General features: G+C 64.1%; 58 protein-coding genes, 1 tRNA gene and 1 riboswitch (1 of these 60 running past the window's edge). Of the genes, 28 read left to right on the forward strand and 31 right to left on the reverse strand.

Annotated features, from left to right (window positions below; translation table 11 throughout):
- The first annotated feature begins 120 nt into the window (after positions 1–120).
- On the forward strand, positions 121–459 hold the full coding sequence (locus PMI15_RS13410) for a P-II family nitrogen regulator (protein WP_007869659.1): 339 nt from the start codon (positions 121–123) through the stop codon (positions 457–459).
- Positions 460–466: 7 nt separating this feature from the next.
- Here PMI15_RS13410 and PMI15_RS13415 read toward each other — a convergent pair whose 3' ends face one another.
- From PMI15_RS13415 to PMI15_RS13440, 6 genes are all read right to left on the reverse strand, one after another.
- The gene (locus tag PMI15_RS13415; RefSeq protein ID WP_007869662.1) at positions 467–1,087 is read right to left on the reverse strand and encodes a TIGR00730 family Rossman fold protein; all 621 of its coding nucleotides are present in this window, start codon (positions 1,085–1,087) and stop codon (positions 467–469) included.
- The gene (locus PMI15_RS13420; protein WP_007869665.1) at positions 1,084–1,536 is read right to left on the reverse strand and encodes a diacylglycerol kinase; all 453 of its coding nucleotides are present in this window, start codon (positions 1,534–1,536) and stop codon (positions 1,084–1,086) included. The genes PMI15_RS13415 and PMI15_RS13420 overlap by 4 nt, the downstream gene beginning before the upstream one ends.
- Before the next feature lie 36 nt (positions 1,537–1,572).
- Positions 1,573–2,088 carry an RDD family protein gene (locus PMI15_RS13425; protein WP_051001969.1) on the reverse strand — a complete coding sequence of 172 codons (516 nt, stop codon included), beginning with the start codon at positions 2,086–2,088 and terminating at the stop codon, positions 1,573–1,575.
- A gap of 102 nt (positions 2,089–2,190) precedes the next feature.
- A complete protein-coding gene (locus PMI15_RS13430; protein WP_238541120.1) occupies positions 2,191–2,862 on the reverse strand; it encodes a DUF3106 domain-containing protein in 672 nt (223 codons plus the stop codon).
- A gap of 53 nt (positions 2,863–2,915) precedes the next feature.
- Positions 2,916–3,368: a DUF3619 family protein gene (locus PMI15_RS13435; RefSeq protein WP_007869673.1), complete on the reverse strand. Its 453-nt coding sequence runs from the start codon at positions 3,366–3,368 to the stop codon at positions 2,916–2,918.
- The gene (locus PMI15_RS13440) at positions 3,365–3,931 is read right to left on the reverse strand and encodes an RNA polymerase sigma factor (protein WP_036838986.1); all 567 of its coding nucleotides are present in this window, start codon (positions 3,929–3,931) and stop codon (positions 3,365–3,367) included. The genes PMI15_RS13435 and PMI15_RS13440 overlap by 4 nt, the downstream gene beginning before the upstream one ends.
- Before the next feature lie 323 nt (positions 3,932–4,254).
- Between PMI15_RS13440 and PMI15_RS13445 the strand changes: the two genes are divergently transcribed.
- The 7 genes from PMI15_RS13445 (at position 4,255) to pbpG (ending at position 13,550) form a co-directional block, all read left to right on the forward strand.
- A complete protein-coding gene (locus PMI15_RS13445; RefSeq protein WP_007869678.1) occupies positions 4,255–6,033 on the forward strand; it encodes an acetolactate synthase 3 catalytic subunit in 1,779 nt (592 codons plus the stop codon).
- A gap of 111 nt (positions 6,034–6,144) precedes the next feature.
- Complete coding sequence (gene ilvN, locus PMI15_RS13450) at positions 6,145–6,636, forward strand: acetolactate synthase small subunit (protein WP_007869681.1); 492 nt, start codon at positions 6,145–6,147, stop codon at positions 6,634–6,636.
- Between the two features lie 127 nt (positions 6,637–6,763).
- A complete protein-coding gene (ilvC, locus tag PMI15_RS13455; RefSeq protein WP_007869686.1) occupies positions 6,764–7,780 on the forward strand; it encodes a ketol-acid reductoisomerase in 1,017 nt (338 codons plus the stop codon).
- A 246-nt stretch (positions 7,781–8,026) separates the two neighbouring features.
- Positions 8,027–8,839 carry a CDP-diacylglycerol--serine O-phosphatidyltransferase gene (gene pssA / locus PMI15_RS13460; RefSeq protein WP_007869688.1) on the forward strand — a complete coding sequence of 271 codons (813 nt, stop codon included), beginning with the start codon at positions 8,027–8,029 and terminating at the stop codon, positions 8,837–8,839.
- Positions 8,840–9,011: 172 nt separating this feature from the next.
- Complete coding sequence (gene leuA / locus PMI15_RS13465) at positions 9,012–10,712, forward strand: 2-isopropylmalate synthase (RefSeq protein WP_007869689.1); 1,701 nt, start codon at positions 9,012–9,014, stop codon at positions 10,710–10,712.
- A gap of 27 nt (positions 10,713–10,739) precedes the next feature.
- Positions 10,740–12,278, forward strand: a complete 1,539-nt coding sequence (locus PMI15_RS13470) for a 2-isopropylmalate synthase (RefSeq protein ID WP_007869690.1) — start codon at positions 10,740–10,742, stop codon at positions 12,276–12,278.
- Between the two features lie 204 nt (positions 12,279–12,482).
- Positions 12,483–13,550 carry a D-alanyl-D-alanine endopeptidase gene (gene pbpG / locus PMI15_RS13475; protein WP_007869693.1) on the forward strand — a complete coding sequence of 356 codons (1,068 nt, stop codon included), beginning with the start codon at positions 12,483–12,485 and terminating at the stop codon, positions 13,548–13,550.
- A gap of 39 nt (positions 13,551–13,589) precedes the next feature.
- Here pbpG and PMI15_RS13480 read toward each other — a convergent pair whose 3' ends face one another.
- The 4 genes from PMI15_RS13480 to PMI15_RS13495 form a co-directional block, all read right to left on the reverse strand.
- Complete coding sequence (locus PMI15_RS13480) at positions 13,590–14,369, reverse strand: IclR family transcriptional regulator (protein WP_007869695.1); 780 nt, start codon at positions 14,367–14,369, stop codon at positions 13,590–13,592.
- A gap of 73 nt (positions 14,370–14,442) precedes the next feature.
- On the reverse strand, positions 14,443–15,228 hold the full coding sequence (locus PMI15_RS13485) for an arginyltransferase (protein WP_007869696.1): 786 nt from the start codon (positions 15,226–15,228) through the stop codon (positions 14,443–14,445).
- Positions 15,225–15,998: a leucyl/phenylalanyl-tRNA--protein transferase gene (gene aat / locus PMI15_RS13490; protein WP_007869698.1), complete on the reverse strand. Its 774-nt coding sequence runs from the start codon at positions 15,996–15,998 to the stop codon at positions 15,225–15,227. The genes PMI15_RS13485 and aat overlap by 4 nt, the downstream gene beginning before the upstream one ends.
- 209 nt (positions 15,999–16,207) lie before the next feature.
- Positions 16,208–16,283: transfer RNA gene (locus PMI15_RS13495), tRNA-Asn, on the reverse strand.
- Between the two features lie 251 nt (positions 16,284–16,534).
- Here PMI15_RS13495 and PMI15_RS13500 point away from each other — a divergent pair.
- Complete coding sequence (locus PMI15_RS13500; protein WP_157214620.1) at positions 16,535–17,536, forward strand: glycosyltransferase; 1,002 nt, start codon at positions 16,535–16,537, stop codon at positions 17,534–17,536.
- A 33-nt stretch (positions 17,537–17,569) separates the two neighbouring features.
- On the opposite strand, the gene PMI15_RS13505 is transcribed toward PMI15_RS13500, so the two are convergent.
- The gene (locus PMI15_RS13505; protein ID WP_007869703.1) at positions 17,570–18,238 is read right to left on the reverse strand and encodes a class I SAM-dependent methyltransferase; all 669 of its coding nucleotides are present in this window, start codon (positions 18,236–18,238) and stop codon (positions 17,570–17,572) included.
- A gap of 305 nt (positions 18,239–18,543) precedes the next feature.
- Here PMI15_RS13505 and thiM point away from each other — a divergent pair, with 305 nt between their 5' ends.
- The 3 genes from thiM to thiD are packed head-to-tail and all read left to right on the forward strand — an operon-like array spanning position 18,544 to position 20,889.
- The gene (thiM, locus tag PMI15_RS13510) at positions 18,544–19,377 is read left to right on the forward strand and encodes a hydroxyethylthiazole kinase (RefSeq protein WP_007869712.1); all 834 of its coding nucleotides are present in this window, start codon (positions 18,544–18,546) and stop codon (positions 19,375–19,377) included.
- Positions 19,378–19,388: 11 nt separating this feature from the next.
- A complete protein-coding gene (thiE, locus tag PMI15_RS13515; protein WP_007869713.1) occupies positions 19,389–20,039 on the forward strand; it encodes a thiamine phosphate synthase in 651 nt (216 codons plus the stop codon).
- Positions 20,040–20,043: 4 nt separating this feature from the next.
- A complete protein-coding gene (gene thiD, locus PMI15_RS13520) occupies positions 20,044–20,889 on the forward strand; it encodes a bifunctional hydroxymethylpyrimidine kinase/phosphomethylpyrimidine kinase (RefSeq protein ID WP_007869715.1) in 846 nt (281 codons plus the stop codon).
- Here thiD and PMI15_RS13525 read toward each other — a convergent pair.
- From PMI15_RS13525 to PMI15_RS13565, 9 genes are all read right to left on the reverse strand, one after another.
- On the reverse strand, positions 20,873–22,186 hold the full coding sequence (locus PMI15_RS13525) for a cytosine permease (RefSeq protein WP_007869716.1): 1,314 nt from the start codon (positions 22,184–22,186) through the stop codon (positions 20,873–20,875). The two genes, thiD and PMI15_RS13525, sit on opposite strands and share 17 nt — an antisense overlap.
- 56 nt (positions 22,187–22,242) lie before the next feature.
- Positions 22,243–22,356: riboswitch (TPP riboswitch) on the reverse strand.
- A 106-nt stretch (positions 22,357–22,462) separates the two neighbouring features.
- Positions 22,463–23,566, reverse strand: coding sequence for an NAD(P)/FAD-dependent oxidoreductase (locus PMI15_RS13530; protein ID WP_007869718.1), 1,104 nt, complete (start codon positions 23,564–23,566; stop codon positions 22,463–22,465).
- Between the two features lie 70 nt (positions 23,567–23,636).
- Positions 23,637–23,966 (reverse strand): ferredoxin FdxA, encoded by a 330-nt coding sequence (gene fdxA / locus PMI15_RS13535; RefSeq protein WP_007869720.1) that lies wholly within the window; start codon positions 23,964–23,966, stop codon positions 23,637–23,639.
- Positions 23,967–24,067: 101 nt separating this feature from the next.
- On the reverse strand, positions 24,068–25,378 hold the full coding sequence (locus PMI15_RS13540) for a sulfate adenylyltransferase subunit 1 (RefSeq protein WP_007869722.1): 1,311 nt from the start codon (positions 25,376–25,378) through the stop codon (positions 24,068–24,070).
- Positions 25,378–26,334, reverse strand: coding sequence for a sulfate adenylyltransferase subunit CysD (gene cysD / locus PMI15_RS13545; RefSeq protein WP_007869724.1), 957 nt, complete (start codon positions 26,332–26,334; stop codon positions 25,378–25,380). Before cysD ends, PMI15_RS13540 begins: the two co-directional genes overlap by 1 nt.
- 33 nt (positions 26,335–26,367) lie before the next feature.
- A complete protein-coding gene (locus PMI15_RS13550) occupies positions 26,368–26,988 on the reverse strand; it encodes a phosphoadenosine phosphosulfate reductase family protein (RefSeq protein WP_007869726.1) in 621 nt (206 codons plus the stop codon).
- A gap of 5 nt (positions 26,989–26,993) precedes the next feature.
- Positions 26,994–27,389 (reverse strand): DUF934 domain-containing protein, encoded by a 396-nt coding sequence (locus PMI15_RS13555; protein ID WP_007869728.1) that lies wholly within the window; start codon positions 27,387–27,389, stop codon positions 26,994–26,996.
- An 11-nt stretch (positions 27,390–27,400) separates the two neighbouring features.
- Positions 27,401–29,212 carry a nitrite/sulfite reductase gene (locus PMI15_RS13560; RefSeq protein WP_007869730.1) on the reverse strand — a complete coding sequence of 604 codons (1,812 nt, stop codon included), beginning with the start codon at positions 29,210–29,212 and terminating at the stop codon, positions 27,401–27,403.
- Positions 29,213–29,267: 55 nt separating this feature from the next.
- Positions 29,268–30,059 carry a sulfite exporter TauE/SafE family protein gene (locus PMI15_RS13565; RefSeq protein WP_007869733.1) on the reverse strand — a complete coding sequence of 264 codons (792 nt, stop codon included), beginning with the start codon at positions 30,057–30,059 and terminating at the stop codon, positions 29,268–29,270.
- Positions 30,060–30,280: 221 nt separating this feature from the next.
- Between PMI15_RS13565 and PMI15_RS13575 the strand changes: the two genes are divergently transcribed.
- Both PMI15_RS13575 and PMI15_RS24060 read left to right on the forward strand, forming a co-directional pair.
- Complete coding sequence (locus PMI15_RS13575) at positions 30,281–31,534, forward strand: ABC transporter substrate-binding protein (RefSeq protein WP_007869735.1); 1,254 nt, start codon at positions 30,281–30,283, stop codon at positions 31,532–31,534.
- A 129-nt stretch (positions 31,535–31,663) separates the two neighbouring features.
- On the forward strand, positions 31,664–32,449 hold the full coding sequence (locus PMI15_RS24060; protein ID WP_238541121.1) for a response regulator: 786 nt from the start codon (positions 31,664–31,666) through the stop codon (positions 32,447–32,449).
- Positions 32,450–32,452: 3 nt separating this feature from the next.
- On the opposite strand, the gene mnmC is transcribed toward PMI15_RS24060, so the two are convergent.
- Positions 32,453–34,345 (reverse strand): FAD-dependent 5-carboxymethylaminomethyl-2-thiouridine(34) oxidoreductase MnmC, encoded by a 1,893-nt coding sequence (gene mnmC / locus PMI15_RS13585; RefSeq protein WP_007869739.1) that lies wholly within the window; start codon positions 34,343–34,345, stop codon positions 32,453–32,455.
- Between the two features lie 132 nt (positions 34,346–34,477).
- On the reverse strand, positions 34,478–34,750 hold the full coding sequence (locus PMI15_RS13590) for an oxidative damage protection protein (RefSeq protein ID WP_007869741.1): 273 nt from the start codon (positions 34,748–34,750) through the stop codon (positions 34,478–34,480).
- Positions 34,751–34,928: 178 nt separating this feature from the next.
- Between PMI15_RS13590 and PMI15_RS13595 the strand changes: the two genes are divergently transcribed.
- Complete coding sequence (locus tag PMI15_RS13595) at positions 34,929–35,978, forward strand: sulfate ABC transporter substrate-binding protein (RefSeq protein ID WP_007869743.1); 1,050 nt, start codon at positions 34,929–34,931, stop codon at positions 35,976–35,978.
- Between the two features lie 263 nt (positions 35,979–36,241).
- Complete coding sequence (locus PMI15_RS13600; RefSeq protein WP_007869745.1) at positions 36,242–36,457, forward strand: molybdopterin-binding protein; 216 nt, start codon at positions 36,242–36,244, stop codon at positions 36,455–36,457.
- Positions 36,458–36,583: 126 nt separating this feature from the next.
- On the opposite strand, the gene PMI15_RS13605 is transcribed toward PMI15_RS13600, so the two are convergent.
- Genes PMI15_RS13605 through PMI15_RS13615 form a run of 3 tightly spaced genes read right to left on the reverse strand, consistent with a single transcriptional unit; the run spans position 36,584 to position 39,867 of the window.
- A complete protein-coding gene (locus tag PMI15_RS13605; RefSeq protein WP_007869748.1) occupies positions 36,584–37,606 on the reverse strand; it encodes a tripartite tricarboxylate transporter substrate binding protein in 1,023 nt (340 codons plus the stop codon).
- A gap of 40 nt (positions 37,607–37,646) precedes the next feature.
- Positions 37,647–38,855 carry a CaiB/BaiF CoA-transferase family protein gene (locus PMI15_RS13610; RefSeq protein ID WP_007869752.1) on the reverse strand — a complete coding sequence of 403 codons (1,209 nt, stop codon included), beginning with the start codon at positions 38,853–38,855 and terminating at the stop codon, positions 37,647–37,649.
- A 52-nt stretch (positions 38,856–38,907) separates the two neighbouring features.
- Positions 38,908–39,867, reverse strand: coding sequence for a hydroxymethylglutaryl-CoA lyase (locus PMI15_RS13615; RefSeq protein WP_007869755.1), 960 nt, complete (start codon positions 39,865–39,867; stop codon positions 38,908–38,910).
- 149 nt (positions 39,868–40,016) lie between these two features.
- Between PMI15_RS13615 and PMI15_RS13620 the strand changes: the two genes are divergently transcribed.
- The 4 genes from PMI15_RS13620 (at position 40,017) to PMI15_RS13635 (ending at position 42,436) form a co-directional block, all read left to right on the forward strand.
- Positions 40,017–40,919, forward strand: a complete 903-nt coding sequence (locus PMI15_RS13620) for a LysR family transcriptional regulator (protein WP_007869757.1) — start codon at positions 40,017–40,019, stop codon at positions 40,917–40,919.
- Positions 40,920–41,157: 238 nt separating this feature from the next.
- On the forward strand, positions 41,158–41,535 hold the full coding sequence (locus PMI15_RS13625) for a hypothetical protein (protein ID WP_007869759.1): 378 nt from the start codon (positions 41,158–41,160) through the stop codon (positions 41,533–41,535).
- Positions 41,522–41,767: a hypothetical protein gene (locus PMI15_RS13630; protein ID WP_007869762.1), complete on the forward strand. Its 246-nt coding sequence runs from the start codon at positions 41,522–41,524 to the stop codon at positions 41,765–41,767. Before PMI15_RS13625 ends, PMI15_RS13630 begins: the two co-directional genes overlap by 14 nt.
- 117 nt (positions 41,768–41,884) lie before the next feature.
- The gene (locus PMI15_RS13635) at positions 41,885–42,436 is read left to right on the forward strand and encodes a thioredoxin domain-containing protein (protein ID WP_007869767.1); all 552 of its coding nucleotides are present in this window, start codon (positions 41,885–41,887) and stop codon (positions 42,434–42,436) included.
- 281 nt (positions 42,437–42,717) lie between these two features.
- Here PMI15_RS13635 and PMI15_RS13640 read toward each other — a convergent pair whose 3' ends face one another.
- On the reverse strand, positions 42,718–43,239 hold the full coding sequence (locus PMI15_RS13640; protein WP_007869771.1) for a GNAT family N-acetyltransferase: 522 nt from the start codon (positions 43,237–43,239) through the stop codon (positions 42,718–42,720).
- A gap of 109 nt (positions 43,240–43,348) precedes the next feature.
- On the opposite strand from PMI15_RS13640, the gene PMI15_RS13645 reads away from it, so the two are divergent.
- On the forward strand, positions 43,349–43,903 hold the full coding sequence (locus PMI15_RS13645) for a helix-turn-helix domain-containing protein (RefSeq protein ID WP_007869779.1): 555 nt from the start codon (positions 43,349–43,351) through the stop codon (positions 43,901–43,903).
- A gap of 183 nt (positions 43,904–44,086) precedes the next feature.
- On the opposite strand, the gene PMI15_RS13650 is transcribed toward PMI15_RS13645, so the two are convergent.
- The gene (locus PMI15_RS13650; protein ID WP_007869781.1) at positions 44,087–44,611 is read right to left on the reverse strand and encodes a hypothetical protein; all 525 of its coding nucleotides are present in this window, start codon (positions 44,609–44,611) and stop codon (positions 44,087–44,089) included.
- A gap of 194 nt (positions 44,612–44,805) precedes the next feature.
- Here PMI15_RS13650 and PMI15_RS13655 point away from each other — a divergent pair, with 194 nt between their 5' ends.
- From PMI15_RS13655 to PMI15_RS13670, 4 genes are all read left to right on the forward strand, one after another.
- Positions 44,806–45,129, forward strand: coding sequence for a DUF6172 family protein (locus PMI15_RS13655; RefSeq protein WP_007869784.1), 324 nt, complete (start codon positions 44,806–44,808; stop codon positions 45,127–45,129).
- 42 nt (positions 45,130–45,171) lie between these two features.
- Positions 45,172–45,603 carry a hypothetical protein gene (locus tag PMI15_RS13660; RefSeq protein WP_007869786.1) on the forward strand — a complete coding sequence of 144 codons (432 nt, stop codon included), beginning with the start codon at positions 45,172–45,174 and terminating at the stop codon, positions 45,601–45,603.
- A 37-nt stretch (positions 45,604–45,640) separates the two neighbouring features.
- Positions 45,641–46,036, forward strand: a complete 396-nt coding sequence (locus PMI15_RS13665) for a type II toxin-antitoxin system PemK/MazF family toxin (RefSeq protein WP_007869789.1) — start codon at positions 45,641–45,643, stop codon at positions 46,034–46,036.
- A 62-nt stretch (positions 46,037–46,098) separates the two neighbouring features.
- Positions 46,099–46,644 (forward strand): hypothetical protein, encoded by a 546-nt coding sequence (locus PMI15_RS13670; protein ID WP_007869791.1) that lies wholly within the window; start codon positions 46,099–46,101, stop codon positions 46,642–46,644.
- Between the two features lie 72 nt (positions 46,645–46,716).
- Here the strand turns inward: PMI15_RS13670 and PMI15_RS13675 are convergent, their stop codons facing one another.
- The 4 genes from PMI15_RS13675 to PMI15_RS13690 form a co-directional block, all read right to left on the reverse strand.
- Positions 46,717–47,490, reverse strand: coding sequence for an ATP-grasp domain-containing protein (locus PMI15_RS13675; RefSeq protein WP_007869793.1), 774 nt, complete (start codon positions 47,488–47,490; stop codon positions 46,717–46,719).
- Positions 47,491–47,496: 6 nt separating this feature from the next.
- Complete coding sequence (locus tag PMI15_RS13680; RefSeq protein ID WP_007869795.1) at positions 47,497–47,928, reverse strand: hypothetical protein; 432 nt, start codon at positions 47,926–47,928, stop codon at positions 47,497–47,499.
- A gap of 5 nt (positions 47,929–47,933) precedes the next feature.
- Positions 47,934–49,193, reverse strand: coding sequence for a DEAD/DEAH box helicase (locus tag PMI15_RS13685; RefSeq protein WP_007869796.1), 1,260 nt, complete (start codon positions 49,191–49,193; stop codon positions 47,934–47,936).
- An 82-nt stretch (positions 49,194–49,275) separates the two neighbouring features.
- Positions 49,276–50,751: an MFS transporter gene (locus tag PMI15_RS13690; protein ID WP_007869798.1), complete on the reverse strand. Its 1,476-nt coding sequence runs from the start codon at positions 50,749–50,751 to the stop codon at positions 49,276–49,278.
- 82 nt (positions 50,752–50,833) lie between these two features.
- On the opposite strand from PMI15_RS13690, the gene PMI15_RS13695 reads away from it, so the two are divergent.
- The 3 genes from PMI15_RS13695 to PMI15_RS13705 all read left to right on the forward strand — a co-directional run.
- Positions 50,834–51,877: an ornithine cyclodeaminase family protein gene (locus PMI15_RS13695; RefSeq protein ID WP_007869800.1), complete on the forward strand. Its 1,044-nt coding sequence runs from the start codon at positions 50,834–50,836 to the stop codon at positions 51,875–51,877.
- 39 nt (positions 51,878–51,916) lie between these two features.
- On the forward strand, positions 51,917–53,068 hold the full coding sequence (locus tag PMI15_RS13700; protein ID WP_007869802.1) for a DSD1 family PLP-dependent enzyme: 1,152 nt from the start codon (positions 51,917–51,919) through the stop codon (positions 53,066–53,068).
- Between the two features lie 87 nt (positions 53,069–53,155).
- Positions 53,156–54,551, forward strand: partial view of an FAD-dependent oxidoreductase gene (locus tag PMI15_RS13705; RefSeq protein WP_007869804.1) — the 5' portion only. The gene runs 311 nt beyond the window's last position; only the first 1,396 of its 1,707 coding nucleotides appear in the window; it begins with the start codon at positions 53,156–53,158; its stop codon lies beyond the right edge, outside the window.

Raw genomic sequence — 54,551 nt, forward strand, 5'->3', positions numbered from 1 at the left:
CGCTGCCCCCCGAGGGGGCGCTGCGCCTGCGGCCCGGCTAAGCCGGTTCCGCGGCCCCTGCTGGGTTAAGAGGGGACGCCACGTACTTTTGACGATATTTAGAACTACCGGAGATATTCAGTGAAACAAATTACCGCCGTCCTCAAGCCTTTCAAACTCGAAGAAGTCCGCGAGGCTTTGGCCGAATGCGGCGTGACGGGCCTGACCGTCACTGAAGTCAAGGGTTTCGGCCGCCAGAAGGGCCACACCGAGCTCTACCGCGGCGCCGAGTACGTGGTCGACTTCCTGCCCAAGGTCAAGGTCGAAGTCGTCGTGAAAACCGAGGATGTGGAGCGTTGCGTGGATGCCATCGTGCGCGCCGCGCGCACCGGCAAGATCGGCGACGGCAAGATTTTCATCACCAGCGTGGAGCGCGTTGTGCGCATCCGCACCGGAGAAGAAGACGAAGCTGCAGTCTGACGGACCGTTAAATCTGGTCGAGGCGGGTGGCGGCGGGCGTCATGCCGGCCGCCTGCACCAGGGTTTCGAGCAGCGGCTCCGCCTCGCTGCCGGTGCGTATCAGGTCCATCAGCCAGTCGTTCATGAAGCCGGCTTTCACCGATGAGGCCAGGAAAGCCAGCAGGCTGTCGTAGTAGCCGCCCATATTGAGCAGGCCGACAGGTTTGTCGTGGTAACCGAGCTGGCGCCAGGTCCAGACTTCAAAAAACTCTTCGAGTGTGCCTATCCCGCCCGGCAGGGCCAGGAAAGCGTCGGCATGCTCGGCCATGATGCGTTTGCGCTCGTGCATGTTTTCCACGATGTGCAGTTCGGTGCAACCGGTGTGGGCCCATTCCTTTTCCACCAGTGCCTTGGGGATCACCCCCACGACCCGCGCGCCGGCGGCGAGCGCCGCGTCGGCCAGTATGCCCATGAGGCCGTTGCGGCCGCCGCCGTAGACCAGTTGCCCGCCATGCTGGCCTATCCAGGTGCCGACGAGGGCGGCAATCGCGGCGTATTCAGGCTGGGCGCCCGTGCGTGAGCCGCAGTAGACGCAAAGGGAGAAAGCGGGTTTGGAGGTATCTGTCACTTCGGTGTTGTCTTTGTTCATGCTGCAAAGCGTTGCCAGAGCGCCATGGCCCAGGTGCCCGCGCAGAGCAGAAGGCTGAGCAGGACGGCGGCGCTGCCCATGTCCTTGGCGCGTTTGGAAAGGTCGTGCCACTCGGGGCCTATGCGGTCTATGGCGGTTTCGATGCCGGTGTTGAGCAGTTCCACGATCATGATGAGGATGACCGTGCCGGCCAGCAGCACGGTCTCCACCCAACTGCGGCCCAGCCAGAAGGCGGCGGGTATCAGCACGATGGAGGCAATGGCTTCCTGACGGAAGGCGGTTTCATGCCAGCCGGCACGCAGGCCGGCGATGGAGTAGCCCGTGGCATGCCAGACGCGGCTCAGGCCCTTGCGGTGTTTTTGGGGATTGACCGGCTCATCGAGGGGCGCGGCGGAGGCGGTGCTGATGGAAGCTGGTGCGGAGGCGGAAAGCGGAACTTGTTCGGGCATGGGGCGATTGTCGCGCAGCTTTATGGCATGTTGATGTTATGCACCCGCGCCTGTCATGCCTTTGTCTTTACGACGGGGCTTTTCAGGCGCCACCCAGGTGATCAGCCGGGTGCCCGCCCAGACGTCGTGCCAGAACTGCTTTTGAGGATGAAAGCGCGCCAGGATGGCCCAGATTGCCACCCATCCCAGCGTCAGCACGGCGCCTTCGCGGCCCGACAGCGCCAGCAGCCAGCTGACGGCCAGCGGCGGCAGGAACCACAGCCAGCTCAGCATATAGCGCAGCAGGGCGCGTTTCTGGGTGATGGGCGCACCGTGGACGTCGACCACGCGGATGTTCCAGGTCTTCATGGCGAGCGTCTGGCCCTTGGCCCAGAACCAGACAAAGTAAATGCCGAAAACCACAAACACAAAAGCCTGCAGCGCATGGCGGTTGTCCAGCGCGTTGCGGGTCTGGCTCAAGGTGCTGAAGAGGTAGCCGGCCAGGAAAACCACGCCGAACATCAGCATGCCTTCATACATCCAGCAGGCCATGCGCCGGGGGATGGAGGGTATTGAGGGGGTGTCGGTGGCTGTCAAATGAGTCGCTCTTCAATGCTCGCGGGCAGAAACTGCCGGAGCGGCCAATAAATCCGGCCGGCTGCCGCCGGCGCTGTGTCAACGCTGGGGCGTGGCGCCTGGGGCACTGGCGGGCAGTGCTGCGGGCGTGGCGGCTGCCACCGGTTGTGAAGCACCGATTTTAGGTGCAGGTTTGCTCGCGGCTTTGACAGGGTGCGGCGGGACAGGTGCCAGTTTTTGCGGGGCGACCGGCTTGACGGCGGTTGCGGCTCCGGTGGGCCTGGGGCTGGCCTTGGCTGCCAGCTTTTGTTTTTCTTCCGGGCTCAGGGCCTGGTAGGTTTCCCATTTGGCTTTTTTCTCTTCAGGCGTGAGCTGCTTGGAGAGTTCCTTGGTCTTGCCGAAGTTCAACCGAGCCTGAGCGCGCTGCTGCGGACTCAGGGTCACCCATTCGTTCATGCGGCTGTGCAGGTTGGCTTGGCCTTCGGGAGGCAGCGAAGGGAAGTTTTTGGAAATTTCCAGCCATTTACGCTTCTGCGGCTCGCTGACGGTGTTCCAGCTGGAGGCCAGGGGTGCGAGCGCCTTTTGCTGCATGGGGCTGAGCTCGGCCCAGGTAGGCTTGGAAACGACCACTTTGACGGGTGCGCTTGCAGCCAGCTTTGCGGCGGGCGCGCTGGTGGGGCTGGCTGGCTTGGGGTCCTGGGCGAAACCCAAGACTGGCGCGGCGAGCAGGGCGGCCGCCACGAGCCAGAACGACAACCATTGCAGCTTCAAGCGGCTTGAAGGTTCAAGAGGCAGGGGGAGGCGCCGGGCGCCTGCTGGACGGGTCATTGGACCGTGGGGGCTTGGGCTTGGCGCGTCACTTTGAGATATTGGACAAAACCGGGGTCGGCGAAGGCTGCGGGCGGGAGTTCGTCGGTGAGCAGCGCCACGTCGACTTCGGCCAGTTCCTGGGCGCGATTGTCGTTCTGGATGGAATTGATGACCAACAGGCCCACAACCAGGGCCACCAGAGGCAGGACCGAGCCGATCCGGGCCCACCAGCTCAGGCCGTCGTCGGAGCCCCAGGTCAAGGCTGCGCTACCGCCATTGCCCACAATGCCGCCGGCGGTTTGGGTTTTTGCCACTTTACGGTTGGAGACGGCCTGGAAGCGCGCGGCGCGCAGGCGCTCGGAAATGTCGTAAGGCAGGTCAGCCGCGCCTGCGGACAGGTAGGAGGCAGTTTTCAGGCCAAAGCGGTCCTGCAGGATATCGGCTCTTTTTTGTAGTGAATTAGTCATAGTTTTATACCTTTGGCGCTCAGGGCTTTGCTGAGAGCGTGAACCGCGCGTGAACAGTGCGTTTTGACACTACCCTCCGAACAGCCCATGGCGGCTGCTGTTTCAGCGACGTCCATTTCCTCCCAGTAACGCATCAGAAAGGCTTCCCGTTGACGGCCCGGCAGTTCCTTTACCTGCAGTTCGATCTCATGCAATATCTGAGCCCGTTCCGTCGCATCTTGGGCGCTCTCAGTACCCTCTGAGTTGGTCAAGGTCTCTAAAGTTTCCAGAAGATCGAAATCTCCGTCTTCCCCGGGTGCCTCGAAGTCGCTCATGTTGGAAAACAGCGCGTTTCGGGTCTTGCGGCGGCGGAACCAGTCCAGCGTGGTGTTGGCCAGGATGCGCTGGAACAGCATGGGCAGCTCCGCGGCGGGTTTATCGCCGTAGTGCTGCGCCAGCTTCATCATGCTGTCCTGAACGATGTCGAGCGCAGCCTCTTCGTCCCTGACGTGGTAAATGCTGCGCTTGAAAGCCCGTTTTTCAACGTTTTTCAGGAAATCCGAGAGTTCTTGTTCAGTTGCCAACGGTGTGGGGTTCCGGTTCGTCCAGCGCTGCGGGGATGGCCCGCGGTCGCCGCGGGGCCTGTGCCGATCAGCATGCATCCTTGGGATGCCGCTGGAAAATTATCGCATCACGGCCGGCCTTGGCCGGCCCTTTTTCGGCCCCTGCGGCCATTGCGCAACGCGAAATGTCATAATATGCCCTGCAATTCAAAAGGCAAACGGGTCATGACTCGGCGGTTTATGTTTCCGCTTATGGTTCTGGCCTCAAGTCTCGACGCCGCTTCACAAGAGTGGGCGAAGAGGCACCCAAGGTATTTCGTTAGAGAAATTCACAAAGGTTCATCATGGAAATCTCCAAGGCGGAAATCGCTTCCGCGGCAGCAGCGTCTGCACACACAAATTCCCAGGAACTCCGCGGCGCGGAAATCCTCATCAAGTCGCTTCAGGCTGAGGGTGTCAAGTACGTCTGGGGCTATCCCGGCGGCGCGGTCCTTCACATTTACGACGCCTTCTACAAGCAGGACTCGATCCAGCACATCCTGGTGCGCCACGAGCAGGCGGCAGTACACGCGGCGGACGGCTATGCCCGCGCCACCGGCGACGTGGGCGTGGCCCTGGTCACCTCGGGCCCCGGCGTGACCAATGCGGTGACCGGCATCGCGACGGCCTACATGGACAGCATCCCGATGGTCATCATCACGGGCCAGGTTCCCACGCACGCCATCGGTCTCGATGCCTTCCAGGAGTGCGACACCGTCGGTATCACCCGGCCCATCGTGAAGCACAACTTCCTGGTCAAGGACGCGCGGCAGATGGCCGAGACCTTGAAAAAGGCCTTCCACATCGCCCGCAGCGGCCGCCCCGGCCCCGTGGTGGTGGACATTCCCAAGGACGTGTCCTTTAACAAGGTGCCCTACAGCGGCTATCCGCAAACCGTGGAGATGCGTTCCTACAACCCGGTTCGCAAAGGCCACGGCGGCCAGATCCGCAAGGCCCTGCAACTGCTGCTTTCGGCCAAGCGTCCCTACATCTATACCGGCGGCGGCGTGCTGCTCAGCAATGCCTCGCAGGAGCTGCGCACCCTGGTCGACATGCTGGGCTACCCCTGCACCAACACCCTGATGGGTCTGGGCGCCTACCCGGCCAGCGACAAAAAATTCCTCGGCATGCTGGGCATGCACGGCACCATCGAAGCCAACAACGCAATGCAGAATTGCGACGTGCTGCTGGCCGTCGGCGCCCGCTTTGACGACCGCGTGATCGGCAACCCGAAGCACTTTGCGCAAAACGAGCGCAAGATCATCCACATCGATATCGACCCATCCAGCATCTCCAAGCGCGTGCGGGTCGACATCCCCATCGTGGGCGACGTGAAGGACGTGCTGACCGAGCTGATCAGCATGATCAAGGAATCCGGCCTCAAGCCTGACGCCAACGCGCTGGGCGGCTGGTGGGACACGATCGAAGGCTGGCGCAAGCGCGACTGTATGAAGTACAGCATGGGCAAGGGCGACGTCATCAAGCCCCAGCATGTGGTCGAAACCCTCTGGAACCTGACCAAGGACGCCGACACCTACATCACGTCCGACGTGGGCCAGCACCAGATGTGGGCTGCGCAATACTACAAGTTCAACGAACCGCGCCGCTGGATCAACTCGGGCGGCCTGGGCACCATGGGCGTCGGCATTCCCTACGCCATGGGCATCAAGCTGGCCAAGCCCGATTCGGAAGTGTTCTGCATCACGGGGGAAGGCTCGGTGCAGATGTGCATCCAGGAACTCTCCACCTGCCTGCAGTACAACACGCCGATCAAGATCGTGTCGCTGAACAACCGCTACCTTGGCATGGTCCGCCAGTGGCAGGAAGTTGAATACGCCGGGCGCTACAGCAGCAGCTACATGGACGCGCTGCCCAATTTCGTCAAGCTGGCCGAGGCCTACGGCCACGTCGGCATGCTGATTGAAAAGCCGCAGGACGTTGAGCCTGCGTTGCGCGAAGCCCGCAAGCTCAAGGACCGCACGGTGTTCATGGATTTCCGCACGGACCCGACCGAAAACGTGTTCCCGATGGTGCAGGCCGGCAAGGGCATTACCGAGATGCTGCTGGGGTCGGAAGACCTCTAAGCCTCAAGCCGCCACACACCCATTCATTCACCGTCACCTGACGAATCTATTGTCTGCCGAGCCTGCGCATTACCGTGCGCAGGGGAGGGCAGCGAAAAGAGGAATCTTCTTATGAAACACATCATTGCAGTTTTGCTGGAAAACGAGCCGGGCGCTCTTTCCCGCGTGGTCGGCCTGTTTTCAGCGCGCGGCTACAACATCGAAAGCCTGACCGTCGCCCCCACCGAGGACCCAAGCCTGTCGCGCATGACGATACAGACCACGGGCTCCGACGACGTCATTGAGCAGATCACCAAGCACCTGAACCGCCTGATCGAAGTGGTCAAGGTGGTTGACCTGACCGAGGGCGCCTACACCGAGCGCGAGCTCATGATGGTCAAGGTGCGCGCGGTCGGCAAGGAGCGCGAGGAGATGAAGCGCATGGCTGATATATTCCGCGGGCGAATCATCGACGTCACGGAGAAGAGCTACACCATCGAGCTGACAGGCGACCAGTCCAAGAACGATGCTTTCCTGGAAGCCATAGACCGCAGCGCCATCCTGGAGACGGTGCGAACCGGCTCCAGCGGCATCGGCCGCGGCGAGCGGATTTTGCGGGTTTGATTTAAGTCGTCCGTGCGCGCGTTTCGACAGGCTCAACGCGAACGGATTTTGAGTGGCGATATGCGTTTACCGTTCGCCCTGAGCCTGTCGAAGGGCATTTTCGCCAATACCTATTCTGGAGAGAAAAATGAAAGTTTTTTACGACAAAGATTGTGATTTGAGCCTGATCAAAGGCAAGACGGTCGCCATCATCGGCTACGGCAGCCAGGGCCATGCCCACGCGCAAAACCTGAACGACAGCGGCGTGAAAGTGGTCGTCGGCCTGCGCAAGGGCGGCGCTTCCTGGCCCAAGGTCGAAAAAGCCGGCCTGAAGGTCGCCGAAGTCGCCGACGCGGTCAAAGCCGCCGACGTGGTGATGATTCTGCTGCCCGACGAGCAGATCGGCGCGGTCTACAAGAACGACGTGGCCCCCAACATCAAGCAGGGCGCTTCCCTGGTGTTCGCCCACGGTTTCAATGTGCACTACGGCGCCGTGATTCCCCGCGCCGACCTCGACGTCTGGATGGTCGCTCCCAAGGCGCCCGGCCACACGGTGCGCAACACCTATGCCCAGGGCGGCGGCGTGCCTCACCTGGTGGCGGTGCACCAGGACAAGTCCGGCAAGGCCCGCGACCTGGCCCTGAGCTATGCCATGGCCAACGGCGGCGGCAAGGCCGGCATCATTGAAACCAATTTCCGCGAAGAAACCGAAACCGACCTGTTCGGCGAGCAGGCCGTTCTGTGCGGCGGCACCGTCGAGCTGATCAAGGCCGGCTTTGAAACGCTGGTGGAAGCCGGCTACGCGCCTGAAATGGCCTACTTCGAATGCCTGCACGAACTCAAGCTGATCGTCGACCTGATCTATGAAGGCGGCATCGCCAACATGAACTACTCGATCTCGAACAACGCCGAGTACGGCGAATATGTGACGGGCCCCAACATCGTGACTTCGGCCACGAAGGACGCCATGCGCAAGTGCCTGAAGGACATTCAGACCGGCGAATACGCCAAGAGCTTCCTGCTGGAAAACCAGGCCGGCGCACCAACCCTGCTGAGCCGCCGCCGCCTCAATGCCGAACACCAGATCGAAGTGGTGGGCGAAAAACTGCGCGCGATGATGCCTTGGATCGCCAAAAACAAGCTGGTCGATCAGACCCGCAACTGATGGGGCGGGCCCGCCAGGGCCTTGTCCTGCAAAAAGCCGCGCAAAGTTCCTGCGCGGCTTTTTTTCTGGGAAGCACAAACTCGGGCGTGTTCCGGAAATTTATGCGACGCCGATCTTGGTATCCTTGGCGCCTTGAACCGGCAATTGAAAGCCCCTGGCGGGCGGGCCGGCTTCCCTGTGGTGTCCTCGGATGCTATGACTTTGATAGCTATTTGCGCGCACCAGCTGTGCTTCAGGAGTTTTTTTATGCATGATGGCGAAGAATCCGCGGGTAACGACCCGGAGGTCGTGATACGCAAGCGCCGCAAGGGCATTTACATTTTGCCCAACCTCTTCACGCTGGCCGCTTTGTTTGGCGGCTTTTATGCCATCGTCATGGCCATGAACGGGCGCTTCGACCAGGCCGCCATTGGCGTGTTCTGCGCCATGGTGCTCGACAGCCTGGACGGGCGGGTTGCCCGCATGACCAATACGCAGAGCGCTTTTGGCGAGCAGATGGATTCGCTCTCGGACATGGTGTCTTTCGGCGCCGCGCCGGCCCTGATCGCCTATGTCTGGGCCCTGACCAGCCTGGGGCGCTGGGGCTGGATAGGCGCGTTTGTGTACTGTGCCTGCGCCGCGCTGCGCCTGGCCCGTTTTAACGTGAACACGGCGGTGGTGGACAAGCGCTTCTTCCAGGGCCTGCCGTCGCCGGCTGCCGCGGCGCTGGTGGCCGGCTTTATCTGGCTGATGACCGATGCCGGCATCAGCGGGATGGAAGTGCGCTGGGTGACTTTCGGCCTCACGCTTTACGCGGGCCTGACCATGGTCACCAATGTGCCGTTCTACAGCTTCAAGGACGTGCAGATGAAGCGCAGCGTGCCTTTCGCGGCCATCGTGCTGATCGCCCTCGGGATCGCCGTGATCAACATCCACCCGCCTACCGTGATGTTCGGCCTGTTCGTGCTTTATGGGCTTTCGGGCTATGTGCTGTATGGCTGGCGCAAAGCCAAAGGCCTGCAGACCAGCGTGATATCGACGTCCACCGATGAGCCGGACGAGCGCGGCCTCCACAAATAATTGTGGTACATTGACCGGATGAAACAAATTTCGCTAGCACTACTGCTATCTGCCAACGGGCGGAGACGGTAGCGCACGCGTACACCTGATTCAACGGCCCGTTTGCACCAGCAACGGGCCGTTTTTCTTTGGGTTGCTGGTTCTTGATTTCGGATTTCGAGAGAGGAAAACCATGTTGAAGCAACCTGCCAGCAAATATCCCGCCTTCGCACCCATTGGCTTGCGCGACCGTACCTGGCCCGATGCCGTCCTGACACAGGCACCCGTCTGGCTCAGCACCGACCTGCGTGACGGCAACCAGGCGCTGATCGAGCCTATGGACATAGCGCGCAAGCTGCGGATGTACGGACAACTGCTGCGGATCGGCTTCAAGGAGATTGAGGTCGGCTTTCCGGCCGCGTCGCAGGTTGAGTTCGATTTTGTCCGCCACCTGATCGACAACGACATGGTTCCCGACGATGTCACCCTCCAGGTGATGACACCCGCCAAAGAGCCCTTGATACGCCGCACCATGGAGGCTGTGGCGGGCGCCAGGCGAGTGATTGTGCATTTGTACAACGCCACCTCGCCCTTGATGCGCGAAGTGGTCCTGGGCATGGATCCGGACCAGATCGTGGAATTGGCCACCAGCCATGCGCGGCTGATTCAGGATTTGGCGCGCACCCAGCCCGATACACAGTGGACTTTCCAGTATTCGCCCGAGCATTTTTCCGGCACCGAATTGGCGTTTTCCAGGCGCGTCGTCGATGCGGTCACCGAGGTGTGGCAGCCCACGGCCGAACGCCCCTGCATCATCAACCTGCCGACCACGGTGGAGCATTCGACCCCCAACGTGTTCGCCGACATGATCGAGTGGATGCACCGGAACATCGCCAGGCGCGACGCAGTGGTTCTGTCGGTACACCCGCACAATGATCGGGGCACCGGCGTTGCGGCGGCAGAACTGGCCTTGATGGCAGGCGCACAGCGGGTCGAAGGCTGCCTGTTCGGCAACGGGGAACGCACCGGCAATCTCGATATCGTCAATGTGGCGCTTAACCTGTACACCCAGGGCGTGGCGCCCAATCTTGACTTCTCCCATATCGACGAGATCCGCCGCACGGTGGAGCATTGCAACCAGTTGCCGGTGCATCCGCGCCACCCCTATGTCGGCGAACTGGTCTACACCTCGTTTTCCGGCACCCACCAGGATGCCATCAAAAAAGCCTTCGCCGTCCAAAAAGAAGGCGCCGCCTGGGCCGTTCCCTACCTGCCCATAGACCCGAAAGACCTGGGACGCAGCTATGAGGCCGTGATTCGCGTCAACAGCCAGTCGGGCAAGGGCGGCATCGCGTATCTGCTGGAAAGCGAATACGGCCTCGAACTGCCGCGCCGCTTGCAGATCGAGTTCAGCCAGGCCGTGCAGGCCGTGATGGACAGCGAAGGCAAGGAATTGACGGCACAAGATCTCTGGCAGTTGTTTCAGGACGAATACGGCATGGCCGGCACCGCGGCGCCGCAGGTCCAGCAAAGCGTGTCGGCGGACGGCGTGGCTTTGACGGCTCAGGTGCAAATCGCCGGCCAGACACGGCAGATTGCGGGGCAGGGCGCCGGGCCTATCGAGGCCTTCGTCAACGGCTTGAACACCGCGCTGGGCGCCACGGTGCGCGTGCTGGACTACCATGAACACGCCCTCGGCTCCGGTGCCGATGCCCGCGCCGTGGCCTACCTGGAATTGCGCGTCGATGAGCGGCATACGGTGTTTGGCGTCGGCCTGGACGCGAATATCGTCTCGGCGTCTTTGAAGGCCATCCTGTCCGGATGGCAACGCGCGCAAATGCGCAAGGCTTCGAGCGAAAATACGTCTTGCGCCGCTTTGGCCCCGTCCAACTAAAAAATCTTCAGCTTCAGGAGCCTCACCATGACCGACAAACTCATTATTTTCGACACCACCTTGCGCGACGGCGAGCAGTCGCCCGGCGCCTCCATGACCCGGGACGAAAAGCTGCGCATCGCCCGCCAGCTGGAGCGCCTGAAGGTCGACGTGATCGAGGCCGGCTTTGCCGCCAGCTCCAACGGCGACTTCGAGTGCGTCAAAGCAATCGCGGAAGTCGTCAAGGACTCCACGGTCTGCTCGCTGGCGCGCGCCAATGACAGGGACATTTCCCGTGCAGCCGAGGCCTTGAAACCGGCCGCTTCCGGGCGCCTGCACCTGTTCCTGGCGACCAGCCCGCTGCACATGGAAAAGAAGCTGCGCATGACGCCCGACCAGGTGTTCGAGCAGGCCAAACTCTCGGTCCGTTTTGCCAGAAACCTGATGGGCGACATCGAGTTCAGCCCTGAAGACGGCTATCGCTCTGAGCCCGATTTCCTGTGCCGCGTGCTGGAAGCCGTGATCAAGGAGGGCGCGACCACCATCAACGTGCCCGACACCGTGGGCTACGCCATCCCCGAGCTCTACGGCAACTTCATCAAGAACCTGCGCGAGCGCATTCCCAACAGCGACAAGGCCGTCTGGTCCGTGCACTGCCACAACGACCTGGGCATGGCCGTCGCCAACTCGCTGGCCGGCGTGAAGATCGGCGGTGCGCGGCAAGTGGAATGCACGATCAATGGCTTGGGCGAGCGCGCCGGCAACTGCTCGCTCGAAGAGGTGGTGATGGCCGTCAAGACCCGCAAGGATTATTTCGGCCTGGAGCTGGGCATAGACACCCAGCACATTCTCGCGGCCAGCCGCATGGTGAGCCAGACCACCGGCTTTGTGGTGCAGCCGAACAAGGCCGTCGTTGGCGCCAACGCGTTTGCGCACGCCTCGGGCATCCACCAGGACGGCGTGCTCAAGGCGCGCGATACCTATGAAATCATGCGCGCCGAGGACGTGGGCTGGAGTGCCAACAAGATCGTGCTGGGCAAGCTGAGCGGGCGCAACGCCTTCAAGCAGCGCCTGCTCGAGCTCGGCGTCGCCATGGAGAGCGAGGCCGATATCAACAACGCCTTCGCCAAATTCAAGGAACTTGCCGATCGCAAGAGCGAAATCTTCGATGAAGACATCCTGGCGCTCGCCAGCGATGAAAGCGCTTCTCACGACAACGAGCAGTACGGCTTTGTGTCCCTGTCGCAGCACAGCGAAACCGGCGAACGCCCCCAGGCCAGTGTCGTGTTCACGGTGGCCGGCAAGGAAGTCAAAGGCGAGTCGGACGGCAACGGCCCCGTGGACGCTTCCCTCAAGGCCATCGAATCACACGTCAAAAGCGGTGCCGAGATGGTGCTTTACTCCGTGAACGCCATCAGCGGGTCGACGGAAAGCCAGGGGGAAGTCACGGTGCGCCTGCAGAACAGCGGCCGGGTTGTCAATGGGGTGGGCGCCGACCCGGACATCGTGGTGGCCTCGGCCAAGGCTTATCTGAGCGCCCTGAACAAGCTCCAAAGTAAAGCTGACCGGGTGGCCGCGCAGGGTTGATGTAACAATTTAGAAAATAAAGTTGTTTAAATTCAAAGACTTGGCGTCGAGTCTGGGTGCAAACCGGGAGACAAAGCGGAAAAATCGCACGAATTGAGTGTATTTTTAGGAAAGTCACGCAAGTTTTTGATATTGCGTGACTTTTTCTATTTGTATACACTCCAGCCATTCCATCATTGCAATCCCACGCAGGCAATATTCACCATGTCTCATCAGATTTTCAATCGCGCATTAAAAATCGTTGGATTCGTGGCTTTGATAGCCGCCTTCGCAGTGCCCGCCGCCAATGCGGCGACCGCCAAAAACACCATTGTCAAAAAGCAGCACGCTTCGTCCAAAGCGTCCGCCTCCAAAAAAATTGTCTCCACGCGCAAGAGCGTACGTTTTGTTGCAGGTACCAAGCGCCGCAGTATCATCCGCGTCTCTGTGCCTCCCAAACCTTCCTTCGGCCAGATCGCCGGCCTGCACAGCGCCCAGGATCCGCTGGAGCTCAAGTCCAGCGTGGCGCTGGTGATTGACCAGGACACGCGCGAAGTGCTGTTCAGCAAGAACGATCATGCGGTGTTGCCTATTGCATCCCTCACCAAACTGATGACCGGCGTCATCATCAGCGGTGCCAAGCTGCCCATGGACGAGTTGATCACCGTGACGCAGGATGACGTCGACACCGAAAAGGGCAGCAGTTCGCGCCTCAAAGTCGGCACCACGCTGACCCGCGGCGAATTGCTGCACCTGGCCCTGATGTCCAGTGAAAACCGCGCGGCACACGCCCTGGGCCGCACCTATCCCGGCGGAATGGGCACCTTCGTGAGCCTGATGAATGCCAAGGCCAAAATGCTGGGCATGACCGACACCAGCTATGTCGAGCCCACCGGCCTGTCCAGCCGCAACCAGTCAAGCGCGCAAGACCTGGCGACGCTGGTCAATGCCGCCCACGGCGACCCCATGCTGCGTGAACTGTCGACCTCCACCGGTTACCAGGTCGCCGTCGGTAGCCGCACGCTGCAGTACAACAACACCAACCGCCTCGTGAAGAACCCCGAGTGGGACATCGGCCTGCAGAAAACCGGCTACATCTCTGAAGCCGGCCAGTGCCTGGTCATGCAGACCAAGATCGCCGGCCGCAAGCTGATCATGGTGTTCCTGGATTCCGCCGGCAAGCTGAGCCGCTTGGGCGATGCCGAGCGCGTGCGCCGCTGGGTGGAGTCCAACCCGGTGACCACCGAGCCCAAGCTCAACGTCAGCGCCTCCGTCAAGCAGGCGAACGGCTGACGGCCGGCCCTTGCGGCCGCGCCAAAAAACTGGCGGTTTTTATTTAGGCCTGTAGCCCAGCGCCGCTGAAATCTCATTGGCGGTTGCCTGCAGCTTGGGTAGCCAGTGCTCGTCAAGCCGGTCCGCAGGCGCCGAAATCGACAAACCCGCCACCAGCTTGTTCTGGTCGTCGTAAATGCCGGCGGCCATGCAGCGCACCCCCAGTTCCAGCTCCTCGTTGTCGCGCGCGATGCCGTACTGGCGCGCCTTGGAAAGTTCGCGCTCGAGCACCGGCAACTGGGTGATGCTGTTGCGCGTCTGTCCCGACAGTCCGGTACGCGTCGCGTAGGTGCGCAGGCGCTGGGGATCGTCAAAGGCCAGGAACAGCTTGCCCACGGAGGTGAGATGCAGCGGCGCGCGGCCGCCTATGGCGCGCACCACCTGCATGCCGGAACGTTCGCTGTAGGCGCGCTCCACGTACACGATTTCGTCGCCCTGGCGCATGCTCAGGTTCACCGGCTGCTGGGTGATCTTGTGCAGCTCGCGCATGGGGATCAGCGCCGCTTCGCGCACATCCAGACGCGCCTTCACGAGGTTGCCCAGCTCGAGCAGGCGCATGCCCAGCCGGTAGCTGCCCGCCGCGGGGCGGTCGACAAAACGTCCTGTGGCCAGGTCGTTCAGGATGCGGTGAGCCGTGGAAGGGTGCAGGCCCGATTTTTCGCTGATTTCCTTGAGCGACAAGGCCTCCTCGCGGTTTGCCAGGATTTCGAGCAGCGTGAACATTCTCTCGATGACCTGGACGGTCGGTGTGGCGGAAGGGGCGGAGTCGGGCTTTTTCATGTGCAGGCTTTCTGCCGCAAATTTTACCCTGTGAAATGCAGATGCGTCTGGTGACGCATGCGAAGCGGCGGGCTCAGGCCGGGGCGGGATGGTCGTCGGCGCCCGGGCTGGCCGCTACGGGGGTTGTGGAAAGCACCCAGCGGCCTTCCAGCAGCACTTCGTTGGGCTTGAACCCCGCCTTGTAGTTCATCTTGGGGCTCTCGGCGATCCAGTAACCCAGATAGACATAGGGCAGCTCCAGGCGCCGTGCCTGCTCGATCTGCCAGAGCACGCTGTAGTTGCCATAGCTCGCGCGGGCGTCAGGCTCGTAAAAAGTGTAGACCGCCGAAATCCCGTCTTCCAGCACGTCCAGGATGGACACCATCTTGAGCGCGCCCGGCTCGCCGTTGGGCAGGGTTTCGCGGAACTCCACCAGGCGTGAATTGACGCGGCTTTGCAGCAGGAACTGGGTGTACTGGTCGATGCTGTCGTGGTCCATGCCGCCGCCGGCGTGGCGGCCGTTCTGGTAGCGCAGGTAGAGCTGGTAGTGCTCGGGCATGAAGCAGAGCTTGAGGATGCGGGCGTGCAGCGTGTGATGCCGCCTCCAGGCGCGGCGCTGGCTGCGGTCCGGATCGAATAGCTTGACGGGCACCCGCAGCGGCACGCAGGCCTGGCAGCCGTCGCAGTAGGGGCGGTAAGTGAACATGCCGCTGCGCCGGAAGCCGTTGGTCACCAGGTCCGAATAGGCGTCGTTGTGAATCAGGTGGCTGGGCGTTGCGACCTGCGAGCGGGCCTGTTTGCCCGGCAGGTAGCTGCAGGGGTAGGGCGCCGTTGCATAGAACTGCAAGGTTTGCAGGGGCAGGTCTTTGAGGTGCGTCACGGTAGGTCTGTCATTCCCGTCGTTAGAAGCTGATTCCAGTATACGGGTTTGAACTCCCAGAGGGGGGCGGTTTTGCCCACGTTCCGGGCGAGATGAGTGACAAATTCCGCACGGCTGATCTCACCCGCTCCCAGCGAGGCCAGGTGCCGGGTGTTTTGCTGGCAGTCGATCATGGCTATCTCGCGGGCGCGGCAAAAGGCCACCAGCGCCGCCAGCGCGATCTTGGATGCGTCGGTCTGGTGGGCGAACATCGACTCGCCGAACACCATGCGGCCCAGGTTGACGCAGTAAAGGCCGCCGGCCAGTTCGCCGTTCACCCAAGTCTCCACGCTATGGGCATGGCCGGCCCGGTGGAGGCTGGTGTAGGCCTGTACCATGTCCGGGACAATCCAGGTGCCTGGCTGGCCCGCGCGGGGTTTGCTCGCGCAGGCATTGATGACCTGTTCAAAGGCGCCGTCAAAACGAATCTCGCAACCGGCCTGGGTCTGTTCCTGGAAGCGGGTCAACGTTTTCCGCAGCGAACGATGCAGCCTGAAATGTCGCGTCTGCAAGACCATGCGCGGATCGGGACTCCACCACAGCGGCGGCTGGCCCAGGCTGAACCACGGAAAAATGCCCTGGGAATAGGCCTGTACCAGCGTCGGCACATCCAGTGCCGCACCGGCAGCCAGCAGGCCGGGGGCTGGGTCGTGATGGCCCCAGGCCTCTTCGAGCGGCGGAAAGTTTTCGCCGGCGGCAAGCCAGGGCACGGGGCGCGGGAGTTTTCCCATGGCTTAAAAGCGCATCGGCATGAAACGATGGAAGCGGCGGGCCGGGAAGGGCATGCGCACATGGTAGCCGAGTGGGTCGCGGCAGCAAGGCCAGCAGGCGATGGCGCCGCTGATGCGCAGAGCGGCCTGCTTGCGGCGAAAAGGCATTGCGGATTTGCGCCGCGGAAAAAGAAATGGGCACCACAAGGGTGCCCATTTCGGAAATTAACTGGCTCCTCAACCTGGGCTCGAACCAGGGACCTACGGATTAACAGTCCGGCGCTCTACCAACTGAGCTATTGAGGAATGAAGCCTTAGATTATAGCGTCAATTTTTAAGCTTTTTAAGCCCCAGTTATTTATCCGTTGACTTCTTTGCGCAGGGGGTATGCAGGTCTCCGTAGCGAGAGCGCATTTTGCTATTGTATTGATAGCATTTCCGGTTCCACCAAATGGCTTGGGCTTGCGAGTCCCGGTGATGACGGCTTTGAACATGGCCGCGTGATGCGGTGTCGCATGCGGAAAGCGAGCTCCTGGCCGGTGATAACCTATGCCAATATGCAAGCTGACCAAACAAACGCTCCAGCCCGGAGCTGGGTAATCCGCAGAATCGGTTTTAGCGTTTTTTGGGCATGCAGCGCTATCGCCCTGGCCCTATGTTTGCTGTGGCAGAAGTATCTGCCGGCTGTGCTCATTCTCGCGGCGCTTTTTCTTGCGGGACTGATTTACCGTACTGCCACGCGTTTTGCGGGGATTTCCCAGAATCTGGTCGACCATGGTGTTGCTGCCAATGAAACGCAAAAAAAAGACTCATTGGTGTCCGTCATCATCTGCAGCGTTGATCCGGTCAAGTATGAGCTGGTGTGCAGCAACTTAAGAGAGCGTTTCGGTGATTCACCGTATGAAATCATTGGCATACATGATGCCAAGTCACTGTGCGAGGGATACAACAGAGGCATCGGGAAAAGCCGGGGCGACATCCTGATTTTTTGCCATGACGACATAGAGATCATTTCGCCGAGTTTTTCCAGCTTGGTTCGCACCCATTTGCAAACCTTTGATGTCATCGGGTGCGCCGGTACGAGCCGGCTCAAGGATAGCAAGTGGATGAGCAGCGGTGACCCTTATGTCCATGGCGTGCTCGCCTACCCGGCTGCCAACGCCTGGCCCAGTGACCTTTTCCATGTTTCGGTATGGGGCGGGCCAGAGCTGACGCAGGTTAAGGGCATACAGGCTCTGGACGGATTTTTCATCGCGGCCAATCGCCGAGTCGTCGATTCAGTGCAATTCGATGAAGAAACTTTTGATGGTTTTCATGGGTATGACACGGACTTCACTTACGCGGCTTTTTTGCACGGTTTTGAAGTGGCGGTATGCAAGGACATCTTGATTGCCCATAAATCAACCGTCGGAGATTTTGAGGGCGTCTATAAGACCTACGCGAGCAGATTCCGGGAAAAATACAAGGACCACTTGCCGGAAAAGGCAAGTGACGACACGACCGTACAGGTCGATTTTCCCTATGTAAGCCGTGCCCAAATGCTGAAGGCCTGGGTTTAACCATTTGTTGGTTTCACCGGGCCGTCCCGGGCGCTATCGGGGCTCGGCCCTGACAACATACTGGATGGGCATTGCATCTTCCATTGCAGTTTGTGGATCTGCTCCTGCCAGCCTTGCGAGCTGTTCGATCACAGGGAAAAATTGATCCCTTGCAGGTTCCGGGAAGATTCTGGGGACGCATTCCGTGACCGTGAACCCCGTGTCGTTGAACATTTCCAGGATGGTTTGCCTGGTGAAAAACCGCAAATGGGTTTTGTCCAGCAGGCCGCTTTCCTCGTAGCGGAAATCCCCGATGCTTAACCGGGCCTGGAGGGACCAGTGCTGCGCATTGGGAATGCAGGCTGCGATGCTGCCCCCCGGCGGCATGGCTTTGCGCACCTTGCGCAGGATATTCCAGGGATTCCTCAGGTGCTCCAGGCAGTCGCCGAAAATCCAGCAGTCCCTGTCCGCATGCTTGTTCCAGAATGCGTCGTCGGCATTCTCGATGTCCATGACCAGGGTCTCGTTGCAGTAGCGATCTGCCAGCTTTGCGTAATCAGGGTCTATCTCGATCCCGAAATAGTGGCAGCCAGGCGATATTTTCTTGAACTCTCTTGCCAGGGCGCCCGAACTGCAGCCTACTTCAATCAGTTTGCTGGCGCTCCATGGGATGACCTCCAGAAGATCCTGGTTGTGAAATTCGTGAACCGGGGTTTGACTCATGGGTTTGGGCTGTGGAGTGAAATGTTCATGCCAGTATGGCTTTTCCGAATTGGACTCGAAAAGCATAACGCAAGGCGTTGTCGAAATTCATTCTAGGCTCCCGCGCGGGGTTCACGGGCAGGGTAGGTCCGGTATCGGCAAAAAACCTCGGAGCTCGCTGGTCTTATGGTGCCAAGGGAGGCCGCTCCCCCAGTTACGCGGCATCCGCGATAATTGCTTGGCTCGGCCCCGCCACCTTGCCGGCGCGGGTTGAAGCATCCGTAGTACCGCACAGTCGCCAGCACCGTTACCCAGAGCAAGCGCACATGATTTCCCCCCTTTCCGCCGCAGATCTCTGGTCCGACCTCGTGTCGGTTCGCGAGCGTTCGCCGCTGGTTCACTGCATCACCAACCTGGTGGTGATCAACTTCAATGCCAATGTGCTGCTGGCCGCGGGCGCCTCGCCCGTCATGGCGCATGCCCATGAAGAGGTGCGCGACATGGCCGGCATCGCCCAGGCACTGGTGCTGAACATCGGCACGCTGGACCCCTACTGGGTCGAGAGCATGAAGCTGGCCTTGGCGGCCGCCTCGGCGCGCGGAATTCCCTGCGTGCTCGACCCGGTCGGCGCAGGCGCCACGCCTTATCGCAATGCCGCGCTGGAGGCCCTTCTGGCCGTCGCCGCGCCCACCGTGGTTCGCGGTAACGGCTCTGAAATCATGAGTACGGCCGGCGCCGCCGTGAAAACGCGCGGCGTCGACAGCGAGGCCGCGGCCGGCGATGCGCTGGATGCCGCGCGGGCTTTGGCTGCGCGCACCGAAGGCGTGGTCTGCGTGAGCGGCGAGACCGACAATATCCTGGACGCCGGCCGCCGCTGGGCCCGGCTTTCCAACGGCCATCCCTGGATGACCCGCATCACGGGTGTCGGCTGCTCGGCTACCGCCCTTATTGGCGCGTTTTGCGCGGTGCAGCCAGATGCCTGGCGCGCCACCACGGCGGCCATGGCTCTTATGGGCCTTGCCGGTGAAGTGGCGGCGGAAAAAACCCGGGCGCGCGGCCTGGGCGTGGGCAGCATGGCCGTGCAATTGCTCGATGAGTTGCAAGGGCTGGACAAGGCCACCTTCACCGCCCGCCTGAAGCTGGAAGTGGTGAACGGGTGAGGGACGAGGGAATGGCGCGATTGAAGCCCGAGGCTTTGCGGCTTTACCTGGTCACCGACCAGGCGCTGATGCGCGGCCGGCCCCTGGCCGACGTGGTGGCCGAAGCCGTGCAGGGCGGGGTCAGCTGCGTGCAACTGCGTGAAAAGCAGCTGGGCACGCGGGAATTCCTGGCCCAAGCCCTGATTCTCAAAGCCCTGCTGGCCCCCCAGGGCATACCGCTGGTCATCAACGACCGCATCGACATCGCTTTGGCTAGCGGCGCCGACGGCGTGCACCTGGGCCAGAGCGACCTGCCGACGGACGAAGCGCGCAAGCTGCTGCCGCCCGAGGTGTTTATCGGCTGGTCGGTGGAATCCATTGAAGACGTGCTGCAAAGCGCGGCCTTTCCGGTCGACTACCTGGGCGTGAGCCCGGTGTTTTCGACCCCCACCAAAACCGACACCAAAGACCCCTGGGGCCTGGAAGGGCTGGCCGTTGTGCGGGCCGCCACCCGCTTGCCGCTGGTGGCCATAGGCGGCATCCATGCCGGCAACGCGCGCGAGGTGCTGCGCGCCGGCGCCGACGGCCTTGCCGTGGTGAGCGCACTGTGCGCCGCCGACGACCCGCGCGCGGCGGCCGCCACGCTGAGGTCGCTGTGCGACCATGCCCAGGATCACGGATAAACCAATGACCGACACTCTCTTTGACCACGAATACCCCCGCGTCTTGAGCATCGCGGGTTCCGACAGCGGCGGCGGGGCCGGCATCCAGGCCGACTTGAAAACCTTTGCCGCGCTGGGCTGCTACGGCATGACGGCCATCACCGCCCTGACGGCGCAGAACACGCGCGGAGTGCGCGCCATCCACGGCGTGCCGCCGCAGATGCTGGGCGACCAGATCGACGCCGTGATCGAGGACATAGGTACGGACGCGGTAAAGATAGGCATGTTGCACGCCCCCGATATCGTGCTCACCGTGGCCGAGGCGATAGACCGCCATGCGCTGCGCAATGTGGTGCTGGACCCGGTCATGGTCGCCACCAGCGGCGCGGTGCTGATCGACAACCCGGCCATCGCGGTGCTGGTGCGCGAGCTGTTTCCGCGCGCGATGGTCGTCACGCCCAACCTCGATGAAGCGTCACTGCTGGTTGGCCGGCCATTGGCCGATGAAAAAGCCATGCAGGCCGCGGCGCAGGAGCTGCTGGCCAAAGGCGCGCGCGCCGTGCTGCTCAAGGGCGGGCATTTGCCCGGCGATGTGGTGAGCGACCTGCTGGCCACGCAAAGCGGCGAACTGCACTGGATGCGCGGGCCGCGCATTCCCAGCCCCAACACCCACGGCACGGGCTGCACGCTGTCATCCGCAATCGCCGCCCACCTTGCGCTGGGCCAACCTCTGCTGGGGGCCGTGCAGCTGGCGCGTGCCTATGTGCGCGCGGCGATGGAAGCCGGCGCCCGGGTTCGCACGGGCGCGGGCAGCGGGCCGCTGAACCACGGCCATGCGCCCCTCGCGATGCGGCTCAAGCCGCTGCGCTAGCGCCGGAAGAGTCAGAAGCGTCGGAAGAACCGGCTCGCGTGAGCCGCGCCAGGGCAAAGGTCAGTACCAGCGTCGGCAGCGCGGCGCCCCAGTCGGGCGCAAGCCTGGCGCACAGGTGGTAGCAAACAATGCCCAGCAGCCAGATCGCGACGGCGCTGGTATTCACCTTGCGTGCGGCCACCAGCGAGGCGATATGCGGCGTGCCGGCCAGCCGCGCCAGGATCACGCCGTACAAGGGCACAAACACCGAACTGAGCATCAGCAAAAACGGCTCCAGGCTGTGCATGGGCAGCACCAGCGCCAGCGCGGTGCACAGCAGGGCCAGGCCCACGCCCCATCGGCGCACGCTCCAGGCCGGCTTCAGGCTGTGGCCGGCCACCGAGCCCGAGTACAGGTCGCCGTAAGCGTTGTCGACCTCGTCGATCAGGATCAGCCCCAGCGCGACCAGCCCGCCCTGCGCCAGCAGCAGCGCGGCGACCAGGTCGGTGCTGGGCGTCGTGATGGCCACCAGCACGCCCAGCGCGTAGCACCAGATATTGGCAATCGCATAACCCAGCCAGGTGCCGCGCAGGGCGCTGTTGCCGTCGCGCCCGTGGCGCGAGAAATCGGCCACCAGCGGCAGCCAGGAAACCGGCATCGCGATCACCAGGTCCAGCGCCGACAGCGTGCTCATGCCGCCTTCGCCGGGGCGGTTCCACAGCGCGGCCAGGCCCTGGCTGTTGGCCTTGGCCAGGAACTGCCAGCTTAGCCACAGCAGCGAAGCGATGACCAGCGGCAGGCCCCAGCGGCCTATGAATTTGCGCACCAGCCTGACCATGGAGCCCGACAGCAGCGCCAGCAGCACCGCGCCCCAGAGCAGGGTGGCCAACAGGGGCCACAGGGCGCCCGCAAAACCGCCGGACTGGCGGGCGATGGCCACGGTGCCGTCGCGCATCACCACGAGCTCGAAGGTGGTCCAGCCTATCAGTTGCACGATGTTGAGCAGCACCGGCAGGCGCGCGAAGCTGCTGCCGTAGGTGGCATGCATCAGCCCGGCGCTGGACAGGCCGCTGTCGCAGCCGATTTTGGCGGTCCAGGCCAGCAGGCCCGCGCCCAGGATGGAGCCGCAGACGATCACCGCCAGCGCCGTTTGTGTGCCCAGGGCCGGCACCAGGTAGGCGCCTATCTGCATGACCAGCAGACCCACCCCCAGGCTGAGCCAGAGCGCGGCATGGTCGCTCCAGCCGAACAGCCGCTCGCTGGAGGACAAGGGCGACAGCGCGGTGTTGCCGGCGGCGGAAGTAGCGGGCGTGGTCATCAGCAGTTCCGATCTTCAATGCCAGGTCGGCCTGCTTGAGGCCCGCAAGAGCTGCGGGCTTCCGGAACATGCTTCCCTGCGCGAGGATTACCTCAAATCAGGTTCAAAGGGACTTTCTCAGCCGCCGCCGTTCGTAATCACGAACCGCGGCAACACCCCCAGCGAAAGCGCCCTTGCGGGCACAGCGCAAATTGTAGGATGGATTCAGGCTTGATTCGGATCGCGGCAAAAAGCCCGCGCATGGCGGGCTTTGCAGGGCATAGCGGCTGTTCCGGCTCAGTCGTCAAACACCGGCGATTCAACGCCCAGCACCTTGTGCAGTTTCGGGCTGGTCGTGGTGTATTGCAGGTGGATTTTTTTATCCGGGAAGATGAAGGGCGCTGCACCAAAGGCCGCCAGCGCGCACTCGTGGAAGCCGCTCAGGATCAGTTTTTTCTTGCCGGGGTAGGTGTTGATGTCGCCCACCGCGAAGATGCCGGGGATGTTGGTGGAGAACTTCTCGGTATCCACCTTGAGCTGCTTGCGTTCGATGTCCAGGCCCCAGTCGGCAATCGGCCCGAGCTTGGGCGACAGGCCGAAGAACACCAGCAGCACGTCCAGCGGCACAACGCGCGTGATGCCGTCGGAGCCGGTGACCTTGGCGGCGGTGAGCCGGCCCTGCTTTTCTTCGTAGCCGGTGACCTGGCCCACGATGAACTGCATCTCGTAGGCCTCGCAGAGTTCACGCATCCTGGCCACGCTCGCGGGCGCAGCCTGGAAGCCGTCGCGCCGGTGGACCAGGATCACGCTCTCGGCCTTGTTGGGGCCCTCGGCCGCGAAATTCAGCGCCCAGTCGAGCGCGGAGTCGCCGCCGCCCACGATGACCAGGTTTTTGCCGGCGAAGTCGGCCGGATTCTTCACACGGTAGAACAGCTGGCTGCCGTCAAATTGCTCCAGGCCATCAACGCGCAGCAGCTTGGGCTGGAAAGCACCTACGCCCGCCGCGATGAAAATCGTCCTGGTCAGAAAACGTGTGCCCTTGGAGGTTTCGACAAAGAAGCGGCCGTCCTGCTGCCGCTCGACCGTGCTGACTTCCTGGCCGAAATGAAAGGTGGCGCCGAAAGGCTCGATCTGCTTGAGCAGGTTGTCGGTCAGTTCCCTTCCGGTGCACATGGGCACGGCGGGAATGTCGTAGATCGGCTTGTCGGGGTAGAGCTCTATGCACTGGCCGCCCGGGTAGGCCAGCGAGTCGATCACATGCGCCTTGATCTCCAGCAGGCCCAGCTCGAACACCTGGAACAGTCCCACGGGCCCGGCGCCCACGATCACCGCATCGGTCTCGATGGGGCCGTCGTGCTCGGCTGCGGTGTTGATCACTTCTTGGTTCAGTTGGGGTTCCATGTTTCCTGGGGCGCCCGGCGAGGCGCATGGCGGCCCGGGAAGGGCCTGGGGCCGGCGGCCCCGGGTCGGCTTATCGGATCAATTCGGACAGTTTGCCCGTCTTGTCTTTCCATTCCTCGGCGTCGGGCAGAGCGTCCTTGCGCTTTGTAATGCTTTTCCAGCCCTCGGCGCGGCTCAACTCCACATTGAGCTTGATGAAAGCAATCTGGTCGGCCGGCACGTCTTCCTCGGCATAGATGGCGTTCACGGGGCATTCGGGAATGCAGACGGCGCAGTCAATGCACTCGTCCGGATCGATCACCAGCATGTTGGGGCCTTCGCGGAAGCAGTCCACGGGGCAGACATCCACACAGTCGGTGTATTTGCAGCGGATGCAGGATTCGGAGACGATGTGGGTCATGTTTTTCTAGGCTAGTCGGTGGAAACCCTTGATTTTAAGAGGTTTCCGCGAACAGGGTTATCAAGAATGCGAAGCGCGGGCTGCTTCGCGTGAAGGCCGGCTCAAAGGACCAGCGCCGCGCCCGAGGTTCTGTGCGAGGCCGTATCCACCAGCACCAGCGAGCCCAGGATGCGCGAGCGCGAATAGGGCAGGGTGGCCAGCGGCTCCTGCAGGCTCAGCTCGATGTGGCCGATGGCGTTGGGCGGCAGCTCGCCGGCGTCTTCCTCGGCCAGGGTGTTCACGTCGAGCTTGTGCACGATGCGCTTGACCTTGGCCTTGACCCAGCGGTGGCCGTGCAGCGTCCAGTAGACGCGGCCCGCGACCAGCGGCTCGTCGTCCATCCAGGCCACGGTGGCCGAGATCTCGCGCGAGGGCTCGAAGCTGTCCACGGCCAGCAGCCAGTCGCCGCGCGACACGTCGACTTCGTGGTCCAGCACGATGCCCGCGCTGTGGCCGGCCAGTATGGTCCTGGGCTGGCGGGTATGGTCCAGCACCTGGGCCACCACCGCCGTCTTGCCGCTGGGCAGGATGGTCACGCTTTGGCCGGGCTGCACGCCGCCCGTGGCGACACGGCCCCAGAAAACGCGGCGGCCCTGTGAGGTGTCCGAGGAGGAGGAGAATTTTTCGACCCATTGCACCGGGAAGGAAAAGGCTTCGGTGCTTTCGGCGGCCGTGACGGGCAGGTGTTCCAGCAGTTGCAGCAGCGACAGGCCTTCGTAGCCGCACCAGCCGGGCTTGCCGTCGACCACGTTGTAGCCCTTGAGGGCCGACAGCGGCACGGTCGCTTTCACCGGGATGCGCGCGGCCTGGGCGAAGGCCGCCAGGGCCGCGGCTATGTTCCTGAATGCCAGCGTTGGATCTTCGACCGCGTCGAGTTTGTTGACCGCGAACACGATGGAGGGCACGCGCAGCAGGTTGACCAGCAGCGAATGGCGGCGGGTTTGCTGCAGCAGCTCCAGCGAAGGGTTTTTCCAGTCCAGCTTGGTGGCGTCGACCAGCACCACCGCGGCGTCGGCGCTGGAGGCGGCCGTCACCATGTTGCGGGTGTACTGCTCATGGCCGGGCGCGTCACCGATGATGAACTTGCGGCTTTCGGTGGCGAAGTAGCGGTAGGCCACGTCGATGGTGATGCCTTGCTCGCGCTCGGCCGAGAGGCCGTCGGTCAGCAGGGCCAGATCGGTCTCGCCGCCGCGCTGCACGCCGGCCAGGTGGTCCTGGAGCACCGCGCGGCTGTCCACCAGCAGGCGGCCTATCAAGGTGCTCTTGCCGTCGTCGACCGAGCCGCAGGTGATGAATTTCAGCGCCGGTTTCAGGTCGTTCTGGCCGGGGGGCGCGAGTTTCACGTCGCCGGCGGTCAAATCAGTCGTGCTCATCAGAAATACCCATCCTTTTTGCGCTTTTCCATCGATGCGTCGGAGGTCTTGTCGTCCATGCGCGTGGCGCCGCGCTCGCTCACGTCGGCGGCCAGTGTTTCAATCACGATCTCGGCGGCCGTGGCGGCCGGGCTGTCCACCGGGCAGGTGCAGGTGATGTCGCCCACGGTGCGAAAGCGCACGGTTTTTTCAACGATTTGCTCGCCGTCGCGCGCGGGGGTCAGCTCCGTCACCGGCACCAGCAGGCCCTTGCGCTCCACCACCTTGCGCTGGTGCGCGTAATACAGCGAAGGCAGCGCGATCTTTTCGCGTTCGATGTACTGCCACACGTCGAGCTCGGTCCAGTTGGAGATCGGGAACACGCGAAAGTGCTCGCCGGGCTGCAGCCGTGTGTTGAACAGCGTCCAGAGTTCGGGGCGCTGCGCCTTGGGCTGCCACTGGCCGAAGCTGTCGCGGTGCGAAAAGATGCGCTCCTTGGCACGGGCCTTTTCCTCGTCGCGGCGCGCACCGCCTATCAGGGCGTCAAAGCGGAATTCGTCGATCGCCTCCAGCAGCGTGACCGACTGGTGCACATTGCGCGACTCGCCGGGATGGGCCAGGCGCACGGTGCCGCGCTTCATGGAGTCCTCGACGTTGCGCACGATCAGCTCGGCGCCCAGCTCCTTGGCGCGGAAGTCGCGGAAATCGGTCACTTCGTGGAAGTTGTGGCCGGTGTCAATCATCAGGAGCGGGTAGGGAATGCGGCCCACGCCGAAAGCTTTCTCCGCGCACTTGAGCATCACCAACGAGTCCTTGCCGCCCGAAAACAGCAGGGCCGGACGCTCAAAGGCCGCGGCCACTTCGCGCAGGATGAAGATGGTTTCTTCTTCCAGCGCATCGAGGTGGGAGTTGGACAGCCGCGCGATGGAGGTCGCCGGGTCGGCTGGCAGCAGGTGGGAGGGTGTGCGGGCGTTCATAGGTCTGCGGGGTGAGGTATGGGGGAGGGGCCGTCAGTGCGCAAGGTGCAGGCCGCACTCGCGGTTGTCTTCGCCCTTGGTGGGGTCCACATAGTCGAAGTTGTTGGGCAGGCCGTTGATTTCGCAATACTGGTAAAGGTCCTTGGAAGACCAGTGCAGCAGCGGCGCGACCTTGATCAGGCCGTCGGGGTTGACGCTGACCGGGTCCATCTGGGCGCGCACCGCGGTGTCGGTGGCGCGCAAGGCCGTGAACCAGACCTGGGGGGCGGTTTCACGCAGGGCGCGGGCAAATGGCTCGAGTTTCACTTCTTCCGTGAAGGCCGCATGGCGTGGATCGTCCAGCGCCGGGGTCGGGCCTTCCACGGCCTCGCGGTGCGCACGGGAGCGGCGCGGCAGGTAAATATGCAGGTCCAGCTTGAGCAGCCTGGTCACTTCGTCGGCGAAGCGGTAGGTGGCTTCGGTGTTGTAGCCGTTGTCCATCCAGACCACGGGAACGCGGGGATTGGCGCGCGTCACCATGTGCAGTATCACCGCCTCGAAGGGGCGGAAATTGGTGGTGACGATGGCGGGTCGGCCCAGTCCCACGGCCCAGCCCACCAGGCCCTGCGCGTTGTGGCCGAGTTCCGCGTTGATTTTTGCGAGGTCGAGACTCATGGTGTTCAGGCGGCAGCCGCTTCCTTGAAATGGGGTTGTACGTCGACCGCGTCGCCCTGGTATTTGCCGACGCCGTAACCGGGATAGGACGCCAGCACGCGCTGGGCGATGGCCATGTCCTGGTCGGCGCGCAGCACTGCGGTGTCAAAGCCGCTGCGCTCCATCTGCGCCAACTGGTCCACCAGCACATCGCCGGTGGCGCGGATCTCGCCCTTGAATTCACGGCGGCGGCGCAGCAAAAAAGCCTGGCTGTAGGCGCGGCCGTCGGTGAATTTCGGGAAGTGCAGGTCTATGCGCGTAACGCCGGCCAGCGAGACCTCGAAGGGATCGGCGTCGTTCGCGATGGCCAGGACACCGGCTTGTTCGGTGCCGCTGTGTTCATTGAAAGGCAGCAGTTTCATCGTCATTCCTTTCAGTGCGCGACGGTGTTGGGGGCAAAGCGCGCGGCCTTGGCGGCGGCCTTGTAGGGTTCCATGCCCACGCGGCGCAGGGTCGCGATAAAGGTTTCACCGTCCTCGCGCAGCTGGCGGTAGGTGTCCAGCACCGCTTCAATGACTTCGGGAACTTCGGCGCCGGTGAACGAGGGACCCACCACCTTGCCGGGCACCGAGGCGCCGCTCAGCGCGGAGCCGTCGGAGCCGCCCAGCGAGACCTGGTACCACTCCAGGCCGTCCTTGTCCACGCCCAGGATGCCGATGTGGCCGCTGTGGTGGTGGCCGCAGGAGTTGATGCAGCCGCTGATGTGCAGGTCGATCTCGCCCAGGTCGTGCAGTTCGTCCATGTCCTGGTAGCGCTCGGTGATGGCCTCGGCGATGGGGATGGAGCGCGCATTGGCCAGCGAGCAGAAATCGCCGCCGGGGCAGGCGATCATGTCGGTCAGCAGGCGGACGTTGGGCTTGGCGAAACCGGCCTTGCGGGCGGCGCGCCAGAGTTCCGGCAGCTCGTCGCAGCGCACCCAGGGCAGCAGCAGGTTCTGGTCGTGCGTGACGCGCACCTCGCCGGCGCTGAACTGGTCGGCCAGGTCCGCGGCGATGTCGAGCTGGTCGGCCGTCGCGTCGCCCGGTGCCTGGCCCAGGCGCTTGAAGGAGAGGGTCACGGCGCGCAGGTCGGGGTTCTGGTGCGGTGCCACGTTGCGCTGCAGCCAGCGGCCGAACTCGATGTCGTCCTCGGCGGCGGCGCGCAGGATGTTGGCGATCTTGGCATCGGCGCTCTTGCGGTCGCAGTTGAGCGTGGGCGGCACGAAAGAAGCGGTCACACGGTCCAGTTCTTCCTGGGTGATGGTGTGCGGTGCGCCGTCGTGTTCGATGATCTGCTTGTACTCGGCCTCGACCTCGTCGATGTAGCGCTGGCCTTCGGCCTTCACCAGGATCTTGATGCGCGCCTTGTAGATGTTGTCGCGGCGGCCGTAGCGGTTGTACACGCGCACCACGGCTTCCAGGTAATTCATGATCTGGTTCCAGAGCAGGAACTCGCGTATCACCGTGCCGATGACCGGCGTGCGGCCCATGCCGCCGCCCACCAGTACCTTGAAGCCCAGCTCGCCTTCGGCATTGCGGACCAGGTGCAGGCCCACGTCGTGCCAGGCCGTGGCGGCGCGGTCTTCACGGGCGCCGCTGATGGCGATCTTGAACTTGCGCGGCAGGAAGGCGAACTCGGGATGCAGCGTGCTCCACTGGCGCAGGATTTCGCCGAAGGGCCGCGGGTCGGCGATCTCATCGACGGCGATGCCGGCGCGCTCGTCGCTGGTGATGTTGCGTATGCAGTTGCCGCTGGTCTGGATGCCGTGCATGTTGACGCTGGCCAGCAGGTCCATCACGTCGGCCGATTTGTCCAGCGGGATCCAGTTGTACTGCACGTTCTGGCGCGTCGTGAAGTGGGCATAACCGGTCGTCAGCTTGGAGCTGACCGACAGGCCGCTTTTGAGGTTGACGGGGCCCAGCTTGTCCTGCTTGGCCTGGGCGTCGTTGAAGAGCGCGGCATTGGGCTGGTCGTATTCGCGGGCGATTTTGGCCAGCACGCGTACCTGCGCGCTCGACAGCTCGCCATAAGGCACGGCCACGCGCAGCATGGGCGCGTAACGCTGCACGTACCAGCCGTTTTGCAGGCGCAAGGGACGGAATTCGTCTTCCGGCAGCTTGCCGGCCTGCCAGCGGCTCAGCTGGTCGCGGTACTGGTTGGCGCGGGCTTTGACGAACTCGCGGTCAAATTCTGTGTATTGGTACATGGCTGTCGGGATTCAAACGTGGGATTTTTTTATAAGGAAAGCGGCTTGCTGCCGGTCAGATCGAGATCAGTTTCACGCCGGCATAGGCCAGCAGCACCGAGAGCAGCGAGCGGATCACGCGATCCGGCGTCTTGTGCACCAGGTGCGAGCCCAGCCAGATGCCGGGCAGGGAGCCGGCCAGCAGCTTGATCAGCAGCGACCAGTCGACCGAACCGATGGAGGCGTGGCCCAGGCCCGCGACCAGGGTCAGCGGCACGGCATGGGCGATGTCGGCCGCCACGATGCGCGGCAGCGGCAGGGTGGGGTACAGCAGCATCAGCACGATCACGCCGATGGCGCCCGCGCCCACGGAAGTCAGGGTGACCAGCGTGCCTATGACCGCGCCGAACAGCAGCGGCAGCGACCAGTGGCGCGCGCGCGTGGCCTGGACGATTGCTTCGGGGGCGATGCTGGTGGGGGCGGCTTTTCCGCGCAGCACCTTGTAGAAGGTGGCGCCGGCCGTCAGCAGCAGCGCCAGGCCCAGGGTGGTCGTCATGATGGTCTGGGTCGCCGGGTTGGCGGGGCCCAGGCGCTGCAACATATAAAGCGTGGCCAGCGAGGCCGGGATGCTGCCGGCGGCGGTCTGGCCGACGATTTTCCAGTCGACCGCGCGGGCACGCGCCAGGCTCACGGTCCCGCCCATCTTGGTAAAGGCGGCGAACAGCAGGTCGGTGCCTATGGCCAGGTGCGGCTTGATGCCGAAAAAGAAGATCAGCAGCGGCGTCATCAGCGAGCCGCCGCCCACACCGGTCAGGCCCACCACCAAACCCACGGCAAAGCCGGCAAATACAAAGGCAAATTCATGCATGCCGGAAAATGTAAGTGTGCAGCTTATAAAAACAAACTACACATTTGTTCTGCCGTTATCTGGATAAGCTTATTCGCCAGCAAATATGCGGATTTCAGGGCGATTTCGGCCGCTGTCTGCTTAAAGAAAATCCACAATCGCGCATCCGGGCACCTCGCATCCACAATGCGCTGGTACAGTCCCTGCTTTTCCCGGCTGGCCACCCCGATCGCGCCGGCTTGATGGAACGAATCGCCTACTTTTTGGAGAAAACCGTGAAATTTGCAAAATCCGTCCTGCTGGGCGGTTTGTTTCTGGCATCGGCGGCCGGCCTGGCGCTGGCGCAGGGCGGCTCGAAAACGCCCGTCAAGATCGGCGAAATCAACAGCTATTCGACCATCCCCCAGTTCACCCAGCCCTACCGCCAGGGCTGGCAGCTCGCCGTGGAAGAGATCAACGTCACCGGCGGCCTGCTGGGCCGCAAGGTCGAGGTCATCGCCCGCGACGACGCCGGCAAGCCCGAAGAGGCCTTGCGCCACGCGATCGAGTTGACTTCCAAGGAAAAGGTCGACGTGCTGGCCGGCGGTTTCCTGTCCAACGTCGGGCTGGCGCTGGCCGACCATGCCCAGAAGAACAAAAAGGTGTTTATCGCCAGCGAGCCGCTGACCGATGCGCTGATCTGGGATAAGGGCAACCGCTACACCTTCCGCCTGCGCCCCGGTACTTATATGCAGGCCGCCATGCTGGTCGAGGAGGCCGCCAGGCTGCCGGCCAAACGCTGGGCCGTGATCGCCCCCAACTATGAATACGGCACCAGCGCCGTGGCCGCCTTCAAGGAGCTGCTCAAGGCCAGGCGCCCCGACGTGGAGTTCGTCGGCGAGCAGTGGCCCGCGCTCGGCAAGCTCGATGCCGGTACCACGCTGCAAGCCATCATGCAGAGCAAGCCCGACGCCATCTTCAACGTGACCTTCGGCGCCGACCTGGCCAAGCTGGTGCGCGAAGGCAACCAGCGCGGCATCTTCCCCAGGACACCCGTGGTGTCGCTGCTGTCGGGCGAGCCCGAGTACCTGGATGTGCTGAAAGACGAAACGCCCAAGGGCTGGATCGTGACCGGCTACCCCTGGGACCAGATCGACTCGCGCGAGCACGCCAGCTTCGCCGCCAACTACTACCGCCGTTTCAACGAATACCCCAAGGTCGGCTCGGTTGTGGGTTATGCCACCATGCAGGCGATTTTCGCCGCCATCAGGAAGGCCAATTCCACCGACAGCGAGAAGCTGGTCGCGGCGCTGCGCGGCCTGAAGTTCTCCACCCCCTTCGGCCCGGCCGAATTCCGCGCCATCGACCACCAGTCCACCATGGGCGCCTATGTGGGCAAGCTGGACCTGCGCGGCAACAAGGGCACCATGGTGCAGTGGCGCTATGCCGACGGCAAGGCCTATCTGCCGCCGGACGACTATGTCAAGGCCCGCCGCCCGGCCGCGGCCATGAAGTGACCTTTTGGCAACGAGCGTCAATTTCATGGGGAAAGGCCTGCCGAATCCCCGCATAATCGGGCCCACATGACGAATACGGGTGGTGAGGCTGTCAAGCGGATATTTGTAAAAGTGTTCGGGTTTGATGACGTGGAACGTCACGCCCTGAACACGGTGTTTCGCCTGTCCGAAACCCGGCCCACGGCCTATGCGCTGTGGACCGCGGCCGCGCCCGAAGAAGCCGAGCTGGCCCTGATAGACGGCGACAGCTGGGAGGCCGCGATCGAGCTGGCCAATCCCGCCCATGACGATCTCAAACTGGTCTGGATAGGCGACAACGCGCCGTCCCGGGCCCGCCTGGCGATCAAGCGCCCGCTGCAATGGGCCGCCGTGATTGAAGGCATGGATGCCTTGCTGGAGGCCGAGCACCCCCAGGCCGCCGGCAAGCCGGCGGAACCCGAACTCGACCTGGACCTGCTCTCCGAGTCAGGCGCGGTGCTGGACCTGGACCTCGACTTTGATTCCCAAGCCCCCACCGCGCCTTCGCCGCTGCAGGAGCCCGCAGCCGAAGCCGAGCAGGCCCAGGTGCTGGTGGTGGACGCCGACCGCGATGCGCGCCTCTACCTGCGCGCCCGCCTGGCCATGGCCGGCCGGCTGATCGTGGACGAGGCCGCCAGCGGTACCGAAGCGCTCAAGCTCATGGACACACGGCTTTACAAACTGGTGATCCTCGACATGGACCTGCCCGACATTGATGGCTGGGAGATGGTTAAGCGCGTGGAGGCCTCGCGCCCGCACATCGAATTCCTGATCCTGACCGGCAGCAAGCTGACGCCGCTGGACGCGGTGCGCGGCTGGTTTGCCGGCGCGCGCGGCAGCCTGCGCAAACCCCTGCATCCCGGAAAACTCAAGTATCTGCTGCGCAGCGTGAGCTGAGCTTTAAGCGGCTGGTACGCGTTGCGGCGCCAGGGCATCGGCCAGGCGCTGCTCCAACGGCAGGGGCTCGGCGTGCAGCCGGGCCGCCAGCAACTCCCCGCACAGCGCGGCAAAACTCAGCCCGCGCGAACCCATGCCGCTGCAAACCCACAAGCCGGCCGCCAGCGGCCCCAGCATGGGCAGGCGGCTGGGCGTCGCGCAGCGCACGCCGGCCCAGCTTTGAACCTGCCCGGCCTCAAACTGCGCGGCCAGCGCGCGCGCCGTCTCGGGCAGCAGGGTTTGCAGCCGGCTGAAATTGTGCCGGTCGTCCTCGGGCCGGATCTCCGCTTGCGTGTTGTCGCGTTCAAAGCTGGAGCCCATGACCCAGGCCAGGCCGCCGGCCGCGCCGGCCAGGGGCACGGCGGGCGCCAGGCTGCCGTGGCCGTTCACCGGGAAAGCGGGCAGGGCGCCGGCCGTGCCGGGCTCATGCCGGCCCCAGCTGACCTGGCCGCGTATGGCCTGCAGCGCGAGCTCATCGGTATTTTCCGTCTCGGCGCAGGTTGCCAGCGCGCGGCTCGCATACCCAGCCGCCAGCACCACAAGTTCGGCGCGCGCCAGCTCCCGGCCCTGCGCATCCCAAACCTGCCACTGGCCTGAGGCCTGGCTCAGCCGGCTCACAGCCGACCGGCCCTGCGATAACACGCCCGGCGCGGCCAGCCAGGCCTCGACCAGGGCTGCCGGCCGGACCCAGCCGGCGCGCGCATGCCATAGCGCGGGCGCATCCGGCGGCAGGCCGCAGTGCGCGAGCTGGGCGGCCTGCGCCGGGCGGCTCCAGTCGCCCGCCGCGTCGGCCCAGTCCGTTTGCCATGTTTCCGGCCGTTTGCGCGGGTGCTCCACCGCATGCTCCAGCACGCCGGTGCGGCCCCAGTCACCGGCTTGCAGCAAGGCCTCGGCCTGCTGCAGCATGGCGCGTATGCCGTGGCGCGACAGGCGCGAGAGCGGGTTGTCGTCGGGCGAGACGTGCGGCGCCAGCAAGCCGGCCGGCAGGCCGGAGGCACCGGCGGCCGGCTCTTCGGCCGCGTCGAGCACCGTGACCCGCCAGCCGCGGCGCGCCAGGCTGGCCGCCACGGCCGCACCGGCCAGGCCCGCGCCCACCACCACACAGGTGCCTGGGTCGCGGCGCGCTGGCGGCGGCTGGGCTTTTTTGGGTTCCCAGGCCGGGTTGAACTCGCCCTGCAGGTTGTCGCGCTTGGGCGGTATGCCCGGCACTTTTTTAACGACAAAGCCGGATTGGGCGAGCCCGTCGCGCACGCTGCGCGCGATGGTCCAGGTGGCCACCCGTGTGCCGCGCCGGCAGCAGCGCGCCACCGCCTTGAAGGTGTGCACATCCCAGATGTCGGGGTTGCGCTGCGGGCTGAAGCCGTCCAGGTAGACCGAATCGGCCTCGAAAGAATGCTCCCGCAGCATGGCTTTGGCGTCGCCTATGCACAGCGTCAGCAAGACCCGGCCGCCCTCAAACACCAGCCGGTGAAAGCCCGGCAGCAGGCCCCAGAACTGGGCCTGCAATTGTTCGGCCAGGGGGATCAGTTCGGGATGGGTCTGGGCGCCGCGCAGCACGTCGGCCGCGCTGGCCGGAAAGGCCTCGGTCGAGACGAAATGCAGAAGGTGGGGGCGCTGCGGGTCGGCCTTCCAGGCGGCCCAGGTCACGAGGAAATTCAGGCCCAGGCCGAAACCGGTTTCCAGCACCGTCCATTGCGGCTGGCCGGCCCACGCCCCGGGCAGGCCGCAGCCCTTGAGAAAGACTTCTTTCGCCTGGTCCAGCCCGCCCAGTTCGCTGCGGTAGCGGTCGCCGAAACGCGGGCTGAAGGGGCTGCCGCCGGCCGTGCCGTCGTCCAGCCACTCAATCACTTCAGCCATGGCAGACCAGCGCAAGGTTCATATTAGTGACAGGTGTGTGGGCCCCAATTTCAAGCCAGCCGGGGCCGCGGAACCGGCTTTGCCGGGCCGCAGGGGGGCAGCAGAGTACGCGAAGCGACAAGCGTGGGGGCCTTATTGGCTGGGAGGCACGTAACCCTGGACGGCGTCGGCGCCGTCCCCAAAAAAATGCTTTTCCATCTGGCGCGCCAGGTACTGGCGGGCGCGGGCGTCGGCCAGGTTCAGGCGGTTCTCATTGACCAGCATGGTTTGCTGCTTCATCCAGTCCGCCCAAGCCTCCTTGCTGACTTCATCCCAGATGCGTTTGCCCAGGGGGCCGGGGTAGGGGGGGAAATCCAGGCCTTCGGCTTCTTTACCGAGCTTGATGCATTTGACGAGGCGTGCCATGGCGAGGGTTCTTTCGTGTATCGGGGGGATCTAAAAAGGCAATCCAGGGGCCCCAAAGGGTGTCCAAGGATAAATACAGAATAAAGAACTGAGTTTTTATTCGTTCCGGTTTTCTAAGGCTGCTTCCAGAATCCATTTTGTCTGCATTTACACGCATTTTCTGGAAAAGAGAGCAACCATGACTTCACGCCGCAACTTTATCAATGTTTCCACCCGCACGGCCGCCGCCCTGGGTTTGGGTTTGACGCTGGCAGGGTCACTGCTGACGGCCCAAGCCCAGCAGCCGCCCAAGCCGCCCGTCACGCTGCTGAACGTGTCCTACGACCCGACCCGCGAGCTTTACGTCGAGTACAACGCCGCCTTCATCAAATACTGGAAGGCCAAGACCGGCCAGGACGTGACCATCAAGCAGTCGCACGGTGGATCCGGCAAGCAGGCGCGCTCCATCATTGACGGCCTGGATGCCGACGTCGCCACCCTGGCCCTGGCCGGCGACACCGACGCGCTGGTCAAGAACGGCGGCTGGCTGTCCGCCGACTGGCAAAAGAAGCTGCCGCACAACTCCTCACCCTATACCTCCACCATTGTGCTGGCCGTGCGCCAGGGCAATCCCAAGGGCATCAAGGACTGGGACGACCTCATCAAGCCCGGCATCAATGTGATCACGCCCAACCCCAAGACCTCGGGCGGCGCCCGCTGGAACTACCTGGCCGCCTGGGAATTCGCCAAGCGCAAATACGGCAGCGACGCCAAGGCCAAGGAGTTTGTCGCCAAGCTCTACGGCAATGTCTCGGTGCTGGACACCGGCGCCCGCGGCTCCACCATCACCTTTGCCCAGCGCGCCCAGGGCGACGTGCTGATCGCCTGGGAAAACGAGGCCTTCCTGCTGGAAAAGGAATTCGGCGCCAAGTTCGACGTGGTCGTGCCCTCGCTGAGCATCCTGGCCGAACCGGCCGTCGCCGTGGTCGACAAGAACGTGGACAAAAAGGGCACGCGCGCCGTGGCCGAGGAATACCTGAAGTACCTCTATTCCGAAGAAGGCCAGGACATCGCCGGCAAAAACTTCTACCGCCCGGCCGTCTCGCAAAAAGCCATTGCCAAATACGCCAGGCAATTTCCCAAACTGAACCTGTTCACCATAGACCAGGCCTTTGGCGGCTGGACCAAGGCTGACAAGGAGCACTTCGCCGACGGCGGCTCCTTCGACCAGATCTATACAAGAAAGTAAGTAACCCCCCGAAGCGGCCTCTGGCCGCCTCCCCCCAGGGGGCGCCCGCTGCGGCCCGGCGAAGCCGGTTCCGCGCCGGCACTGGTAGGGAACGAGCCGTCACATTCGAAAAAAAAGATCCTGGACCGCGTGCTGCAGCAGCCCGGCGAGGCGATCTCGCCCAGCGAACCGCTATGGCCCAACACCCCGGTGCACGGCGTGCGCTGGGCGGTTTGAACTTTACTTGTTCAACGATTCTTTCACCAAGTTCCAGGAGAACCTTTATGTCCATCCAAGCCATCAATGTCCGCAACCAGTTCCGCGGCAAGGTCAAGGAAATCATCCGCGGCGACGTGGTGTCCGAAATCGACGTCGAAACGCCCTGGGGCATCGTGACCTCGGTCATCACCACGCGCTCGGTGGACCAGCTGGAGCTGGCTGTCGGCAGCGAGGTCGTGGCCCTGGTCAAGTCGACTGAAGTGTCCATCGCCAAGCTGTAGGCCTGAGAAATTATCCGCAGATGACGCAGATTGGCGCAGATGAAACTCCAATTGAGTTTGACTTCATCTGCGTAAATCTGCGTCATCTGCGGATGAAATCGGGTGTCCGGCTTGCCGGCTTAGGGCTTACTGCAACTCGACGCCGGCTTTCTTCACGAGCCGCGCGTACTTCACCATCTCGCTGCGAAAGAACTGCGCGGCCGCCTCGGGCGTGCCGGGGTTGATGGTGTTGCCCTGCTTGGCCATGGCTTCCTTGACCTCGGGCGTTGCGTAGGCGGCGGCCACGGCGGCCTGGATGCGCCTGGCTTCGGCCATGGGCAGCTTGGCCGGGCCGACCACGGCGAACCAGCCTTCGATGTTGTAGTTGGGCAGGCCCTGCTCGGCAATCGTCGGGATCTCGGGCGCGGCCGCCACGCGGGCCGCGCTGCCCACGCCGATGGCGCGCAGCGCGCCGCTCTTGAGGTGCGCCTGCACCGCAGGCAGCGCCAGCACGCCCAGCTCGACCTGGCCGCCTATCAAATCGGTCACCATGGGGCCCACGCCCTTGTAGGGGATGTGTTTGACCTTGACCTGAGCCTCGTCCATGAACATCTCGGCCGCCAGGTGCAATATGGTGCCGTTGCCGGAAGACGCGTAGTTGTAGGCCTCGGGCCTGGCCTTCAGCAGGGCCACCAGCTCCTTCACATTGGTCGCCGCCACCTTGGCCGGGTTGACCACCAGCACAAAAGGCGTGCTGCCCAGCACACAGATGGGCGTGATGTCGTTGATGGGGTCGAAAGGCAGCGACTTATAGACGCTGGGGTAGACCACGTGGTTGTTGGACACCACGCCCAGCGTCATGCCGTCGGGCGCCGCCTTGACCAGCGCCGAGGTGCCGACGATGCCGCCCGCGCCGGGCTGGTTTTCAATCACCACCGGGTGGCCCAGCGTCTTGCCCAGGGCCGCGGTGGCGGCGCGGACGATGGTGTCCACGCCCGAGCCCGCGCCCACCGGCAGGATGAAGCGCACCGCGCGCTCCGTTGCCTGAGCCAGCAGGCGGCGCGGCGCCCAGGCCAGGCCGCCGCCCAGCAGCAGTGCGCCCAGGCCCTGCAGCGTGCGGCGGCGCTGGGTGTTGGCGGGATTTTTGAGGGTGTTTGTTGTGTTGTGCATGTCTTGTCTCCTTTGTCGTGATCGTGGGGTGTTCAGCGCATCATGACACCGCCGCTTCGCGGTGCAGGCGCTCGATGTCGCCCTCGCCGTAACCCAGGCCGGCGAGCAGTTCGCGCGTGTGTTCGCCCAGCGTGGGCGGGTTCAGCCGCACCTTGAGGCGCTGGCCTTCCATGGTCAGTGGCAGCAGCGTGGTCTTGGCGGTCTGGCCGGCGCGCTCGCCGTCGGGCAGCTTGATGTCGGCCAGCCCGCCGGTGGCCAGCAGGTGTTCGTCGTCGTAGAGCTCTTCGGGCCGGCGTATGGGCGCGAAGGGCAGGCCGGCCGCTTCAAACAGCGCCACCAGCTCCGCGGCGCTGCGCAGCGCCAGGCGTTCGCGCAGCAGCGGCAGCAGGGTGGGGCGCGCGGTGACGCGCTGGTTGTTGCCGGCGTAGCGCGCATCGGCCTTGAGGTCGGCAAAGCCCAGCGCGTCGCAAAACGCGGCCCATTGCGCGTCGCTGACGGCGGCCAGGAAGATCTGCTCGCCGTCCTTCACGCTGAACACGTCGTACACGCCCCAGGCCGAGATGCGGTCCGGCATGGGCGCGGCCGGCTGGCCGGTGATGGCGTACTGCAGCATGTGCTGGCCGACCAGGAAGACGTTGTTCTCGAACAGGGCCGACTGCACCTCCATGCCCTTGCCGCTGATGCCGCGCTGTATCAGCGCGCCCAGCACGCCGATGGCGCCGAACATGCCGCCCATGATGTCGTTGACGCTGCTGCCGGCGCGCAGCGGGTCGCCGGGCCGGCCCGTCATATAGGCCAGGCCGCCCATCATCTGCACGACTTCGTCCAGCGCCGTGCGGTGGTCGTAGGGGCCGGGCAAAAAGCCCTTGTGGCTGGCGTAAATCAGGCGCGGGTTGGCGGCGCTCAGTGCGACGTAGTCCAGGCCGTACTTGGCCATGGTGCCGGGCTTGAAGTTCTCGGCCACCACGTCGGCGCTGGCGCACAGCCTGCGCGCCACCTCGGCGCCAGCCGGATCGCGCAGGTCTATGCCAATGCTCTTCTTGTTGCGGTTGAACAGCGGGAAAAAGCCCGCGCCCGCGCCCAGCAGGTGGCGCGTGCGGTCGCCGTCTATGGGCTCGACCTTGATGACCTCGGCGCCCATGTCGGCCAGCAGCATGCCGCAGGTCGGGCCCATGACCATGTGGGTGAACTCCACGACGCGCAGGCCGGCCAGCGGCTGGGGTGGGGTGGAAGCAGGGGTGTTTTGCATGCGGGTGTCGTAAAAGAAAAAAGCGATGCGGCAAAGCCTGCCAGCGAAGAGTTTAGGCGCTTGCGGCGGCGGGCCGCATGGTTTTGGGCAGGCCCGCGCGCCACAGCGTGCCGTGCAGGCTTTCGCCTGCCAGCCAGCCCGCGACCTGGCCGCGCAAGGCCATGAGTTTGTCGAAGTCAATGCCGGTCTGTATGCCCATGCTCGCGAACATATAGGCCAGGTCTTCGCTGGCCACATTGCCGCTGGCGCCGGGCGCGTGCGGGCAGCCGCCTATGCCGGCCAGGCAGGCGTCAAAGCGCGTCATGCCGGTCTGCAGCGCGGCATAGACATTGGCCATGCCCATACCGCGCGTGTCGTGGAAATGCCCGCAGGCCAGCTTGTCGCCCACCAGGGCAAAAGCCGCCTCGAACAAGTCGCGCACCATGGCCGGGTCGGCATACCCCACGGTATCGGCCAGGCTCACGCGGTCGGCGCCGGCGTCCAGCACGGCCTGCAAGAGGCGCAGCACCTCGGCCGGCGCTACCCGGCCCTGCAGCGTGCAGCCAAAAGCCGTGCTCATGCCGACCTCGAGCACCATGCGCGAACCCGAAGCGTCGCGCGCCGCGCGTATGCGGCCAATCTCCTCAACCACTTCGTCGGGCGTCTTGCGCAAATTGGCCAGGCTGTGGGCATGGCTGGCCGACAGCGGCAGCAGCATCAGGTCGGCGCCCGATTCGATGGCGCGCTCCGCGCCCTTGAGGTTGGGCACCAGCACCGAGGTCACCAGGCCGGGCAGGGTCTTGGCATAGGCGACCAGCTCGGCCGTGTCGGCCAGCTGCGGCAGCAGGCGCGCCGGCACGAAAGAGCCGACCTCGATCTCGCGCTGGCCGGCCGCATGGGCCTGGCGCAGCCATTCGAGCTTGTGGGCGGTCGGCATCACGGCGGCAATGCTTTGCAAGCCGTCGCGCAGGCCGACCTCGCGGATGATGGCGTGGGCGGGCAGGGCGGGTGCGGCAGTCGGGGGGTGGGTCACGGGGCTTGTCTCCGAATTCCGGGTTTTCTGGATCTGGGGCGCTTGTCCCCAGTTTAGAATTTCCCGAAACGCCTGGTTTGTCAATTTTGGAAGCTTTGGTGTTCCCATTTGGAATATCAGGTATCCATGGCGCCGGCAAGGAGGCAAGCATGAGAGACCTGGACCTGACCACACTGCGCCTGTTCGCCGCCGTCTGCGATGCGCGCAGCATCGCCCGCGCGGCCGAGCAGGCCAACATCGTCGGCTCGGCTGTCAGCAAGCGCCTGGCCCAGCTGGAAGACACCGTGGGCACGCAGCTGCTGGTGCGCAGGCGGCGCGGCGTCGAGCCCACGCCCGCCGGCGAAAGCCTGCTGGAGCACGCGCGCACCATGCTGGCCAGCGCCGACCAGATAGAGCGCGAGATGGGCGACTATGCGCTGGGTGTGCGCGGCCAGGTGCGCATCCTGGCCACGGCTTCCGTCATGGCCGAATCGCTGGCCGACGACGTCGCCGGCTTCCTGCAGGCGCCGGCCCACCACGACATCCGCATCAGCATGGAAGAGCGCGTCAGCCCCGAGGTGATACGCGGCATCAAGGAGGGCGTGGCCTCGGTGGGCATCTGCTGGGACGCGGCCGACCTCTCCGGCCTGCAGTCCTGCGGCTACCGCCACGACCACCTGGCCATCGTGGCCCATGCTTCACACCCGCTGGCGGTGCACGAAACCTTGGGTTTTGAGCAGACGCTGGGCTACGAACACGTGAGCCTGCCGGCGCAAAGCGCGGTGCAGGTGCTGCTGCAGCGCGCCGCCGCGCTCCAGGGCAAGGCCATCGTGCACCGGGTCATCGTCTCCAACTTCGAGGCCGCGCTGCGCGTGGTGCGCGCCAACCTGGCCATCAGCGTGGTGCCGCGCGAGGTGGCCGATCCTTATGCGCGCACCTGCGGCCTGCGCGTGATGCCGCTGACCGACGGCTGGGCCAGGCGCCGTTTTGCGATCTGTTTCAGGGACGAGGCCGGTCTTTCGGCCGCGGCCAGGCTGCTGGTCAGGCACCTGGCGGACAGTTCGGGCGCCTGACGTGACAGCGCGGAGAAGGGCCTTAAAACCCCCCGCGAGGCGCGGTGAAAGCGGCCCGCGCGCTTTTGCGGTAAAATAAGCCTCCAACCCACGGCAGACAAGCGTCATCAGCTATAGAAAATATAGCGTGCAGGGCTGGCCCAGGCTAGGCCCAATCGGGTCCGGCAGCCGCCGCAAGGCCGGCGTCCTGGCCGGCCAAGGCGCTTGATTTTGGGGAAGGAAACCCCAGATTCACTGCATGAACGCCACCCAACCCCACCCCCACAAAACCGACCTCACGGTGACCCACGTGCTGGCCGAACTGCTGGAGCGCCTGGAGCACAGCGCGGTACCCGTGGGCGCCGAGCAATACCGCTCCGTCGTGCTGCACCTCGTGAGCGAGCTCGGCGACGTGGAGCCGGGTGTGGCGCTGGGCGCACTGCTGGACACCCATCCGGCCGCCGCCGAGCTGTATGAAAACGTGAACTACCAGTATGCGGGCCTGTGCCGGTCCGCGCTGGACGCTTCGCTCGCCGCCGAGCAGCAGGCCAAAGAGGCCTTGAACCGCGCGATGGGCAAGGCCGTGAACCCTTCAAACCCCCAACCCAAGGAAGATCCAAACCATGGCAAGAGCTGATGCCAAAACCGCTGTTCTCGCAGACGGCCTGCGCTACAAGTCCAAGGTCTCGGGCTCCCCGTTCGCCGCCACCACCTCGTTCGGCGCGGCCACCATGTCCTGCTTTATGTGCGGCAAACACCGCGCCCGCTCGCTGATGGGCACGCGCAAGGTGCTGGGCAAGTCCCAGGCCGTGTGCTCCCCCTCGTGCAAGGCGCTCGACGAAGCGCTCGAGAAGGCCGCCCAGGGCTGATCCGCACAGACTGTTTCACCCCCATCCTGCTTTTGGCCCGCGTATCGCCTTGATCACGCAGCGGCCCGGGGCCATACTGTCTTGACCCCACGTTGAACAGTTGAAGAAAGGTGAACCATGGCCTCCCTGCCCACGCCGGACCCCCAGCTTGAACCTGACGAGGCCATAGACCACATACGCGGCCGCGCGTCGGCCCCGGTCACGCTGGTCGAGTACGGAGACTTCGAGTGCCCCTCCTGTTTCCAGGCCTACGGGGCTTTAAAAGTCATGCTGCCGCACTTCGGCCCGCAGCTGCGTTTTGTCTACCGGCACTTCCCGCTGCGCGAGGTGCACCCCCATGCCGAACTCGCCGCCGAAGCGGCCGAGGCCGCCGGCGCCCAGGGCAAGTTCTGGCCCATGCACGAGCTGCTCTTCACCCACCAGCAGCACCTCAAGGACAAACACCTGCTCGAGTACGCCGCCCAGGCCGGCCTGGACATGGCGCGCTACCAGAATGAAATGAACGACCACGTCTACCTGCAGCGCGTGCAGGAGCACATGCAAAGCGGCCGCCACCTGGGCGTGCGCTCAACCCCCACCTTCTACGTCAACGGCGTGTTTTGCGACGTGTCTTTCGGCCTGCAGCACCTGCATGAAGCCATTGACAAGGCGCTGGGGCAGCAGGCCTAGAGCCACTCAGGAAACCTCTTGGCGGTGTCGCCGCCTGGCAGCGGCCCTGCTTTTAATCTGCGTAAATCTGCGAAATCTGTGGATAAGAAATTCATCCGCAGATGACGCAGATTTACGCAGATTAAGACATCATGAAAATGAATTCCTGGGTGCAAATTCTTCCTCTTCAATCTGTGGAAATCTGCGTCATCTGCGGATAAATTTATCTCTACAGATGACGCAGATTTGCGCAGATAAAGACCATCACGATGCAAGGTCGTGCCGGGTTTGGTGAGCGGCTCTCAACCGTCTACAGGTTGTAGAGGCGTCGCCAGCGTCTTCTGCAAAAACGCAAGGTCCAGCCAGCGGCCGAACTTGAAGGCCGCCTGTTTGATGGTGCCGCAGTGCTCAAAGCCCAGGCGTTTGTGCAGTTCCATGCTCGCCGTGTTGTCCAGGTCGATGGCACCCACCAGCACATGCATGCCTTGCTCCCCGGCCCTGGCGACAATCGCCTCCAGCAGCAGGCGCCCCAGCCCCCGGCCGCGGCAGCTTTTTTCCACATAGACGGAATGCTCCACCGTGTACTTGTAGGCCGGGAATGCGCGGAAAGTCCCATAGCTCGCAAAGCCCAGCAGCTTGCCGCCTTCGTCCTCCAGCCCAATCACCGGAAAGCCGTTCGTGCGCTTGGCGGCAAACCAGGCCACCATGCTTTCGGGCGTGCGCGGCTTGTAGTCGTACAGCGCCGTTGAATTGGCAATCGCCTCGTTGAAGATGGCCAGAATCTGGCCGGCATGGCGTTCTTCGGTGCACAGCACGGGATGCATGGGGAACTCCTTTCGGGAAGGGAGAGAGGGGGAGGAGAAATATCGTGTGTCTACTATAAGAGATTATTTGTCCCTTATGATAGACAAATGTTTTTGCGGAAAGCCTCCCATGACGATTGATGCCCTGATCGCCTCACGACTGCTGGCCCTGCGCCAGGCCAAGGGCCTGAGCCTGGCCGAACTGGCCGGACTCTCGGGCGTCAGCAAGGCCATGATCTCCAGGGTCGAGCGCGTCGAAAGCAGCCCCACCGCCATGATCCTGGGCCGGCTCGCCGCCGGCCTGGGCGTGCCGCTCGCGCAACTGCTCACCGAAGACAGGGAAGCCGGCCGCCGCCTGCGCAAGAGGGCGGAGCAGGAAGTCTGGCGCGACCCCGAAGCCGGCTACCTGCGCCGCCAGGTGGCTGAGCGCGGCAGCGACGGCGGCGCCGAGATGGTCGAGGTCGAGCTGCCGCGGTCCACCCGCGTCGCCTACCCAAGATGGACAGGCCAGCCCTATCGCCAGCGCCTCTGGCTGGTTGAGGGCGGCCTGCGCATCGACTACGGCGACGAGGTCTTTGAGCTGGCGCCCGGCGACTGCCTGGACTTTGGCGTGGACCGCCCGCTGGTGTTCAAAACCCTGGGGCGCAGCGGCTGCCGTTATTTGCTGGTCATCAGCCCCGGCTGATAAGGGAATTTATCCGCAGATTACGCAGATTTCCGCAGATTGAAGAGAAGGAATTTGAATTCAGGACTTCATTCCTATCTTCATGTACTGGGCACGCGACCTTGCCTCGCGTTTGTCTTCCGTTTGTCTTTATCTGCGTAAATCTGCGAAATCTGCGGATGATTTTTTTCTTTTGTGAGCGGCTCAGGCGGCGGCAGACCCCGGCAGCGAAACAGCCTGCGCCGCATTGCGCGCGCGTATGCGCCTGACCTGCAGTGCCGCGCCAATGATGTAAAGCAGCAGCAAAACACCCGTGGCCACCTTGAGCTCGGGCGCATCGGCATTGGGCAGCAGCGGCGCGCCCAGCGGCAGGCGGGTCGAGGTCTCGGTGATCGCCGGGATCATGTGGAACACAAAGGTGATCGAATAACTGAGCGTCTCCACATAGGGCGAGGCGCGGCCCAGCACCTTGGTGGTGCCCGCGACCCAGGCAATGCCCAGCACCAGCAGGGTGATGATGCCCAGCGCATGCGGCTTGCCGAAGCCGCCATGCTGGAAGATGCCGAAGCCCGTGAGGCAGGTCAGCACCGTGGTCCAGATATAGACCTTGCCCAGCGTGGACGCGGCGATGATTTCCTTGTCGCGAATAAAGGCGATCAGCGCCGCCGCGACGGCCACCAGGCTGATGGCGGTGTGGATCACACCGAGGTAAGTCAAACCATAGATCATCGGAAACTCCTTGAATCTGTGAAGGGACGATGGGGGGCTTGCACGTTGGCGTGCAGGTCAAGCAAACGCCATGCCGCGCAGATTGTGGCCCGCAGCCCCGCTTTTGCCTATGGTTTTGCCAGCCCATGCGGCCGCGGCCCGATAATCGGTAGCAAGCGCGGCCACAACTGGCCGCGCACTGACACCAAAGTACTATGAAAAAAACATTCCAGCTCAAAGTCGAAGGCAAGAACCGCGAGCGCCTGCTCGAAGCCGCCAAACACGACATCCGCAAATACTTCAAACGCGAACGCGCCAAGGCCTTGCCCAAAGGCGTGGACTTCTGGGACTTCGATTGCAAGTCAGGCTATAGCGAAGCCTCGGCGGCCGTTGTTTCGGTGGCCGACCTCATCAAGTCCATCGACGAGATCGTCAAGGACGGCGGCGAGCAGTTCTATGTCGAGGTGCTGGCCAAGCCTGGGGTCAAGGTGGCGCGGGCGAGGAATGAGGGTGAGGATGATTTGATGGATGGCGAATAAGGCGTGCGCAGGCTCTTCGCACTTCTACTGATGGCGCTATCCATGGACATTTACGCTGGAAATTTCTTCCCGTCCGACTACAAGACTTTTCCTTTCAATGAAGGCGACCTGCTTGCCAGCCGAGGAGGCGACGGGAAATTTTCAGTGAACAAAGTACTGAAGATAGACCGCATCGCCCTGAAGAAGGGCGAGTCCATCAACATACAAGGAAAATCTTTTGCGGCCACCGAAGACGACTACCTGCTGGTCGTCAGTTGCTCCTACGGGGCGGCGGAATTCAATACGCTTGAAGAAGCGCGTGCCGCAGCCACAAAGGGAAAATGGACTGTCAAATTGGGTCACGCACCAAATCGTTCACCCGGGGCTGCAGAGGGACAAATTCGGATTGGGCACACCGCCGTGACCGAAAGCGAGTTGGCGGGCTACAGGCAATGGCGAAGCGCATTCGACAAAGGCAATGCGGGTGTTTTTTAAAGCACTCTCGTCTGGCTGGTGATTGCGGCGGAGACTTATGGACAGAGACCCACAAGCCCCTTTAGGCCCATTCCCCGACACCTTCAAGCAGGGCGACATATTCTGGATTGAACCGGACTCCTCACGCGGCTCCATCCCGGGCTCGCCGCATCCCCATGTCATCGTGCAGGACGACGTCTTTAACCGCTCCCGCATCAGTACCGTCATTGTTTGCGCGCTGACCTCCAAGCTGAGCCGTGCGACCGAGCCGGGCAATGTCTTGCTGGAGCCCGGCGAAGGCAATCTGGAAAAGCAAAGCGTGGTGGTCGTGTCGCAGCTGTCTTCGGTTTACAAGACGCGCCTCGGTGAGCACATCGGAACCTTGTCGGGTGAACGGGTTCAGCAGATACTGGCGGGGATGCGATTTTTGCAGGTATCGTTTCTCCAGCGATAGTCCGGAAGCACCATGCCGGATAGCTTCCGCCGCCCGTGTTTCGCCACCTGAAGGCCCACACCATGCCAGCGCCCAGTCCCTCCACCCTCACATTGCTTGTGCTGCTTCCACTGGTCGCGTGGCGCGTCTATGCCCGCTTTCGCCGCATGGTGGGGCGCCAGCGCCTGTCGAGGATTCGCCCCTGGATCACGCTGGCGATTTTTCCCATCTTGATCGTCCTGCTTGGCTTTGCCGCGCATGAGCACTTTGACCGCCTCGGCTGGCTTGCGGGCGGCCTGGGTCTGGGCACCTGGCTCGGCACCTTCGGGCTGGGCAAGACGCGCTTCGAGCCCACGCCCCAAGGCCTGTACTACACGCCCAATGCGCACCTGGGTATCGCGTTGTCACTGCTGTTTGTTGCGCGCATTGTTTATCGCCTGGTAGAGGTTTACCTCATCGCACCGGGCATGCCCAACGGCGTCGGTGATTTCGCGCGCAGCTCGCTCACGCTGGCTGTCTTTGGCTTGCTGGCGGGCTACTACATCCGCTATGCCATCGGTCTTCTGCGCTGGCGATTTGGTGTTTTGCGGGCCAAGAGGGAGCGCGAAGCGTCGGAGCGAGATGCTTAAGACTTCGCCGACTTAGTAGATTCACTCGGACATCACTTCTAAGAGTCTTCGCAATTCGTCCCCTGCAATCAATCAAAGACGACTGTTAACAGCGTCAACGAAAACGCCAACATCACAAGCGTACACGCCCGCAGAGTTCGCCGAGTTCAACTCAATGATCTTCATCTGCCCGCCAGTGATCGCAACATCGATAGTGAAAGCCTTGTTGGGCATCCAATCATCTACACAAGCTTGTGCGAATTCCTTGACGGCAGACGGTACTTCGCCGGACACCGAGAGGTGTTCGCCGACTTTGTAGCGCGACCCAGTCACGATTACTCCATCGATAGCAAAGAGGCGGAACTCAGCCTCGATTTCGGTCAACGGAGCCATCACCACTCGGTCGCCTGGACGCAGCGTTACGTCAGGAGCATTGGAAACTCGCGCCACACCGTCGCGAAATTCTTCCAGCTCCTGCCACGTCATGACTGTGCCTGCGAAAGATTTACTGTCCAACGTTGGCCGAATGAAGAATCGATCCCAAGTGCGCGGCAACTCGGCTAGTGAAGTGCAAATAGCCGACGAGTTTAGAGCTCGGGAACCGTACATGCTCAGCATGAGTTCATAGTCCAGGTTCGCGTCGAAGTAACCAGGCTTCCATCCGCGCGCTTTCGCCACGTTGCCAAGTCCTGTGCTGCCATAGACAAAAATCCCTTCTCCAGGAAGGTCGCTCGGTTCAGAGACGAGTTCGTGAAAAAAGGGAACCAAGCTAACCAGGCTATAGGCCGTGTCGCGGGCCTGCAGTGCTTGCTCGAAGCGACTGAGATCTGCTGGGTTGATGAGGTTCCGCTGAAGTATCCAATGCATGGGTCGCTAACGATGTGACGAGATGGTTGTTGCGATCGATTGTTCCTGAAATATCGGCTCGAATTTCAGTTGACGGCAATGCCCTTCGATCTGCTCAAGTACGCTGGCGCCCAGCGCGTTGGCTTTGGGCGGATGGTAGATGAGGACCCGAACCGGCCGGGAAGCGTCGATCTCCGGAAACCGCTCGCGCAACTGGCCGCTTTTCACCACGGCGGCATAGAGGTTGAGCTTGCGGATGACGCGCCGTTTGGTCAGCCCGTCCTCAAGCGGAAGGTCTATGACCAGGAACAAGGTGGCCTGGCCCGTGGATTTTTCGACCACCACGCGGTCAACACGGCTCAGGTCCGTGATGGAGGGCTTTGCCGTGGCGACCAGGCTGTACAACAGAAGGGCCGCGAAGGCGACGGCTTTGAAGGATGACCGGGGGCTGAGCCGCATAAGTATTAGGAATCGCGTTTTGCCGCAGCCCGCAACTTATCCTTCTTGCTAGGCCGCTTCCCCTTGACCCCACCCGTCCCCGCAGGATCCGCCGGGTTCACCGCCGCGGCCTCCACCCGCTCAAAGCCCGCGACCTGTTCGCGCGCGACTTTGATGCCCAGGCGCTTTTCGATCAGCTTGAAGTGCGCTTCGGTGTCCGCGCTCACAAAACTCACGGCCACGCCCGTCTCACCCGCGCGGCCGGTGCGGCCTATGCGGTGGGTGTAGTCGGTCACCGAGCGCGGCAGGTCGTAGTTGACGACGACGGGCAGTTGCGCGATGTCGATGCCGCGCGCGGCGACGTCGGTGGCCACCACCACCTGCACGGCCTTGATCTTGAAGTCCTGCAGCACCTGGCTGCGTTTGCCCTGGCTCAGTTCGCCGTGGAAGGGTTCGGCCTGGATCTCCACTTTTCGCAGCTTGTCGGCGACGATTTCGGCCGCGTGTTTGGTGGCCACGAAGACCAGCACGCGTTCCCATTTTTCGGTCTGCACCAGGTGGCGCAGCAGCTGGGTGCGGCGCGGCGCGTCGACTTCGATGGCGCGCTGGGCGATGTCGGGCACGGCCTGCACCACGGGTGCGACTTCCACGCGCAGCGGGTTGCGCAGCAGGCTGGCGGCCAGGGCTTCGATCGCGGGCGGGAAGGTCGCAGAAAAGAACAGGGTCTGGCGTTGCCGGGGCAGCAGGGCCAGGATGCGATTCAGTTCCTCGCCAAAGCCCAGGTCCAGCAGGCGGTCGGCTTCGTCGAGCACCAGGCTGGTGGTGCCGGCCAGGCTCAGGGCGTTGTGGTCCACCAGGTCCAGCAGGCGGCCGGGTGTGGCGACCACGATGTCGGCGCCGCCGCGCAGGTTCATCATCTGCGGGTTGATGGAGACACCGCCGAACACGATCGCGACTTTCACGCGCTGGGGAAGGTATCTGGCAAAACCGGCGATGGCCTCGCCGACCTGCGCGGCCAGTTCGCGTGTGGGCACCAGGATGAGGGCGCGCACGGGTCGGTGGCCGGCGGGCGCGGCGGTGGTGGCCAGGCGCTGCAGCAGCGGCAGGGCAAAGGCCGCGGTCTTGCCGGAGCCTGTCTGGGCCGAGGCCACCAGGTCGCGGCCTTCGAGGACGGCCGGGATGGCGGCCTGCTGGATGGGTGTGGGGGCGGTATAGCCTTTTTCGTCCAGGGCGCGCAAGAGCAGGGGCAGCAGCGCGGGCGAAAAGCCCAGTGAGGAAAATGGCATGGGGTGGGTGTGGAGGAGGGTGGGGAAGGCGCGCTGCGGGCCGCGTGGGGCGGGCCGTGCAAGGCCGCCTGGAGCCCCAAGTTTAAGCCCGCGGGCCTTTCGCCCCGGCCGGCGCCAGAAACAGCAGCGCGCAGGCCGAGGCGCCCAGCGCGCACAGCACACAGCCCAGCACGACCCAGCGAAAGGCATTCACCAGCACTTCGGGCGCGGCCGACTGCACAGGGCCTTGCAGCGCGATGGCAAACACCACGCCCAGCAAGGCCACGGCCAGCAGGCCGGCCACACGCGCGACGGCGTTGTTGATGCCCGAGGCAATGCCGGCATGGGCGGCGGGCACGGCGTTCATGACGGTGGTGGTCAGCGGCGCGACGGCGATTGTCATGCCCAGGCCCAGCACCACCATGGCCGGGAAGAAACCAGCCCAGTAAGGCCAGCCCACGCCGGGCAGGGCCAGCAGCGCAAAACCCGCGGCGGCCACGGCCGGCCCGGCCATCAGCATGGCGCGCGCGCCAAAGCGTTCGGTGAGTTTGGCCGTGGCCGGCGACAGAAAGCCCAGCAGCAGCGAGAAGGGCAGCAGCGTGGCACCGGCGGCGGTGGCCGAGTATTTGAAGGCACCTATGAGCACAAAGGGCAAAAAGAACAGCGCGCCGCTGAGCGCGAAGTACAGCAGCAGCGTGAGCAGATTGGTGCCCACAAAGTCTCGCGACTTGAACAGGCCCAGCGGCATCATGGGCGCGCGCGTGCGGGCCTGCACAAACACAAAAGCCAGCAGCAGCGCCGCGCCCAGCGCGATGGGACCCAGCACCTCGGCCGCCTGCCAGCCGCGCTCGGGCGCCAGCGTGAGGCCATAGGTCAGGCCGCCCAGGCCGCTTGCCACCAGCAGCACGCCGGGCCAGTCAAGCTGTTGGGGCGCGTCGGGATCGCGGCTGTCGGGCACGGCATAGAGGGCCAGCCACACGGTGGCCACGGCCATGGGCACGTTCAAAAAGAAGATGGAGCGCCACGACACGGCATCGACCAGCCAGCCGCCCAGCACCGGCCCGGCCGCGCCGGTGATCGCCGCCCAGGCGGCCCAGGTGCCGATCGCCTTGCCGCGCGCCTCGCCTTCAAACACATTGCCGATGATGGCCAGGCTGGCCGGCACCAGCAGCGCCGCGCCCACGCCCTGCAGGGCGCGCGCCGCGATCAGCGCCAGCGGCCCGGGCGCCAGGCCGCAGGCCACCGACGCGGCGGTAAACAGCGCGATGCCCATGATGAAGATCTTGCGCCGGCCAAAGCGGTCGCCCAGCGAGCCGCCCACCAGCACCAGTGAGCCCAGCAAAAGCAGATAGGCATTGATGACCCATTGCATTTCGGCTAGCCCGGAGGCCGAGCCGCCGGCCAGGTCGCGCTGGATGGCGGGCAGGGCGATGTTGACGACCGAGCCGTCGATAAAGGCCATGGACGAACCCAGCACCGTGGCGGCCAGCGCCAGTTTGGGATGCGCCGTTTTGCCGCAGTCGCCGGCCTGGGCGCGGATGATGCCTTCGTCACAAGGGGCGTGCGGGTTGCCGGGCATGGGGTCTCCTGCGATGGACGGGTGACGCTGAGAGCGAGAGGTGGTGTTTGACAAATTGTCCAATAATAGATAATATTTCCAGATGCTGGACGAATCACAAACACCCGCCGCCAAACCCCATCCTGCCAGCTTTGGCCATGCCGCGCCAAACGCCACCCTGCCGGCCGATGCGCAACTCCTGCTGCTGGACAAGCACGCGGTCGAGGCCATGCTGCTGCCCGCCGACGTGCTGGAGGCCACGCGCGAGGCCTTTGTGCTGCACAGCCGGCGAGAGGGCCGCGTGTTCTCCCTGGTGCGTGAAAGGCTGGCCACCGGCGGCGTGTTCGGCATCAAATCGGGCGACGTGGGCGCGCAGTCGCTGCTGGGCTTCAAGGCGGCCGGTTTCTGGCCCGGCAATCCCGGGCGCGGTGCCGACGCCCACCAGGCCACCATCATGCTGCTGGACCCGGCCACCGGCCGGCCGACCTGCCTGATCGACGGCAACGCCGTCACCACCGAGCGCACCGGCGCCGCCGGCGGCCTTGGCTTGCAGCTGGCGCGGCAGGACAGCCACACGGTCTGCGTTTTTGGCACTGGTGTGCAGGCCCAGGCGCAGTTGCGCTTTGCCCTGCGCCAGCTGCCCGGGCTGCGACAGGTGTTGTATGCCACGGCCGACGGCGGCCCCAAGCCGGCGTTTGAGGCGATGTTCGCCGGGCAGTGCGCCATCGCGCATGCGGCCGACGTGAATGCCGCCGTGGCCCAAAGTGATGTGCTGATCACGGCCACCACCGGCAAGGGCCCGCTGTTCGACCTGGCCGCCGTGCAACCCGGCACCCATATCAATGCGGTGGGCAGCGACACCAAGGGCAAACGCGAGCTGCCCGAAGGCCTGCTCGCCAAAGCGCGCGTGTTTGTGGACGATGCCGCGCAGTCGCGCGGCATAGGCGAGCTGCAATGGGCGCCCGACACCGCCTGCACCGAAATCGGCGACGTGCTGTCGGGCAAGGCTGTCTTTGCGCGCGGCGCCGGCGACATCACTGTGTTCGACATGACCGGCATCGCCTTGCAAGACCTCACGGTTGCGCGCATGCTGGAGCAGCGCGCGCGCCTTGACGGCAAGGGTCAGCGCATTGCCTGGCCCTGGTAAGCGACTTGACCGATTCCAATATTGCCCCCGGAGATTCCCTTGACCGCCACCACCACTTCCCACCCCCTGGCTGCCCTGGACACCCCCGCCGCCGTGATCGACCTGGCGCGCATGCAGCGCAACATTGAGCGCATGCAGCAGCGCATGAATGCGCTGGGTGTGCGCTTCAGGCCGCACGTCAAAACCAGCAAATGCACGCCGGTGGCGCGCGCGCAGCTCAGGGCTGGGGCCGAGGGCATTACCGTCTCCACGCTCAAGGAGGCCGCGCAGTTTTACGCCGACGGTTTTAACGACATCCTCTACGCGGTCGGCATGGTGCCGGCCAAGCTGCCGCAGGCGCTGGCGCTGCGCCGCCAGGGTTGTGACCTGAAAATCATCACCGACAGCGTGGCTTCGGCCGCGGCGATTGCCGCTTTCGGCCGCGAGCAGGGCGAGAAGTTCGAGGTCTGGATAGAAATCGACAGCGACGGCCACCGCTCCGGCATCAAGCCCGGCGAGGCCGCCTTGCTCGACGTGGCGCGCGTGCTGCACGAGGGCGGCATGCGGCTGGGCGGCGTGATGACGCATGCCGGCTCGAGCTACGAGCTCAACACCCCCGAGGCGCTGGCCGCCATGGCCGAGCAGGAGCGCGCCGCCTGCGTGCTGGCCGCCGAACGTGTGCGCGCAGCGGGCTTTCCGTGCACGGTGGTCAGCGTGGGCTCCACGCCCACGGCGCTGTCGGCGGCGCAGCTGGACGGCGTGACGGAGGTGCGCGCCGGTGTCTATGTGTTTTTTGACCTGGTGATGCACAACATCGGCGTCTGCACCACCGACGACATCGCGCTCAGCGTGCTGACCACGGTGATAGGCCACCAGGTGGACAAAGGCTGGGCGATTGTCGACGCCGGCTGGATGGCCATGAGCCGCGACCGCGGCACGCAAAAGCAGGCCCACGACTTCGGCTACGGCCAGGTCTGCGACGCCGAGGGCGAGGTGCTGGCCGGTTATGTGCTCAGCGGCGCCAACCAGGAGCACGGCATCCTCTCGCGCGAAGGCGCGCCCGACACCGACATCGCCGCGCGCTTCCCGGTCGGCACGCAGCTGCGCATACTGCCCAACCACGCCTGCGCCACCGGCGCGCAGCACCCTGAATACCATGCGCTGGCCGAGAACGGCGAGGTGGCGACCTGGCGCCGGCTTTACGGCTGGTAACGCGCGCCCAAGCTGCAAACAGCCGGGTAATCAGTCATCATGGCGGCCTGGGCGCTGCGCGGCAGGGCCTGCCGACCGGAGTTTTTGATGGCTGACGACCCCACCCCCACACCGCCGCCGCTGGCCGAGAGCCGGCGCCACCAGATGTTCCCCGTGCTGAGCCCGGCGGAGATCGCGCGCATACGCCGCTTCGGCACGGTGCTGCATTTCAAAAGAGGCGACAGGCTGTTCGCCGCCGGCGAACCCGGCCCCGGCATGTTTGTGCTGCTCAAGGGCTCGGTCAGCATCACCCAGCGCGACGGCCTGGGCCATGTGGTGCCCATCGTCACGCAGGGGCCGGGCCAGTTCCTGGCCGAGGTGGGCCAGCTTTCGGGCGCGCCGGCGCTGGTGGACGGCCATGCCGAGGACGAGGTGGACGCCTTGCTGGTGCCGCCCGGCCAGCTGCGCGCCCTCATCATTGCCGAGGCCGACCTGGGCGAGCGCGTGGTGCGCGCGCTGATCCTGCGGCGCGTGGCGCTGATCGAAGCCGGCGCCAGCGGCCCGGTGCTGATAGGCCGGCCGCAGTCGGCCGCCGTGGTGCGGCTGCAAAGCTTTTTGAACCGCAATGGCGAACCCCACCATGTGGTCGACATCGCCGAGGACGCCGATGCCGCCGCGCTGATGGTGGAATACGGCGCCGCCGCCGGCGACGTGCTGGCGGTCTGCCCCGACGGCTCGGTGCTGGTGAACCCCGGCGAAAACCAGCTGGCCCGCTGCATGGGCATGGTGGACACCGCCGAGCGCAGCGAGCTGTTTGACGTGATCGTGGTGGGCGGCGGGCCCGCGGGCCTGGCGACGGCGGTGTATGCGGCCTCCGAAGGACTGCAGGTCATCGTGCTGGACTGCCGGGCCTACGGCGGCCAGGCCGGCGCCAGCGCGCGCATCGAGAACTACCTGGGTTTCCCGACCGGCATCTCGGGCCAGGCGCTGGCCGGCCGTGCCTATGTGCAGGCGCAGAAATTCGGCGTGGAGATGCTGATCCCCGCGCAGGCCCAGTCGCTGGACTGCGCGGCCAAGGCTATCAAGGGCGAGCTGCACGTGAAGCTGACCGACGGCCGGACCCTGCGTGCCAAGACCGTGGTGGTGGCCAGCGGCGCGCGCTACCGCCGCCCCGAGGTGCCGCGCCTGGCCGAGTTTGAGGGCCGCGGCGTCTGGTACTGGGCCTCGGCGCTGGAAGCCAAGATGTGCAGCCAGACCGAGGTGGTGCTGGTGGGCGGCGGCAACTCGGCCGGGCAGGCCGCGGTGTTTTTGTCGCAGCACGCGGCCAAGGTCAACATGCTGGTGCGCGGCCCCAGCCTGGCGGCCAGCATGTCGCGCTACCTGATAGACCGCATAGACGCGACGCCCAATATCGAGCTGCTGCCGCAGACCGAGGTGGTGAAGCTGCACGGCGACGGCAACGCCGGCCTGAGTGCCGTGACCTGGCGCAACCGCCAGCGCGGCA

Source organism: Polaromonas sp. CF318 (genome assembly GCF_000282655.1).
GTDB lineage: Bacteria > Pseudomonadota > Gammaproteobacteria > Burkholderiales > Burkholderiaceae_C > Polaromonas.

Bases quoted from the DNA above. Each gene is read 5' to 3' on its own strand.
- PMI15_RS13640 (WP_007869771.1), bottom strand. From the start codon at position 43,239: ATGCATCCCGTGCTGTGCACCGAAGAACGCCATGCCGGCCAGATTCTG.
- aat (WP_007869698.1), bottom strand. From the start codon at position 15,998: ATGGGAAAACTCCCGCGCCCCGTGCCCTGGCTTGCCGCCGGCGAAAAC.
- PMI15_RS13445 (WP_007869678.1), top strand. From the start codon at position 4,255: ATGGAAATCTCCAAGGCGGAAATCGCTTCCGCGGCAGCAGCGTCTGCA.
- PMI15_RS13470 (WP_007869690.1), top strand. From the start codon at position 10,740: ATGACCGACAAACTCATTATTTTCGACACCACCTTGCGCGACGGCGAG.
- fdxA (WP_007869720.1), bottom strand. From the start codon at position 23,966: ATGACCCACATCGTCTCCGAATCCTGCATCCGCTGCAAATACACCGAC.
- PMI15_RS13600 (WP_007869745.1), top strand. From the start codon at position 36,242: ATGTCCATCCAAGCCATCAATGTCCGCAACCAGTTCCGCGGCAAGGTC.
- PMI15_RS13550 (WP_007869726.1), bottom strand. From the start codon at position 26,988: ATGAGTCTCGACCTCGCAAAAATCAACGCGGAACTCGGCCACAACGCG.
- PMI15_RS13480 (WP_007869695.1), bottom strand. From the start codon at position 14,369: ATGAAAAAGCCCGACTCCGCCCCTTCCGCCACACCGACCGTCCAGGTC.
- ilvC (WP_007869686.1), top strand. From the start codon at position 6,764: ATGAAAGTTTTTTACGACAAAGATTGTGATTTGAGCCTGATCAAAGGC.
- PMI15_RS13670 (WP_007869791.1), top strand. From the start codon at position 46,099: ATGCCAGCGCCCAGTCCCTCCACCCTCACATTGCTTGTGCTGCTTCCA.
- PMI15_RS13560 (WP_007869730.1), bottom strand. From the start codon at position 29,212: ATGTACCAATACACAGAATTTGACCGCGAGTTCGTCAAAGCCCGCGCC.
- PMI15_RS13505 (WP_007869703.1), bottom strand. From the start codon at position 18,238: ATGAGTCAAACCCCGGTTCACGAATTTCACAACCAGGATCTTCTGGAG.
- PMI15_RS13695 (WP_007869800.1), top strand. From the start codon at position 50,834: ATGCTGGACGAATCACAAACACCCGCCGCCAAACCCCATCCTGCCAGC.
- PMI15_RS13650 (WP_007869781.1), bottom strand. From the start codon at position 44,611: ATGATCTATGGTTTGACTTACCTCGGTGTGATCCACACCGCCATCAGC.
- PMI15_RS13605 (WP_007869748.1), bottom strand. From the start codon at position 37,606: ATGCACAACACAACAAACACCCTCAAAAATCCCGCCAACACCCAGCGC.
- PMI15_RS13675 (WP_007869793.1), bottom strand. From the start codon at position 47,490: ATGCATTGGATACTTCAGCGGAACCTCATCAACCCAGCAGATCTCAGT.
- PMI15_RS13610 (WP_007869752.1), bottom strand. From the start codon at position 38,855: ATGCAAAACACCCCTGCTTCCACCCCACCCCAGCCGCTGGCCGGCCTG.
- PMI15_RS13685 (WP_007869796.1), bottom strand. From the start codon at position 49,193: ATGCCATTTTCCTCACTGGGCTTTTCGCCCGCGCTGCTGCCCCTGCTC.
- PMI15_RS13420 (WP_007869665.1), bottom strand. From the start codon at position 1,536: ATGCCCGAACAAGTTCCGCTTTCCGCCTCCGCACCAGCTTCCATCAGC.
- PMI15_RS13500 (WP_157214620.1), top strand. From the start codon at position 16,535: ATGCAAGCTGACCAAACAAACGCTCCAGCCCGGAGCTGGGTAATCCGC.
- PMI15_RS13415 (WP_007869662.1), bottom strand. From the start codon at position 1,087: ATGAACAAAGACAACACCGAAGTGACAGATACCTCCAAACCCGCTTTC.
- PMI15_RS13680 (WP_007869795.1), bottom strand. From the start codon at position 47,928: ATGCGGCTCAGCCCCCGGTCATCCTTCAAAGCCGTCGCCTTCGCGGCC.
- PMI15_RS13530 (WP_007869718.1), bottom strand. From the start codon at position 23,566: ATGGAACCCCAACTGAACCAAGAAGTGATCAACACCGCAGCCGAGCAC.
- PMI15_RS13660 (WP_007869786.1), top strand. From the start codon at position 45,172: ATGGACATTTACGCTGGAAATTTCTTCCCGTCCGACTACAAGACTTTT.
- mnmC (WP_007869739.1), bottom strand. From the start codon at position 34,345: ATGGCTGAAGTGATTGAGTGGCTGGACGACGGCACGGCCGGCGGCAGC.
- PMI15_RS13645 (WP_007869779.1), top strand. From the start codon at position 43,349: ATGACGATTGATGCCCTGATCGCCTCACGACTGCTGGCCCTGCGCCAG.
- thiD (WP_007869715.1), top strand. From the start codon at position 20,044: ATGACCGACACTCTCTTTGACCACGAATACCCCCGCGTCTTGAGCATC.
- PMI15_RS13635 (WP_007869767.1), top strand. From the start codon at position 41,885: ATGGCCTCCCTGCCCACGCCGGACCCCCAGCTTGAACCTGACGAGGCC.
- ilvN (WP_007869681.1), top strand. From the start codon at position 6,145: ATGAAACACATCATTGCAGTTTTGCTGGAAAACGAGCCGGGCGCTCTT.
- PMI15_RS13540 (WP_007869722.1), bottom strand. From the start codon at position 25,378: ATGAGCACGACTGATTTGACCGCCGGCGACGTGAAACTCGCGCCCCCC.
- PMI15_RS13575 (WP_007869735.1), top strand. From the start codon at position 30,281: ATGGAACGAATCGCCTACTTTTTGGAGAAAACCGTGAAATTTGCAAAA.
- PMI15_RS13625 (WP_007869759.1), top strand. From the start codon at position 41,158: ATGAACGCCACCCAACCCCACCCCCACAAAACCGACCTCACGGTGACC.
- PMI15_RS13595 (WP_007869743.1), top strand. From the start codon at position 34,929: ATGACTTCACGCCGCAACTTTATCAATGTTTCCACCCGCACGGCCGCC.
- cysD (WP_007869724.1), bottom strand. From the start codon at position 26,334: ATGAACGCCCGCACACCCTCCCACCTGCTGCCAGCCGACCCGGCGACC.
- PMI15_RS13690 (WP_007869798.1), bottom strand. From the start codon at position 50,751: ATGCCCGGCAACCCGCACGCCCCTTGTGACGAAGGCATCATCCGCGCC.
- thiE (WP_007869713.1), top strand. From the start codon at position 19,389: ATGGCGCGATTGAAGCCCGAGGCTTTGCGGCTTTACCTGGTCACCGAC.
- thiM (WP_007869712.1), top strand. From the start codon at position 18,544: ATGATTTCCCCCCTTTCCGCCGCAGATCTCTGGTCCGACCTCGTGTCG.
- PMI15_RS13555 (WP_007869728.1), bottom strand. From the start codon at position 27,389: ATGAAACTGCTGCCTTTCAATGAACACAGCGGCACCGAACAAGCCGGT.
- PMI15_RS13655 (WP_007869784.1), top strand. From the start codon at position 44,806: ATGAAAAAAACATTCCAGCTCAAAGTCGAAGGCAAGAACCGCGAGCGC.
- pssA (WP_007869688.1), top strand. From the start codon at position 8,027: ATGCATGATGGCGAAGAATCCGCGGGTAACGACCCGGAGGTCGTGATA.
- pbpG (WP_007869693.1), top strand. From the start codon at position 12,483: ATGTCTCATCAGATTTTCAATCGCGCATTAAAAATCGTTGGATTCGTG.
- PMI15_RS13630 (WP_007869762.1), top strand. From the start codon at position 41,522: ATGGCAAGAGCTGATGCCAAAACCGCTGTTCTCGCAGACGGCCTGCGC.
- PMI15_RS13590 (WP_007869741.1), bottom strand. From the start codon at position 34,750: ATGGCACGCCTCGTCAAATGCATCAAGCTCGGTAAAGAAGCCGAAGGC.
- PMI15_RS13665 (WP_007869789.1), top strand. From the start codon at position 45,641: ATGGACAGAGACCCACAAGCCCCTTTAGGCCCATTCCCCGACACCTTC.
- PMI15_RS13435 (WP_007869673.1), bottom strand. From the start codon at position 3,368: ATGACTAATTCACTACAAAAAAGAGCCGATATCCTGCAGGACCGCTTT.
- PMI15_RS13565 (WP_007869733.1), bottom strand. From the start codon at position 30,059: ATGCATGAATTTGCCTTTGTATTTGCCGGCTTTGCCGTGGGTTTGGTG.
- PMI15_RS13620 (WP_007869757.1), top strand. From the start codon at position 40,017: ATGAGAGACCTGGACCTGACCACACTGCGCCTGTTCGCCGCCGTCTGC.
- leuA (WP_007869689.1), top strand. From the start codon at position 9,012: ATGTTGAAGCAACCTGCCAGCAAATATCCCGCCTTCGCACCCATTGGC.
- PMI15_RS13525 (WP_007869716.1), bottom strand. From the start codon at position 22,186: ATGACCACGCCCGCTACTTCCGCCGCCGGCAACACCGCGCTGTCGCCC.